Annotated in this window: 47 protein-coding genes; 19 read left to right on the forward strand and 28 right to left on the reverse strand. The window is 40.8% G+C overall.

What is annotated here, in order from left to right; all coding sequences use genetic code 11:
• Positions 1–265: 265 nt before the first annotated feature.
• Entirely contained in the window at positions 266–1,420 is a 1,155-nt protein-coding gene (locus tag AN390_RS18630; RefSeq protein WP_055255677.1) for a PQQ-dependent sugar dehydrogenase, read from the reverse strand.
• 346 nt (positions 1,421–1,766) lie between these two features.
• Here AN390_RS18630 and AN390_RS18635 point away from each other — a divergent pair, with 346 nt between their 5' ends.
• From AN390_RS18635 to AN390_RS18645, 3 genes are all read left to right on the forward strand, one after another.
• A complete protein-coding gene (locus tag AN390_RS18635; RefSeq protein WP_055255678.1) occupies positions 1,767–2,810 on the forward strand; it encodes a flavin reductase family protein in 1,044 nt (347 codons plus the stop codon).
• Positions 2,807–3,859, forward strand: coding sequence for an acyl-CoA desaturase (locus AN390_RS18640; protein ID WP_055255679.1), 1,053 nt, complete (start codon positions 2,807–2,809; stop codon positions 3,857–3,859). Before AN390_RS18635 ends, AN390_RS18640 begins: the two co-directional genes overlap by 4 nt.
• 150 nt (positions 3,860–4,009) lie before the next feature.
• Entirely contained in the window at positions 4,010–5,053 is a 1,044-nt protein-coding gene (locus AN390_RS18645; protein ID WP_083901793.1) for a branched-chain amino acid aminotransferase, read from the forward strand.
• 80 nt (positions 5,054–5,133) lie between these two features.
• On the opposite strand, the gene AN390_RS18650 is transcribed toward AN390_RS18645, so the two are convergent.
• The 3 genes from AN390_RS18650 to AN390_RS18660 form a co-directional block, all read right to left on the reverse strand.
• A complete protein-coding gene (locus AN390_RS18650) occupies positions 5,134–7,695 on the reverse strand; it encodes a TonB-dependent siderophore receptor (RefSeq protein WP_055255680.1) in 2,562 nt (853 codons plus the stop codon).
• Between the two features lie 444 nt (positions 7,696–8,139).
• Positions 8,140–8,451, reverse strand: a complete 312-nt coding sequence (locus tag AN390_RS18655) for an Mpo1-like protein (protein WP_024033431.1) — start codon at positions 8,449–8,451, stop codon at positions 8,140–8,142.
• A 217-nt stretch (positions 8,452–8,668) separates the two neighbouring features.
• On the reverse strand, positions 8,669–9,961 hold the full coding sequence (locus AN390_RS18660) for an anti-phage deoxyguanosine triphosphatase (RefSeq protein WP_055255681.1): 1,293 nt from the start codon (positions 9,959–9,961) through the stop codon (positions 8,669–8,671).
• Between the two features lie 265 nt (positions 9,962–10,226).
• On the opposite strand from AN390_RS18660, the gene AN390_RS18665 reads away from it, so the two are divergent.
• Both AN390_RS18665 and AN390_RS18670 read left to right on the forward strand, forming a co-directional pair.
• Positions 10,227–11,036 carry a glucosaminidase domain-containing protein gene (locus tag AN390_RS18665; protein ID WP_029772709.1) on the forward strand — a complete coding sequence of 270 codons (810 nt, stop codon included), beginning with the start codon at positions 10,227–10,229 and terminating at the stop codon, positions 11,034–11,036.
• Entirely contained in the window at positions 11,029–11,694 is a 666-nt protein-coding gene (locus AN390_RS18670) for a DUF2987 domain-containing protein (RefSeq protein WP_055255682.1), read from the forward strand. The genes AN390_RS18665 and AN390_RS18670 overlap by 8 nt, the downstream gene beginning before the upstream one ends.
• Positions 11,695–11,748: 54 nt before the next feature.
• On the opposite strand, the gene AN390_RS18675 is transcribed toward AN390_RS18670, so the two are convergent.
• The 3 genes from AN390_RS18675 to AN390_RS18685 all read right to left on the reverse strand — a co-directional run bounded on the left by AN390_RS18675 (position 11,749) and on the right by AN390_RS18685 (position 15,537).
• The gene (locus AN390_RS18675) at positions 11,749–12,753 is read right to left on the reverse strand and encodes a LacI family DNA-binding transcriptional regulator (protein ID WP_024033435.1); all 1,005 of its coding nucleotides are present in this window, start codon (positions 12,751–12,753) and stop codon (positions 11,749–11,751) included.
• Between the two features lie 63 nt (positions 12,754–12,816).
• A complete protein-coding gene (locus AN390_RS18680; RefSeq protein ID WP_055255683.1) occupies positions 12,817–14,145 on the reverse strand; it encodes a glycoside-pentoside-hexuronide (GPH):cation symporter in 1,329 nt (442 codons plus the stop codon).
• 60 nt (positions 14,146–14,205) lie between these two features.
• Positions 14,206–15,537, reverse strand: a complete 1,332-nt coding sequence (locus tag AN390_RS18685; RefSeq protein WP_055255684.1) for a GH1 family beta-glucosidase — start codon at positions 15,535–15,537, stop codon at positions 14,206–14,208.
• A 258-nt stretch (positions 15,538–15,795) separates the two neighbouring features.
• Here AN390_RS18685 and AN390_RS18690 point away from each other — a divergent pair, with 258 nt between their 5' ends.
• On the forward strand, positions 15,796–17,070 hold the full coding sequence (locus AN390_RS18690) for a sugar MFS transporter (RefSeq protein WP_024033438.1): 1,275 nt from the start codon (positions 15,796–15,798) through the stop codon (positions 17,068–17,070).
• Positions 17,070–19,622 carry an exo 1,3/1,4-beta-D-glucan glucohydrolase gene (locus tag AN390_RS18695; RefSeq protein WP_055255685.1) on the forward strand — a complete coding sequence of 851 codons (2,553 nt, stop codon included), beginning with the start codon at positions 17,070–17,072 and terminating at the stop codon, positions 19,620–19,622. Before AN390_RS18690 ends, AN390_RS18695 begins: the two co-directional genes overlap by 1 nt.
• A gap of 50 nt (positions 19,623–19,672) precedes the next feature.
• Here the strand turns inward: AN390_RS18695 and AN390_RS18700 are convergent, their stop codons facing one another.
• Complete coding sequence (locus AN390_RS18700) at positions 19,673–20,848, reverse strand: GGDEF domain-containing protein (protein WP_055255686.1); 1,176 nt, start codon at positions 20,846–20,848, stop codon at positions 19,673–19,675.
• Positions 20,849–20,978: 130 nt separating this feature from the next.
• Positions 20,979–21,872 carry a TIGR01777 family oxidoreductase gene (locus tag AN390_RS18705; protein ID WP_055255687.1) on the reverse strand — a complete coding sequence of 298 codons (894 nt, stop codon included), beginning with the start codon at positions 21,870–21,872 and terminating at the stop codon, positions 20,979–20,981.
• Between the two features lie 170 nt (positions 21,873–22,042).
• Between AN390_RS18705 and AN390_RS18710 the strand changes: the two genes are divergently transcribed.
• A complete protein-coding gene (locus AN390_RS18710) occupies positions 22,043–23,077 on the forward strand; it encodes an AI-2E family transporter (RefSeq protein ID WP_024033443.1) in 1,035 nt (344 codons plus the stop codon).
• Positions 23,078–23,186: 109 nt separating this feature from the next.
• Here the strand turns inward: AN390_RS18710 and AN390_RS18715 are convergent, their stop codons facing one another.
• The 5 genes from AN390_RS18715 to AN390_RS18735 form a co-directional block, all read right to left on the reverse strand.
• Entirely contained in the window at positions 23,187–23,591 is a 405-nt protein-coding gene (locus tag AN390_RS18715; protein WP_029772701.1) for a hypothetical protein, read from the reverse strand.
• Positions 23,578–24,915: an ATP-binding protein gene (locus tag AN390_RS18720; RefSeq protein WP_054982641.1), complete on the reverse strand. Its 1,338-nt coding sequence runs from the start codon at positions 24,913–24,915 to the stop codon at positions 23,578–23,580. Before AN390_RS18720 ends, AN390_RS18715 begins: the two co-directional genes overlap by 14 nt.
• The gene (locus AN390_RS18725) at positions 24,909–25,583 is read right to left on the reverse strand and encodes a response regulator transcription factor (protein ID WP_004586804.1); all 675 of its coding nucleotides are present in this window, start codon (positions 25,581–25,583) and stop codon (positions 24,909–24,911) included. The genes AN390_RS18720 and AN390_RS18725 overlap by 7 nt, the downstream gene beginning before the upstream one ends.
• Before the next feature lie 3 nt (positions 25,584–25,586).
• A complete protein-coding gene (locus AN390_RS18730; protein ID WP_055255688.1) occupies positions 25,587–25,850 on the reverse strand; it encodes a PepSY domain-containing protein in 264 nt (87 codons plus the stop codon).
• Positions 25,851–26,005: 155 nt separating this feature from the next.
• Positions 26,006–26,308 carry a YciI family protein gene (locus AN390_RS18735; RefSeq protein ID WP_004586802.1) on the reverse strand — a complete coding sequence of 101 codons (303 nt, stop codon included), beginning with the start codon at positions 26,306–26,308 and terminating at the stop codon, positions 26,006–26,008.
• 185 nt (positions 26,309–26,493) lie between these two features.
• Here AN390_RS18735 and AN390_RS18745 point away from each other — a divergent pair, with 185 nt between their 5' ends.
• Positions 26,494–27,918 carry a sodium-dependent transporter gene (locus tag AN390_RS18745; RefSeq protein ID WP_054982639.1) on the forward strand — a complete coding sequence of 475 codons (1,425 nt, stop codon included), beginning with the start codon at positions 26,494–26,496 and terminating at the stop codon, positions 27,916–27,918.
• A 69-nt stretch (positions 27,919–27,987) separates the two neighbouring features.
• On the opposite strand, the gene AN390_RS18750 is transcribed toward AN390_RS18745, so the two are convergent.
• Both AN390_RS18750 and AN390_RS18755 read right to left on the reverse strand, forming a co-directional pair.
• The gene (locus AN390_RS18750; RefSeq protein WP_055255691.1) at positions 27,988–28,629 is read right to left on the reverse strand and encodes a CPBP family intramembrane glutamic endopeptidase; all 642 of its coding nucleotides are present in this window, start codon (positions 28,627–28,629) and stop codon (positions 27,988–27,990) included.
• Between the two features lie 67 nt (positions 28,630–28,696).
• Positions 28,697–29,272 (reverse strand): inner membrane-spanning protein YciB, encoded by a 576-nt coding sequence (locus AN390_RS18755; RefSeq protein ID WP_004586799.1) that lies wholly within the window; start codon positions 29,270–29,272, stop codon positions 28,697–28,699.
• A 172-nt stretch (positions 29,273–29,444) separates the two neighbouring features.
• Here AN390_RS18755 and AN390_RS18760 point away from each other — a divergent pair, with 172 nt between their 5' ends.
• Together AN390_RS18760 and AN390_RS18765 are read left to right on the forward strand one after the other, a co-directional pair.
• Positions 29,445–29,714, forward strand: a complete 270-nt coding sequence (locus AN390_RS18760; RefSeq protein ID WP_004586798.1) for an HU family DNA-binding protein — start codon at positions 29,445–29,447, stop codon at positions 29,712–29,714.
• Positions 29,715–30,114: 400 nt separating this feature from the next.
• Positions 30,115–30,693, forward strand: coding sequence for a type 1 glutamine amidotransferase domain-containing protein (locus tag AN390_RS18765; protein WP_055255693.1), 579 nt, complete (start codon positions 30,115–30,117; stop codon positions 30,691–30,693).
• A 63-nt stretch (positions 30,694–30,756) separates the two neighbouring features.
• Here AN390_RS18765 and trpA read toward each other — a convergent pair whose 3' ends face one another.
• The 6 genes from trpA to AN390_RS18795 are packed head-to-tail and all read right to left on the reverse strand — an operon-like array spanning position 30,757 to position 37,345.
• A complete protein-coding gene (gene trpA / locus AN390_RS18770) occupies positions 30,757–31,578 on the reverse strand; it encodes a tryptophan synthase subunit alpha (protein WP_055255694.1) in 822 nt (273 codons plus the stop codon).
• Positions 31,575–32,759, reverse strand: coding sequence for a tryptophan synthase subunit beta (gene trpB / locus AN390_RS18775; RefSeq protein ID WP_055255731.1), 1,185 nt, complete (start codon positions 32,757–32,759; stop codon positions 31,575–31,577). The genes trpA and trpB overlap by 4 nt, the downstream gene beginning before the upstream one ends.
• 7 nt (positions 32,760–32,766) lie before the next feature.
• On the reverse strand, positions 32,767–34,131 hold the full coding sequence (gene trpCF, locus AN390_RS18780; RefSeq protein ID WP_055255696.1) for a bifunctional indole-3-glycerol-phosphate synthase TrpC/phosphoribosylanthranilate isomerase TrpF: 1,365 nt from the start codon (positions 34,129–34,131) through the stop codon (positions 32,767–32,769).
• Positions 34,124–35,161 carry an anthranilate phosphoribosyltransferase gene (gene trpD / locus AN390_RS18785; protein WP_055255698.1) on the reverse strand — a complete coding sequence of 346 codons (1,038 nt, stop codon included), beginning with the start codon at positions 35,159–35,161 and terminating at the stop codon, positions 34,124–34,126. The genes trpCF and trpD overlap by 8 nt, the downstream gene beginning before the upstream one ends.
• Before the next feature lie 11 nt (positions 35,162–35,172).
• Complete coding sequence (locus AN390_RS18790) at positions 35,173–35,775, reverse strand: aminodeoxychorismate/anthranilate synthase component II (RefSeq protein WP_004586792.1); 603 nt, start codon at positions 35,773–35,775, stop codon at positions 35,173–35,175.
• Position 35,776: 1 nt separating this feature from the next.
• Positions 35,777–37,345 carry an anthranilate synthase component 1 gene (locus tag AN390_RS18795; RefSeq protein ID WP_055255700.1) on the reverse strand — a complete coding sequence of 523 codons (1,569 nt, stop codon included), beginning with the start codon at positions 37,343–37,345 and terminating at the stop codon, positions 35,777–35,779.
• 449 nt (positions 37,346–37,794) lie between these two features.
• Here AN390_RS18795 and rnm point away from each other — a divergent pair, with 449 nt between their 5' ends.
• The 5 genes from rnm (at position 37,795) to AN390_RS18820 (ending at position 41,357) form a co-directional block, all read left to right on the forward strand.
• Positions 37,795–38,649, forward strand: a complete 855-nt coding sequence (gene rnm / locus AN390_RS18800) for an RNase RNM (protein WP_004586790.1) — start codon at positions 37,795–37,797, stop codon at positions 38,647–38,649.
• Positions 38,646–39,266 carry an L-threonylcarbamoyladenylate synthase gene (locus AN390_RS18805; protein ID WP_004586789.1) on the forward strand — a complete coding sequence of 207 codons (621 nt, stop codon included), beginning with the start codon at positions 38,646–38,648 and terminating at the stop codon, positions 39,264–39,266. Before rnm ends, AN390_RS18805 begins: the two co-directional genes overlap by 4 nt.
• Positions 39,267–39,271: 5 nt before the next feature.
• Positions 39,272–40,111: a ScpA family protein gene (locus AN390_RS18810; RefSeq protein WP_055255733.1), complete on the forward strand. Its 840-nt coding sequence runs from the start codon at positions 39,272–39,274 to the stop codon at positions 40,109–40,111.
• 120 nt (positions 40,112–40,231) lie between these two features.
• Positions 40,232–40,780, forward strand: coding sequence for a cytochrome b (locus AN390_RS18815; protein ID WP_055255702.1), 549 nt, complete (start codon positions 40,232–40,234; stop codon positions 40,778–40,780).
• Between the two features lies 1 nt (position 40,781).
• Positions 40,782–41,357: a YceI family protein gene (locus AN390_RS18820; RefSeq protein ID WP_055255704.1), complete on the forward strand. Its 576-nt coding sequence runs from the start codon at positions 40,782–40,784 to the stop codon at positions 41,355–41,357.
• Positions 41,358–41,386: 29 nt separating this feature from the next.
• Here AN390_RS18820 and AN390_RS18825 read toward each other — a convergent pair whose 3' ends face one another.
• Together AN390_RS18825 and AN390_RS19810 are read right to left on the reverse strand one after the other, a co-directional pair.
• Complete coding sequence (locus AN390_RS18825) at positions 41,387–42,247, reverse strand: transporter substrate-binding domain-containing protein (protein ID WP_055255707.1); 861 nt, start codon at positions 42,245–42,247, stop codon at positions 41,387–41,389.
• Between the two features lie 131 nt (positions 42,248–42,378).
• The gene (locus AN390_RS19810; protein ID WP_024033460.1) at positions 42,379–42,546 is read right to left on the reverse strand and encodes a hypothetical protein; all 168 of its coding nucleotides are present in this window, start codon (positions 42,544–42,546) and stop codon (positions 42,379–42,381) included.
• A 370-nt stretch (positions 42,547–42,916) separates the two neighbouring features.
• Between AN390_RS19810 and AN390_RS18830 the strand changes: the two genes are divergently transcribed.
• Entirely contained in the window at positions 42,917–43,462 is a 546-nt protein-coding gene (locus AN390_RS18830) for a dienelactone hydrolase family protein (protein ID WP_055255735.1), read from the forward strand.
• Here AN390_RS18830 and AN390_RS18835 read toward each other — a convergent pair.
• Positions 43,459–44,262, reverse strand: a complete 804-nt coding sequence (locus AN390_RS18835; RefSeq protein WP_055255709.1) for a hypothetical protein — start codon at positions 44,260–44,262, stop codon at positions 43,459–43,461. The two genes, AN390_RS18830 and AN390_RS18835, sit on opposite strands and share 4 nt — an antisense overlap.
• 167 nt (positions 44,263–44,429) lie before the next feature.
• Between AN390_RS18835 and icd the strand changes: the two genes are divergently transcribed.
• Positions 44,430–45,680 (forward strand): NADP-dependent isocitrate dehydrogenase, encoded by a 1,251-nt coding sequence (gene icd / locus AN390_RS18840; protein ID WP_055255711.1) that lies wholly within the window; start codon positions 44,430–44,432, stop codon positions 45,678–45,680.
• A 12-nt stretch (positions 45,681–45,692) separates the two neighbouring features.
• Here the strand turns inward: icd and AN390_RS18845 are convergent, their stop codons facing one another.
• The 3 genes from AN390_RS18845 to AN390_RS18860 all read right to left on the reverse strand — a co-directional run bounded on the left by AN390_RS18845 (position 45,693) and on the right by AN390_RS18860 (position 48,167).
• On the reverse strand, positions 45,693–46,124 hold the full coding sequence (locus AN390_RS18845) for a hypothetical protein (protein ID WP_004586781.1): 432 nt from the start codon (positions 46,122–46,124) through the stop codon (positions 45,693–45,695).
• A gap of 596 nt (positions 46,125–46,720) precedes the next feature.
• The gene (locus tag AN390_RS18855) at positions 46,721–47,023 is read right to left on the reverse strand and encodes a hypothetical protein (RefSeq protein WP_055255712.1); all 303 of its coding nucleotides are present in this window, start codon (positions 47,021–47,023) and stop codon (positions 46,721–46,723) included.
• 196 nt (positions 47,024–47,219) lie between these two features.
• Complete coding sequence (locus AN390_RS18860) at positions 47,220–48,167, reverse strand: LysR family transcriptional regulator (RefSeq protein WP_055255714.1); 948 nt, start codon at positions 48,165–48,167, stop codon at positions 47,220–47,222.
• Positions 48,168–48,284: 117 nt separating this feature from the next.
• On the opposite strand from AN390_RS18860, the gene aceK reads away from it, so the two are divergent.
• Entirely contained in the window at positions 48,285–50,060 is a 1,776-nt protein-coding gene (gene aceK, locus AN390_RS18865) for a bifunctional isocitrate dehydrogenase kinase/phosphatase (protein ID WP_055255716.1), read from the forward strand.
• Positions 50,061–50,188 lie beyond the last annotated feature (128 nt).

Below are 50,188 nucleotides of genomic sequence, written 5' to 3' on the forward strand. Positions count from 1 at the left end.
CCCCTAGGCAGAACCCGAAGGGCAGCGCATGTTTGGCATTTATGCTGCGTTATAGCCTATTTATGGGGAGTAACCACACTTCATAGGCTCTGCCTTGCCTAAAAACCAAACATACTGCTGCAAATTCAACCATCAAAGATCAACACGCCCTAGCATTACCATACGCTACAAAGAGCTAAATAGTTCTTTTAGCTGAAGGGCGTTTACCTTGTTATATAAAAACAAGGTAAACGCATTATTTGCTATGCTGCGGTTACTAACGGTTTTATTGCTCAGGCTCAAGGCGTTTAATTCCTTGTCCGTCAATGCCTAAGTAAATATAGCCATCACTGCCTTGTGCTAAGCTGCGGACGCGGCCTATTCCTTCTAAAATTTTATATTGCTTTGAAACACCTTTGTTAGATATTTCCAGTGCACTTAAAAACGAAAATTTCATAGACGATAGCAAAAGTTTGCCTTTTAATTGCGGGTACTTATCGCTGCTAACCAATAACATGTCAGAAGGGGCTATGGAGGGGGTCCAATGCAGTACGGGCGATTGCATGCCGTCTTTTTCTTGTATGTCGGTAAACGAAGTACCGCTGTAATTAATCCCATAACTAACCACAGGCCAGCCATAATTAGCGCCCGCTTTAATTATGTTTAGCTCATCGCCGCCACGTGGGCCGTGCTCATGAGACCATAACGTTTGTGTTGTTTTATCAAACCACATGCCTTGCGGGTTACGGTGTCCGTATGACCATATAGCGTGTTTAGCGCTTTTTTGATTTACAAACGGGTTATCTTTAGGAATACGGCCATCAGTGTGTAAGCGATAAATTTTACCGCCATCACGGGTTAAGTCTTGCGGGTTTTTATCGCGCGAGCCGCGATCGCCAATCGAAAAGTAAACATACCCTTGGTTATCAAACACAATACGGCTTCCGTAGTGCTGGCCTTTTGTGCTGTTATGCTCACCTTTGTATAGTAATTGTGTGTTTAAAAGCTCAGTGCGATCGTCACTAAGCTTGGCGCGCATTAGGGCTGTATTACTGCCTCTTTTAGCGCCTTGGGTACTTGAGTAAGTTATGTAAAGCCATTGGCTATCGTCTGGTCCGCTATGTAGGGCTAAATCTAGTAAACCGCCTTGCCCATTAGCATCAATTTGTGGCAAACCCGAGAGCTTAGTTAAGTTAGCTGAGTTTTTAGGCAGTAAATAAAGTGTGCCGCTTCGCTCGGCTATAAGTAAATCACCATTACTTAACGGCTCAATAGCCCAGGGGATAGTTACCCCTTTAGCCACACTGACGGCCTTTACATTGAGCGGTAACACATCAAGGGTTTTGTAATCAACAGCTGCCACCGGCGTTGAAACGAGTACAGCTATAAACGCCGTTGATAATGTTTTAGCAATCGTTTTTGTAGGTATAAACGCAGTCATATCCCTGTCCAATAAATAAGCAAGTAATACCTACATTAGCATGCTGCTGCAGATTTTGCTAAATGTAGCGCTTTAATAAAAACTATATATATTTCAATCATAAAGAGTTTACCCGCAGTGTTGTATGGCTGGTTTTAATATTTTAAACAGCTATTTATTACACCTTAATTGAGGCTTTAGTACAGCGCTTTAAATTAGTGAGCTGCGTAAAAACTGTGCTAAAAAACTGAATATTTACTCTAATACTATTGAAATTAATTTTTTTGGGCGTACACTTGTGCGCTGAAGTTTGAGCGTACACATGTAAGTTCAATTTCAATATTTAATATCCAAGAGATTAATAGTGATGATTACTAAAGTATTAGACCAATTTTCGAAGTGGTTTTTACACCATCAAAGCTTTGCAGGCTACATTGAGCCCATAATGCAAATGGTTAAGCCTGCGTGGCGTGCTGGTCTTTATAGAGCAAAAATAGAAGAGCTGACGCAGCACAATGGTGATTTTTTAAGTATTACCTTAAAGCCTACTCAGCACTGGCAGGCACACAATGCTGGCCAACATATTAGTTTAACGGTAGAAATAAACGGGCGTTTATTAACTCGTGTTTTTACGGTTGCCTCAAGCCCTGAGCAATTTAAAACTACGGGCTTGGTGCGTTTATTAATTAAAACTAATGAGCAAGGGCGTTTTACAAGCCTTTTAAGCAGTGCTTTACGAGTCGGTGAGTGGTGCAATATTTCAGCGCCTAGTGGCGACTTTGTTTATAAAAACACCCAAAACAATGCAACGTTTATAGCGGGCGGCTCGGGTATTACACCTATGCTTGCCATGATTAGTGAGCATTTAAAACATACAACACAAAAAGTATCGCTGATTTATTATGCCAAAGCCGCAGCGCACCAATGTGTAGACGAGCTAAGCGCATTAGCAAACCAGTTTTCGCATTTTTCGTTTTTACTGCTCACACGCGAGCAATCAGATGATATTACTCGCCATGTAAATGTATGGGAAAACCCAGATATATACTGCTGTGGGCCTGCAAACTTCATGAAAACGGTGTGTGACTTTGCTAAAAAACACCATTTAAATTACTACCAAGAGGCATTTGGTTTAACGCTGCCAAGCCAAAATGACGACAGCCTGTTTAATGTACAGATTAATAGCAGCGCTCATGTCGTAAATGCTAACAATGCATTGTTAGCACAGTTTGAAGAAAAACAATTACCGGTTAAACGCGGGTGTGGCATTGGTATTTGCCACCAGTGCCAGTGCATTAAAAAGTCAGGCGTGGTGCGTAATTTAAAAACTGGTGAGTTGAGTGATAACGGCGAGCAGTTAATTCAACTGTGTGTAAGTCAACCTGTTAGCGATTTGGAGTTACAACTATGAAGAACATAAACTTTGATCAGTTAGCCCACGATTTAGATAGCATAAAAATGGATACGCTAGGCAAAGTAGGGCAACAAGATGCAAACTACATTCGCTCGGTTGTTAAAAAGCAGCGGCTATGTGAGTGGAGTGGCCGTATTTTACTTATGCTGGGCTTTATTCAGCCACTTTTATGGGTTGCGGGTGTACTGTTATTAGCGCTGGCAAAAATTTTAGACAACATGGAAATTGGCCACAATGTTATGCACGGCCAATACGATTGGATGAACGACAAGCAGCTTAACTCGCAACACTACGAATGGGATATTGCTTGCGATGGGCAAAGTTGGCATCGCGTTCATAACTTTGAACACCACACCTACACTAATATTATTGGTAAAGACCGCGACTTTGGTTATGGCTTATTACGTTTAAGTAATGATTTTAAATGGCGCTTAAAAAATGTGTGGCAGTTTATTACATATATAAATTTAAGTGTGCTGTTTCAGTGGGGGGTGTCGTATCACGAACTGGCAGCGGAACGTGTGTTTATAGGTAAAAAGAAAGAAAACCGCGAAGGGGGTGTATCGCATTCTACCCTAAAACAGCGCTTTTTTAGTAAAGGTGCGCGCCAATTAATAAAAGATTATGTGATATTTCCTTTATTGGCAGGCCCTTTGTTTTTATGGGTATTAGCAGGCAACTTACTGGCAAATTTAATCCGTAATTTATGGACCTCAACCATAATATTTTGTGGGCACTTTACCGAGGACACCGAAACCTTTAAAGAAGAAGACTGCATAAACGAAACGCAAGGGCAGTGGTATTATCGCCAGGTATTGGGCTCATCTAATATTACAGGCCCGCATTGGTTTCATGTTTTAACTGGGCATTTAAGTTGCCAAATTGAGCATCACTTATTTCCTGATATGCCGTCCTCTCGCTATCAAGAAGTGGCCCCGCAAGTGCAAGCCATTATGCAAAAACACGGCATTGATTATCATACAGGTGGTTTTTTTAAGCAGTATAGCTCGGTATTAAAACGTATTATAAGGTACTCGTTTAAATAAATAATGTGCCTTTAAAAAGCCGATTAATGAAGGTGCATTAATCGGCTTTTTTGTATGTGCTTAGCAATATGGCCAATTTATAAACAGCAGTTGCAAAAATTTCTTTTTGATAATTAAAAAAGCCTCAGTTTTGCTATGGTTAAATGATGCATGAATGTCATACAATGGAGAAAAATAGACCACACAAGAGAGATTAAAATGGCCGCATTCGGTACCGTGTTTATGCCGCAGATGATTCAAGCTCGTTTTTCTGATAACCAATGGAGCGAAAGCTCAATCGTCCCTTCCGATAAACTTGAACTTCATGCGGGCGCGCACGTCCTTCATTATTCAAGCACGTGTTTTGAAGGCTTAAAAGCTTTTCGCCACGAAGATGGCTCTATTTATATTTTTAGAATAGATGCAAACATTGCGCGTATGCAGCAAAGCTCTGCGTTATTAAGCTTACCAAGCTTTGACGGTCAAATGCTAAAAGACATGATTATCGAGATTGTTAAAGAGTATGCTGATGAAACGCCATTGCCACCGGGCTCTATGTACATTCGCCCAACTCACATAGGAACAGAAGCTGCCATTGGTAAAGCGGCTGCACCGTCAATGAGCTCGTTGTTATATACACTTTTATCGCCAGTTGGCGATTACTTTACCGGCGGCGCTACTGCGCTGCGTGTATTACTTGAAGAAGATGGCATGCGCTGTGCCCCGCACATGGGCATGGTAAAAAGTGGCGGTAACTACGCCAGTGCACTTGCACCAATTAGCGCAGCACGCGAAAAATACCAAGCCGATCAAATCTTGTTTTGCCCTGGCGGCGACGTACAAGAAACAGGTGCTGCTAACTTTATTCTTATTGATGGTAACGAAATTATTACCAAAGCGCTCGATAGCACGTTTTTACATGGCGTAACCCGTAATAGCATTTTAACCATTGCAAAAGATTTAGGTATGACGGTAAGCGAGCGTAACTTTAGCGTTACCGAGCTTTTAGAGCGTGCTGCAAAGCCAGGCACAGAAGCTGCACTTTCAGGCACTGCTGCGGTATTAACACCGGTAGGCACGTTTATTCATAACGATAAAGAATACAAAGTAGGCAGTGGCGAGCCAGGCCCTACAACAGCGCGATTACGCCAAGCATTGAACGATATTCAATGGGGTAAAAGTGAAGACAAACACGGCTGGTTAACTAAAATCTAATTGATTTGAGCAGTTCGCAGTAAAAAGCCACCGACTAGGTGGCTTTTGTGTTTTTGAGTACATTCTGAAATGGTTAGCGCTTAAAACTTCATTTCTATTTTGCCGTACACGTAACGGCCATTAAATCCGTAGGGCGAAAAGCTCGAATAAGCAAACAAGCGAGAAAAAGTAGAGACTTCTTCTACATTTTCGCGGGTAGGATCTGGGTATACATCAAAAATGTTATTGGCACCTAAACTAAGCGTTAGGTTATCAGTAGCGGCATAAGCCACATCTAAATCAGTGATCCACTTAGGTTTTAATACCTCGTTTAGTCCAGGCGTTGATGAAGGGTCTTGGGTTTCACCGTAACGCGTAGTTCTAAGTGTGGTACGCAGCGCATCATGGGTCCATGTAGCACTTAAATTGTATTTATTGCGCGGGGTGCTTACTTCAAAGCGGCGCAGCTCTGTACCTGAGAACAAGTTGTCTTGATCAAACCCAGCACCTTGCAGTTCAGCGGGCGGGTCAATAATATCAGTGACTTCATTTTTGCCGTAGTTATAGCCTAAGTTAAAGGCAATATCGCCATAGCCATCGGTGATTAAGTTGTACGAGGCAACCACATCAACACCGCGCGTTTTACTATCTATAGCGTTTAAGAAAAAGCGGCCTTGGTTAGCGCCCGTGCCTGCTAGCAACTCTTCTATTGCTGCGCCCGATAAATTGTTAGATAAAACAATACGGTCATCAATTAGTATTTGATAGTAATCAACCGATAAGCTGAAATTAAAGTCGGTAGACCAAGTAAAGCCAACCCCGTAGTTAGTGGCTTCTTCGGCATCAAGGCCCGGTGAGCCAAGCGCTTTGGCTACATCGCTGCTTGGTGCAAAGGTGCCGGTTTCGGTCGGAACGCTATCAACAAATACGGTAGCAACCGAAGTAAAATATTGCTGTTGTAATGAAGGCGCTCTAAACCCTGTTGAGGCTGAAGCGCGTATGGCTAAATCTTCGGTTAACGAATAGCGCGTTGCAATTTTGCCGTTAAGTGTATCGCCAAAATCTGAGTAATCCTCATAACGGGCTGCCACAGCAATATTCCAATCATCTGTCAGGTAGGTTTCTAAGTCTATGTAAAAGCTTACATTGTGGCGGCTGTTGTCACCTTCTGATTCAGGTGTAAAGCCTGGAAATACCTGCGCACCTGCTGCACCAAATGGGCCATCTTCGCCTGTGACTACGCCACCTGGGCCAAATGAGCCTTGTGCGTATGAGGCTTCTTCGCCAGCTTCTATTTGATAGCCTTCTGTACGGTACTCAGCCCCAATGGCAACACTTACTGCGCTTTCTAAAAAGCTGACATCCACTTCGCGGCTTAAATCAACATTTAAAGTAAGTTGATCGTATGTAAGCGTACCGGCATCAAAGCGTGTTTGGCTAGTGGGGCCGTATGACGTATTTAAACTATTGGTTACACCAAATTCAAACGCATCTTCACCATACACAGCCGATACATCGTAGTTCCAATCGCTTATAAAACCTTTAACACCTAATGCGAGTGAGTAGTCGTTTATATCTGAGGTGATCACAGGTAAAAAGCCGTCGGGGTATATTTCTTCTATATTACGGCTATCGCTTGCGCGTCTATAAAAACCAGCGCCTTCACCTTCACGTTTGCTGTAAGAGCCAAACGAATATAAATCGATATCGTTTGTTAATTGATAACCTGCATTATAAAAAACCGATAGGTCTTCTACATCCCCATTACCAAAGTTATGGTTATAACGGTTAACTGTAAACTCGCGGGGGTCGAGCGAGCCATCTTCTAATCGGTCGTAGTTTTCGCGTTGATCGTAATCGGCACGGTTAGTTGAGTGGCGGTCGCGGTATTCAGTCGAAATGTTTAAAAAGCCATTATCACCAAGCTCTAAACCAATATTACCTTGCAAAGTGAGCGTTTGCCCATCGGTTAAAGAGCGATCGCCGCCTTCGGTAAATGCTAGGTTGCCATCGCTACCCTCAGATACCGATTCAAGCTGAGGCACACCATCCATCTCGGTGATATTTGCCCCATAAATAGCCGCAAGGGAGCCGCCACTGCTTGCGCTTTTAAGTACAATATTAATCACACCCGCTATAGCATCAGAGCCGTATTGCGCCGCAGCGCCATCGCGTAAAACTTCAATGCGTTCAATTGCATTAGCTGGTATTGCATTTAAATCTACAGAAGATGAGCCGCGCCCCGTTGAACCATTTAAATTAAGCAGTGCGCTACTATGACGACGCTTCCCATTAACCAGCACTAAGGTATGATCGGGTGCTAAACCACGAAGTTGTGCAGGGCGTACATGATCACTGCCATCGGTAAGCGATGCCTGTGGAAAGTTAAAACTTGGTAACAAATTGCTCAGTAGCGCGTTTGTTTCCGTAAGACCTGAACTGGTAAGCGCCTCAGCGCCAATAATATCAATAGGTACGGCGCTGTCTTCTACTGTGCGCCCTAAACGGCGTGAGCCAATTACGCTAATTTGCTCTATATCTTCTTGTACTTGAGGTGTTTGCTGTGCCGCGTGTGCAGTAAACGCACCAAATAGCGAAAGCGATGCACCCACAGCTGTACTCACTTTTAAGTTATTTAACCTAAACGGTAGGCTTTTATTCATGTTGTTAATCCTCATCTGATCACCCATTGATTTAAAGTTTTTGTTTTTATAGCTGCTACTTTTTAGTGGAGCGGCTTTGAGAACATAAACCGCATTAACAAAATGAGTCAATTGAATAACGTTCAATTAAAATTAAAGGGTATATAGTTACAAGGTTTAATTAATGAAACTAAATGAGGTAAAAGCTAGAAATAGGCTAGGATTTGTAAGTAACTGATGGAGCTTAAAATAATTGGAAATAATGAGGTTTACTTTTAGTTAACAGGTAAGAGCAGTGTGTACGCCTTTAATAATGGCTGTTGCTAAGCGTTTTTTAAATTAAGTGTATAACCCACCTTTTATATGTTAAATAAATTAACATATAAAGAGCAGATTATTTAAGCTGAAATTTGTATAGCGTTTAAAAAGGTTGCAAGTGATTTTTATAATAAAATAATATAAAAATTAAAATTTTATTTTACCGATAAGTATATCTTTAAACATGACCCAATCTCCCCATAAGCTATAAAGGGGGTGCTTAAAAGTGGCGGGGCGGTTTTTTTCAAAAAAGAAATGCCCAATCCAAGCAAATCCGTAGCCAATAACCGGTAATAACCACAGCAAGCTATATTGCTGCTTGATTAATGCAATAAAGATGACTGCAAGTACTAGCGTGCTGCCAATAAAGTGAAGCCTTCTGCAGGTTACATTGCGGTGCTCTTTTAAGTAATACGGGTAAAACGCTTTAAAGGAGTTAAAAGTGTGTGGTGTGTTCATAGTCAATGCTCTTATTTTTATAGTTTATTAAATATACAAGGACCTGCTAGATTTTGCAGGAAAAATTTTTGCAAACAAGAGGTTATTTAACTGCGGCGCAAGGTTTGTAACCGAGTGGACTCGATAACGGCTTTTGCAAACGCCTATTTATTTGCAATAACCCCTTACACAGGCTCTACCTTTACCTAAACGCTCTACAGGATGTGCTCTTCGCTTTTTATTGTACTGGTGAGAATAACCGCTGATAGGTTTTATAAGCGTACTCATCGCTCATGCCGCTTAGGTAGTCGCATATTATGCGCATCCCTTGGTTTTGTTTTTCAGCGTCTATGTAAAGAGCTTGCGTTGTTTCGGGTAATAAACGCAGAGGGTCACTGGCAAAAGCGGTAAATAATTCAATCAGTAAGTTTTGACCTTTAAACTCTATTTGCTGCATTTCTGGGTCGCGTATTAAGCGATTAAATACAAAATGTTTGAGTATTTGTAAAACGCGCTCGTACTGTGGGTCTAGCTTTGCAGTGTACTTTAAAATAGGGCACTCAAAATCACCATGCTGAACATCTAAATGAATATGAATAATAAACATATTTACCAGCTCGCCTATGGCGTCTTTACGCTCAAAATCGTTTTTTGAAAATAAGCGTTGGGTAAGCGAGTCTAATTTAGTGTTTAACCAATCGTAATTAAGCGCGTTTAAGTGGGGTAATGCGTGTGTTTGCCAATCATCTAGTGTGAGCACTTTAGTGGCTATGGCATCTTCTAGGTCGTGCACTGCATATGCTATGTCATCGGCGTGTTCCATTATAGCGCTATCTAACGATTTATAACGGGTTTTTGCACGGTACTGATCTACTGGCGTATGGCTTGTTAATAGCGCTTTGTCGTTGTCGCTTAAAGGGGCAATGATCCATTCAAATATTTGTGCATCGTCTTTGTATAAGCCTTTAGCGGGACGCCAATCATCAGCTTTTATAAATGAGCGTGTGTTATTTACCTTCGGGATGGTGTGCCATAAATCGTCTATAAATGCGGGATATTTAATAAAGCCAAGCAACGTGCGGCGCGTTAGGTTCATGCCGTGGCCGTTAGAGTAAGGCTCAAGTTTAGCGACTATACGCAATGTTTGTGCGTTGCCTTCAAATCCACCGTGCTCACGCATCATATAATTTAAGGCAATTTCGCCGCCATGGCCAAACGGGGGATGGCCTATATCGTGGGCTAAACATAAGGTTTCTAATAAACCGGAAGAGGGGAAGTGTTCAAAATCGCTGTGCTGTGCTTTTAAATGCCGCAATATGCCGGTACCAATTTGCGATACCTCCAAAGAATGCGTTAAGCGAGTGCGATAAAAGTCGTTTAAGCCTATCCCCATAATTTGGGTTTTTGCTTGTAAGCGCCTAAAAGCTGCGGCATGAATTATACGAGAGCGGTCTACCTGCCAGGGGGAGCGATTATCGTTAGGGCGATTTTTATACTGTTCTATTATTCGGCTTTGCCATTGCTTATCCATACTGCTTACTCACAAAACATTGTTATACACGGTATAAGCTCAGTATACCCATGCCCTAATAAATTGCGAATGAACAAGTACATAACCTGAGCTGGTGGATAATATATTTATCGCAAGCAGTCACTTTAGCATTTTTTAGCAAAGCGTGGCCCTTAAAGGGTTACACACAGAGTGTTATTCGCGTTTATATAGTGGCTTAGGTATAATGGGGTTTCGTATGTGTGTGTATTACCCATGCATAATTGTTGTTTGAAAGAGAGACTACATGCTAAAAACCATTTTAAAGCTGTTACTAAGCGTATTTTTTTTATGGGCGCTTGCATATCCGTTTATGCAAAGTAATGAGCAAGAGGTTGAAGAACAAACCACAGGTGAACAACCTAAAAAAGTAAAGAAAAAAGAAAAACCCCTGCACAATGTTACCTTACCTAAATTTTCTGAATTTGCTGATGTAAAAGAGAAAAAACAGGCATTTTTTGATTTTATTCGCCCACATGTTGAGGCTGAAAATAAAAAAATATTACAGCAACGCGCTAAGTTAGAAATTGCGCGTATGATGCTTGAATACAACGAACCGCTCGAGAAAAAACAACAGCGCGACATCGTTAATATTTTAAAAGCCTATGGCTTACCTGAAACAGTAAACACCCTAATTTTAAGCCAAGCGCTGCGCCGTGTTGATATTATTCCTAAAGAGCTTGCGCTAATGCAAGCGGCGAATGAGTCGGCGTGGGGTACATCGCGCTTTGCACGCATAGGGCTTAACTTTTTTGGCCAATGGTGCTATTCAAAAGGCTGCGGTATGGTGCCAAGACGCCGCAATAGTGGAGCGGCACACGAAGTTGCTGCATTTAAGTCGGTACGCGCAGCAGTAAGCTCGTATTTTAGAAATATAAACACGCATAATGCCTACAAAGATTTACGCCTTATACGCGAAGATTTACGACAACAGCAAAAGCCCATTGCGGCAACGGCACTAACCCATGGTTTAATGTCGTACTCAGAGCGCGGCGAGGCATACATAGAAGAGCTAAACACCATGATTAACCAAAACAGAGCTTACTTTGATGAATAAAAAACGACTCATAAATATTAACGCCATACTCATTTTATTAAGTTTCGCGGCAAGTACCGTCAATGCCAAAGAGTTTGTTATGTCGTACGATGGCTTTTACGACAGATTAAAAGTGGTTAACAAGGGCGACTTTCAATATGCACGGGTTAACTTTTACATTAGCGATATTGCCACAAACGAGGCATGTACTATTAAAAGCGGCACAATTTTAACTGAAAATAACGAATACCCGCTTAATTTTACCGATAAAGCACAGTTACTTTTACCGTTTGATAAGCAGCTCGATACGGATAAAGCCGTTATTGTTGTAGAGCCACAAAACCCCGATCACGATTGTCAGTTAAAATTGCAAATTGAGGCCAGCGAATTTGAAGGGCTTAGCTTAACGAAGGATTCGTTGTACACAATTAATAACGAGTTAGATGAACTTTTAACAGATTTATCGGGCTTTTTTGTTAGTAAGCTTATGTGGTTTTTATTGCCTGAGCAAAAAGGCGTTGCTGTAACATTTAAAGAGCCTGTGGCCTTTAATAACCCACATATACAGTGCGAAAAATCAATCTGCTACTTTGCAGTACAGGATAACTGGGAAGACGACGTAAATCTGCTTGGTGATATAGAAAACGTAGTTAAAGTAACCCCGTGGATAGCAAAATAAGTTACTGGGGTTTAATAAAAAACGGCGCTTAATATAGCGCCGTTTTTTTATGCGTTATTTTGGCAGTGTTTGGGTTGAATCACGTTTTATAAGGGTGGGTTCAAACACGCGGTTTATGTGTAAGTTTTTATACTGATACACATCTTGTAGCACCATTTTTGCAGCCATTTCTCCCATTTCTTCTACTGGGTTATCTATGGTGGTAAGTGTAGGGTAAAGATAATTGGCAAATATAACGTTATCAAAGCCAATAACCGACAAATCGTTTGGTAAATTAAAGCCATGCTCACGGGCGTATTTCATAGCACCTGATGCCATTTCATCGTTAGCACACACTAAAGCACTAAACGGAATACGCGTGTTGAGTAGTTTTTCAAGGCCTTTGCTGCCACCAATTTCGTTAAAATCACCTTCGTAAAACAGCGCCTCATTAAAGGGGATGTTTTTTTCGTGCAGCGCTTTTTTATGGCCTTTTAAACGGTTTCTGGCATCGGCTTTAACTTGCGGCCCCGCAATATAAGCTATATTTGTGTGGCCTTGTTCAACAATAGATTTACTGGCTAAGTAGCCGCCGAGTTCGTTATCTAGGCTAATGCAGTTACTTTCAAGTGAATGTACGTATCGGTTAATAAGGTAAATAGGGGTTTTACCTTTACTTAGCTCAATTAGGTAGTCATCACTGACTGACTCTACATGTAAAATTAGCGCATCGCATTTGCGGCTAATTAAAAATTCAATGCCGTCTTTTTCTTTATCGTCTTCACTGTGACCGGTGGTAATAATAACGTGCTTACCCGCAGCGCGTAGGGCTGACTCGATGCCTGCCATCATTTGAGCAAAGAAAGGACCATGAAGCTCTGAGACCAAAATACCCACGCTGTTGGTTCTGTTTGAGGCAAGCGATTGCGCAATAGAATTGGGCTTATAGCCCAGCTGCTGCATTGCATCGAGTACTTTTTTAGTGGTTTTTTCACTTACGCGGGTGTTTTTATTCATTACCCGTGACACTGTAGCTAACGATACGCCAGCAAGCTCCGACACTTCATAAATTGTGGCCATGTTATTGTTAACTCACTTATATCCTTTATTTTGGCGGGCAAATAATACCGTACCCACCAAATGTTAACTAGCACTAGTTTTTAGCGATGCCTGTATAGAGGCTAACTGTGCGTTATTGAGCGTGTATTTACGCATAATAAATGCAACAAACAAAGAACCAAACGCCGGTATAATAGTAAACGATAATAAAATACCCTGCTGCGTATCAAGGCTCTGCATTGTTTGCGCCTGATAATTATAAAAAGACAGCAGCCAGCCTGCAATTGCACCGCCTAACGCCACACCCATTTTTATAAAAAATATAACGCCCGAATACACAAGGCCAGTAATTCTTACCCCAGTTTTGTGGTGCCCGTAGTCTATGGTGTCGGCCATTTTTGCCCACAGTAGCGGGGTGGCCATATCTAAAAAAAACTTCCACAAAATAAAGGCGGCAAATGCCAAGGTAATGTTATCAGGGGAGATAAAATAGCTCACAATACATATGCCCGCAGCGATTAACTGCAAACTAATATAGGCTTTTATTTTACAAAATCGCTTAGCCAACGGCTGAGCACACGCACACCCAACCATACTGGCAACCACTCCTAGGGTCATGAAGGAGGTAATTAAATCTTCTTGCCCTAAATAGTATTTAACGTAATAAACACCTAAGGTTAAACGTAATACTTGTCCAGTGAGTAAAAATAGCGCGGCAGCGCACAGGACTCGCCATTGATCGTTTTTAATTAAGGTTTTTAAACTTTTAATCAACGACAGATTTTGCTCAGGCGGTTGCTCTACGCGCTCTTTGGTACCAAAAAAACACAGTAAAAATAACACTAAGCCAAGCAAGCTCATTGCCGTCATGGTGTATTGGTAACCTTTGGCATTATCGCCTTGGCCAAAGTATTCAACCATTGGCATTGTACAGCCCGCAACAATAACGCCGCCTAACATACCAAACACAAAACGATACGATTGCACGCTAACACGCTCTTTTACATCGTTAGTGAGCACGCCACCTAATGCGCAATAAGGAATATTTATGGCGGTATACGCCACCATAAGCAAGGTGTAGGTAGTAAAGGCGTAAATAATTTTATCAGTGCCTTCAAGCTCTGGCGTGGTAAAAGCTAAAATACTAATAAGCGCAAAGGGCAGGGCAAGCCACAATAAATAGGGCCTAAAATGGCCAAAGCGCGACTGGGTTTTATCGGCTAAGTTGCCCATAACTGGGTCGGTGATGGCATCAAACAACCTAACCACTAAAAACATGGTGCCTACCACCGCTGGAGAAAGCCCTACTACATCTGTGTAGTAAAGCATTAAAAACATCATAACTGTTTGAAAAATAATATTACTTGCCGTATCGCCAAGGCCATAGGCTATTTTTTCTTTTACACTTATCATGATGTTAGGTTCTCGCTTTTTGATTTTTATTTATGCGATTAATCGAATAGCTTTTATTGGCTATTTACGGCTTTGTATCAAGCTTTTATAAGCTTGCCCACTGGCTTTTATAGTACGTTGCTGAGTTTTATAATCAACGTAAACAATGCCAAAGCGTTTTAAATAGCCCTCAGCCCATTCAAAATTGTCCATTAAGCTCCACGCAAAGTAACCAATAATATTAACCCCTTGCGCTGTGGCATCGTGCACGGCATTTAAGTGGCTATGATAATAGTTTAGGCGATCTACATCGTTTACCTCGCCATTTTTAATGGTGTCGGGCATAGCTGCGCCGTTCTCGGTAATATAAATAGGCGGTAAGGTGTAGGTGTTATTAAGCGTTACAAGTAAATCGGTAAACGACTGCGGGTAAATTTCCCAGCCCATGTCGGTTAAAGGCCCTTGTGGTGCAAGTGGCTCGTATATATCGCTAGGGTGCGCTTTGTATACTTGGCGCGTATAAAAATTAATGCCTAAGTAATCAATAGATTGTGAAATTATGTCCATATCGCCAGGGTGGATTTCAGGCTGCTGATTGCTAGGAAGCTGTTTTATAATTTCTGGGTATTGGCCGTCCATTATTGGTTTCATATACCATTGATTTAAATAATCATCGGCGTAACGAGCTGCGTTTATATCCTCTGCTGACTGCGTTAATGGGTAGCAAGGTGTAAAATTAAGCACAATACCATTTTGAGTATTAGGCGAGGTTTGCTTTAACACATCCATTGCCAAACCATGGGCAAGCAATAAATGGTGCGCTGCTTTTTTACCGTACTCTTTGCCCACTAAACCTGGGGCATGTATGCCTACTTCGTAGCCTAAAAAGGCACTGCAAAATGGCTCATTTAGGGTCGCGTACGAAAATACCCGTTCGCCAAATGCTTGGCTAATAAGCTTTACATAGCGAGCAAATTCATAAGCTGTATCGCGATTTAACCAGCCGCCTTTATCTTCTAAATGTTGAGGTAAATCCCAGTGATATAGCGTTACAAACGCTTTAATGTTGCGCTTATTAAGCTCATTAAGAATATTAGTATAAAACTTTACGCCCTCAGGGTTTAGCTCGCCCGATAAGGTAATAACGCGCGGCCAAGAGATAGAAAGTCGATACGCATCTACGCCAAGCGAGTCTATTAATTCAATATCGTTTTGCCACTGATTGTAATGATCGCAGGCAACATGCCCATTTGAGCTGTCGGCTATTTTGTTGGGTGTATCGCAAAAGGTATCCCATATACAGGGCAGGCGATGCTCATACCCGCCTTCAATTTGAAATGATGCCGTAGCCACACCATAAACAAAGTTTTTTGTTAATAGAGGTGAATGAGATGGTAACGATAATTTTGTCATTAGTAACAAACCTTTTTAAACCTTAAATGCATAAATAGCCACTGTATTTACTGCGATGAAGCGTAAGGGCGCGTTTATAAAAAAATAAAACTTGTTGAAATATGTTACATGTTCGTATTTAATTACACGTGAAAGCGCTTACATTTTTAGATTAGTGTTAATTGATACGAAGGTCAACTCTTTAATGTTGCTGGGTTACACGGCAATTTTTAATAACGACTTTTGCATTAATTTATAATAATAAATTGCGGAGAGCCCATGGCCAGTTCAGCACCACTGACGACACACACACAGTCGCAAAACTACCAAGATAAAAACTATGGTTTTGCATTAACATCTTTAACTACTTTATTTTTTATGTGGGGATTTATTACCTGCTTAAACGATATTTTAATTCCGCATTTAAAAGCGGTGTTTAACCTAACTTATGTTCAGGCAATGCTGGTTCAATTTTGTTTTTTTGGGGCTTATTTTTTAATGTCACTGCCAAGTGGCTATATAGTTAAAAAATTAGGGTATAAAAAAGGCATTGTAGTGGGGTTACTTATAGCGGCATGTGGTTGTGTGCTTTTTTACCCAGCCGCAGCACTACATAATTACCCGGTATTTCTGTTTGCTTTATTTGTTCTGGCAAGCGGTATTACCTTGTTACAGGTTTCTGCAAACCCTTATGTAAGTTTATTGGGCGCCCCTAAAACAGCGTCTTCTCGCCTTACCTTAACGCAAGCATTTAATGCGCTAGGCACTACGGTTGCCCCTACATTTGGTGCATTTTTGATTCTTGACTCTGCATCTGAGGCGTTTTTAACACCGGCACAAAATGCAGAATCGGTACAACTTCCTTATTTACTATTAGCTGGCATGCTTATTTTACTAGCCGGTATTTTTGCATGGCTTAAATTGCCAGACATAATGAATGAGCAAAAAGAAGCCGCTGAAAAGTCAGAGACAATTGAAGGTAGTGCATGGCAATACCGCCACCTAACCCTCGGTGCTGTGGGTATATTTATGTATGTAGGTGCAGAGGTTGCGATTGGCAGTTTTTTAGTTAGCTTTTTAGCCCAAGAAAATATTGCTGGGTTAAAAGAGCATGTAGCCGCTCACTACATCACATATTATTTCGGTGGAGCTATGGTGGGGCGTTTTATTGGTGCCGCGGTAATGCAAAAATTACCCGCTGGTAAAGTGCTTGGCTTTAACGCAAGTATGGCTATTATTTTGGTGGTTATTGCCATGAGCACGTCGGGTCAATTAGCAATGTGGTCAATACTACTGGTTGGTTTATTCAATTCTATTATGTTCCCAACTATTTTTAGTTTAGCGTTAAATGGCCTTGGTAAGCATACCGCGCAGGGCTCTGGTATTTTGTGCTTGGCGATTGTGGGGGGGGCAATAGTGCCACTTTTACAAGGTGCACTTGCTGATAGCGTGGGTGTTCAACTTTCATATGTTTTACCTATTTTTTGTTACTTATTTATCGCGTTTTATGGTTTAAGCGGAAGCAAACCAGTACAAGCTCAGGAGACTCTATAATGAAAACCCCTTTTTCACTTAATAAAATAGCACGTGCCTCATTAATTGCATCAGTAGGCATTTTAGCGGCTTGTTCAAATGACGCGACAACCACTTCTGAAGCTAATAATGCGTTGTCTAAAACAGAGAAAATTTGGCCAAAACTTAATATTGCCGTAAAACAAGACCCAAAAATTGAAGCCAAAATAGCAGATTATTTAAAAATGATGACGCTTGAGCAAAAAGTAGCTCAAATGATTCAACCAGAAATTCGTGATATTACCGTTGAAGATATGCGCAAATATGGCTTTGGCTCATACCTAAACGGGGGCGGTGCCTTTCCTAATGGTGATAAACACGCAACACCAATGGACTGGGTAAAATTGGCTGAAGATTTTTATCAGGCGTCGGTAGATGATTCTATCGATGGCAGTAAAATACCCACAATGTGGGGCACTGATGCGGTACATGGTCACAATAATGTAATTGGCGCGACCTTATTTCCGCATAATATTGGTTTAGGTGCGGCAAACAACCCTGCATTGATTGAGCAAATAGCAGCTATCACTGCGGTTGAAGTAATGGCAACGGGTATTGATTGGGTATTTGCACCTACAGTGGCTGTTGTGCGCGATGACCGCTGGGGCAGAACCTATGAAGGTTATTCAGAAGACCCTCGCATTGTACGCGATTATTCAGCTGCAATTGTAAATGGTTTACAGGGCAAGGCCGATGGCGACTTTTTAAGTGATAAACGTGTTATTAGTACCGTTAAGCACTTTTTAGGTGATGGCGGCACAGTTGATGGCGATGATCAAGGTAATAATATCGACAGTGAGCAAGATTTGTTTGATATACATGCCCAAGGTTATGTAGGCGGCTTATCGGCGGGAAGTCAGTCGGTTATGGCATCGTTTAATAGCTGGCATGGGGTTAAAAACCACGGCAATAAATACTTGTTAACCGATGTGCTTAAAACCCGCATGGGCTTTGATGGTTTTGTGGTAGGGGATTGGAACGGCCACGGCCAAATTGAAGGCTGTACAAACGAAAGCTGTGCACAGGCTGTTAACGCGGGACTTGATATTTTTATGGTGCCAACGGGCGCTTGGAAGCCGCTGTACGAAAACACCATAGCGCAAGTCAAAGCTGGCGAAATCAGCATGTCGCGCATTGATGATGCAGTAAGTAGAATTTTACGCGTTAAATTGCGTGCCGGTTTATTTGATAAACCAAGTCCGGCTAAGCGTCAGTTTTCGGGTAAAACGGAGCTAATTGGTGCGCAGCAGCACCGCGAAGTTGCGCGTCAAGCAGTACGTGAATCACTTGTTTTACTTAAAAACAAAAACAATATTTTGCCTCTTGATGCAAACCAAACTGTACTTATTGCCGGCGATGGAGCCGATAACATAGGTAAGCAGTCGGGTGGTTGGAGTATTACATGGCAAGGGACTAATAACAAAAATGCTGATTTTCCTGGTGCCACGTCTATTTACGCGGGTCTTGAAAAGCAAATTACGCAGGCGGGTGGTCGTGCCATTTTAAGTGTGGATGGCTCATATGAGCAGCGCCCAGATGTAGCTGTTGTGGTATTTGGTGAAGAGCCTTATGCAGAAGGCCATGGCGATAGAGATAACCTTGAATTTGAGCGTGGTAATAAAAAATCGCTCGCGTTATTAAAGTCGTTAAAAGAGCAGGGTATTACGGTTGTATCGGTATTTATTTCGGGTCGCCCTATGTGGGTTAACAGTGAATTAAATGCCTCAGATGCATTTGTTGCAGCATGGCTGCCAGGTACAGAAGGCGGCGGTATTGCCGATGTTATTTTAAAAGCTAAAGATGGCAGCATTCAACATGACTTTAGCGGCAAGCTTTCGTTTTCCTGGCCTAAAACAGCAGTACAAGCAACGGTTAATAAAGGCGATGACGATTACAGCCCATTATTACCGTACGGCTTTGGTTTAACTTATGGCGATAAAAATGTATTGGCTGATAATTTAGACGAAGACTCTAAATTAGATAACTCAGCACTCACTAGTATGGATATTTTAGTTGGCGCCCCGGTTGCTCCGTGGCGTTTATTACTTAAATCTGGCGATGAGCTATTAGATGTATCAAGCAGTACTCACCAACTGGGTGCACTTAAATACCGTACTGAGGATAAAACAGTTCAAGAAGACGCGCGCCAATTTAATTTTAGTGGCGAGCAAAAGGCAAGTGCTGAAATAGTCACAAGCTTTGCAGAAGATACCATTACGTATTTAGAGGCTAATGGCGTTATTAGTTTTGATATTAAACTCAATGAGCCACTAACCGATGACGTAAACCTTGCTATGACTTGTTCAGGTGAGTGTGGTGGTGCGATTGCCTTGAGTAAAATGGTTGATCAATCAATCAAAAATAAATGGCAGTCGGTGTCGGTAGACTTACGTTGTTTTGCCAACCAAGGCGTAGACTTTGCAAGCCTTACAAGCCCGTTTAGTTTACATGCAAGCAGTAAAACCTCAGTGTCGGTAGCAAACATTCAGTTTGTGCCTAATAAGGCAGACTCTGCTGGGCTTAAATGTCAGTAATCATTTTGTTTTAGTGTGTATGTCAAAGCCCTTCAATTGAAGGGCTTTTTTTATGTGCAAACCGGTTTGTTCTTTATAAAAGGGTTTTGTGCAGATTCATATATAACTTTGTCGCGTCCTGTGGTTTTAGCAATATACAAGCGCTTATCTGCCGCACTGAGTAGCGATTTGAAAGAGCTTGTTTGAGTATCGCTGCATGCCACTCCTGCGCTTATTCTTAAATAAATGGTGTTGCCGTAATAGCTAAAGGGCTTGTTTTTAATGTTTTTTCTGAGGGTGTTTGCTGCGCACTGTGCCTCATTTAAAGTGCAGTGGTTAAGTAAAATTGCAAACTCTTCGCCGCCTACACGCGCGGTAACTGCCTTGTTAGAAAAAAGCGCGGCAATATGCTGCGAAACCCATTTAATTGCATCATCACCTGCGTCGTGTCCGAATTCATCGTTAACGCGCTTAAAAAAGTCTATATCGACCATAATAATGCTAAAGGGATGCTCGTCATTATTTTTACTAAATAACGTATTGGCCACTGCATTTAAACCGCGTTTATTTAATAGCTGGGTTAATGGGTCGCGATTAGCAAGGGAGTTGAGTGTATGCTCTGTATTGGCAAACACTAAAAAAGGCAGCAATAGGGCGGCGCTAGTGGCAAGTATTAAGTGTACAGCTAAAGTAAATTGCAAAACAGAGGCAAAATCAAAGTTGAGCGCGGTAAAAAACGGCAACAGTAATAAAACTCCCTGTATTAGCATAACGAGTGCATGCAGTAATAGGCAAAGCAATAGCATACGTTGCTGTAATTTTGCTATAAAGCGGGTGCTTAAAACAATATACGAGGCATACAAAAATAACCCTGCCACAGTTAAACTAACCAATATTTGCTCTGCTGCGGTGTTGTAAACTACGAGTAAAAAAACCGCAGCCACGATGAGTAAATAGCTAACTTGCTTGCATATGCTTTTATTTAAAGGGCTGAGTGCTTTTAATCCCATAATTAAAAAAAGTGGGCAAGCAATAATAAATAAACTGGCAAAGTAATGGGTAATAAACGGCCATGCAATGATCACGCGTAAGCTTGCGCATAGTATGGCGAATGTAAAGGTGGTACAAGCTAGGCCAAAATATAAAAAACTAGTTTGTTTTTTATATTGATAAATAGAGATAAAATACAGCCCAATTATAAGGTTTAAAATAAAAGAAAGGCTTATAACGGTTGGTAAGTGCAGCATAGAAAGGTTCTTTTATTATAAAACGACTATTTTAATGGAGACTAGATACTAAAGCTTATATTAATTACAGTAACCTAGCTTAAAGTAGTATTTTTATAACCTTTAGTAGGTGTATCTATGCTGAATACACCTACTTTATTAAACTTCTTAGAGCCGAATCTATATCCGTAAAATGAAAACGGTAATTATGCGCTAACGCTTTTTTGGGTATTACATATTGCCCAGTAGTGAGCAAATCAGACATTTCACCCATTAACACTTTTAACACAGGGCTTGGCATGGTTAGGGCCGCAGGGCGAGACAATGCTTTACCTAAACTTTTGCTAAACGCTTTATTGCTAACCGGGGCGGGTGCAGTAGCGTTAATTGGCCCGCAAAGCGACGTGTGTTTTATAATAAATAAAATCAGTTGAATCATGTCATCAATATGAATCCACGACATACCTTGCTCCCCATTTCCAATAGGGCCACCTGCAAAAAATTTAAACGCAGGAAGCATTTTACTTAAAGCGCCGCCGTTTTTGCTAAGTACAATTCCCGTGCGTAATAAGCACACCCGTGTTTTATCACTTTGCGCTTTTAGTGCCGCGTGCTCCCACTCTTTACATAGCTGATGGCTAAATTCATCATTTACATCGTCGGTGTCCTCATCTACGGGGGTATCGTCTTGGCGGCCATAATAGCCAATGGCACTACCAGATATAAATGTAGCAGGGGGCGTGCTGCAATTTAAAATAGCATCGCTGATTTGCGTGGTAAGGTTTATTCTGCTGTTTTTAATTGTTTGTTTTTGTGCCTGCGTCCAGCGTTTGCTGACGATAGGTTCGCCGGCTAAATTAATCACGGTATCAACATGGTTAAAATTAACCTCATCAACGCTGCTTACTACATCAATATTATGACCAAGCAATACATGGGCTTTGGTTTTATTTCGGCTCAGTACGGTTACTTTATGATGATGCAGCAAAAAAGGCGTTAAGTGTTTACCTATTAGGCCTGTAGCGCCTGTAAAAAAAATATGCATAAAAATCTTACCAATTTTAAGTGTACGATTTGTTTAAAATGTATACTATTTAAACTATCTTAATGCAAATTATTACGTTAACTAAAAAACAACGATCACTTTGTAAATATTTCATTTAATTAGTTTTTGCCTTACACTAAAGCGAATTTCATAAGAAAAGGATTGGCGCGTTGGCAAGTTTAACTGGCGTAAATAAAAGCTTAATAATATTTGCAGCCCTGGTGGTTGTATTAGCCGGTATTAAGGCCGCAAGTGTTATTATTATTCCCTTTATTTTGGCGGCGTTTATTGCCATTGTATGCAACCCGCTGATCACATTTTTTGGTCGCTATCGGATCCCTAAAGGGGTTTCTGTAGTTATCGTGGTGCTTATCATTGTGGGCTTAGGTGTAAGCTTAGGCGGCCTTGTAGGACAATCAGTTAACGACTTTTCTCAGCAACTTCCTGAATATAAAGCCCAGTTACAAGAAGAGTTTGTGTGGCTGGTCGATCTTGCATCGCAATACAATATCTTAATCGATAGAGATCAAATTCTCTCTATGTTTGACCCAGGTAAAATGGTCGATGTAGCCACGAATATGCTTACCGGCTTAGGTGGCGTAATGGCAAACATGTTTTTAATAATTTTAACTGTGGTGTTTATGCTTTTTGAAGGGCCAGCATTAAGCAAAAAAATTCATATGGCACTTGCCGACCCAGACAGAAAAATGGAGCAAATTGACCGCTTTTTGGTTTCTATTAATTCGTATTTAGCAATTAAAACATTAGTGAGTTTAGCCACCGGTATTATTGCAGCATTTTATTTATGGATTTTAGATGTTGACTACTTTGTGCTGTGGGGCGTGTTGGCCTTTATGTTTAATTACATTCCTAATATAGGTTCTATTATTGCTGCAGTACCAGCTGTATTGTTAGCACTCATTACACAAGGACCATTAACAGCCGGGCTTGTCGGTGCAGGGTATTTAATTATTAATACGGTAATGGGTAACATTGTAGAGCCTAAATTTATGGGTAAAGGGCTTGGGCTTTCTACCTTGGTGGTGTTTTTGTCGTTAATATTTTGGGGTTGGTTATTAGGCACTGTAGGCATGTTGCTATCGGTACCGCTTACTATGATTGTTAAAATAGCCCTAGAGGCAAGTGATGAAGGGCGCTGGGTTGCCACGCTACTAGGTACTGGTGAGTCGATAGACGATAAATAATATCAATTGGTTTTAATAGCTTAAATTGCGTATTTGATTAAATATTTGATACAAAAAAAGCGATTAATACACAGTATTAATCGCTTTTTTTATAGTGGTTAATCCCCGTTTAAAGTGGCTTTTTAAGCACTTGAGTAAACTGTTCAATAAGTGCAAGTTCACATAATTTGTAATCAATAGCGGCTTGGCTGGCATTTGGCAGTTTTAATATATAGCGCCATTGGCAGCTTGCTTCAATATACTTTTGGTGGTTGTCGACGCTGCGCTTAAACAACATCAGTATTTGCGTATTTCCGCTTTGCTCTTCTAATTTAGTGAGTTCATATTTACGTTTTTGAACCCAAGTACCCTGATTGTACTTAGCCTGATTTATTTGAGTGTCTAAACACTGCGTATAGCGTTTTGTTTGGCTTGGTGTTGCGTTTTGCTCAAGCGTACACTGTGCTTGCGCACTGACATTAGCACTTAGTGCTAATAGGCTCGCAAGTGTGATTAAAAGGCTATTTTTTATCATTGTAATTAAACTCTAAAATAAATTGTGCGCCGCCCAAGGTGTCCGACTTATTAATCGTTAAGTGTCCGTTATAAGATTTAACCAAGTCCGAGACTATCGCCATACCAACACCGTGGCCGCTTTCGTAAGTATCAAGGCGGGTACCACGGGTTAATAAAGACTCGCGTTTATCCTCGGGTACACCGGGTCCATCGTCACTAATGCCTATGCACAGTGTTTTACTTTGAATGACTTGTATTTCTACTTGTGAGCGACACGCTTTACAGGCGTTATCAATTAAATTACCCAGTAATTCCATTAAATCTGTTTGGTCACCTAAAAAGTAATCTTTATCGGTCACACTGCAATTAAATATAATGTCTTTATCGCGGTATACCTTGGCCATTGCACTTAAAATAGAATCAACCACAGGTTTAACTGGGGTTTGTTTTTTCCATGTATCTGAGGCGCCAGTAGCTGCACGCTTTAACTGATGCTCGATCATCACATTTATTCTATCAAGTTGCTCTTGGGCATCGGCATCATTAGCAAGCGGGCTTGATTTTAATACCGCAAGGGGCGTTTTTAATGCATGTGCTAGGTCACTTAAAGAGGCTCTGTAGCGCTCTTTTTGACGTTGCTGCGACTCTAGTAATAAGTTTAGGTCTGATTTAATTGTTTGTAGCTCTACAGGGTATAAGCCTTTAATTTCTTGAATATCGCCCGACTCAATGGCTTTTATTTCTTTATCAAGACGTTGCAACGGCCGGCCGCTCCAAATAAATCCAATCGCCATTAAACCGGCAATCGCAATACCCATTATAAACATCCAATCGACTAAGGTTTGTTTAAAGCCATCCATTAACCTTAGCAATGCATCGTTTCGTTTGAGTAATATAAAACGTGCCTGCTCAGATTGGTCAATATTATTTAAAATGACCGTTAGGCTTAATTGCCAGTAAACCGCATTGTTGTAAACCACACGTCTAAAGTCGGCCGCACCTGCTTTAGGCTCTATGTACTCGGGTTTAAAGTTTACGTTTACTGCCGACTCTGAGTGCCACACAGGTACATCATCGCGGTAAATCATGGCGTAGGTATCTGAATTTAAGTTATTAAGCTCAGGCGTTAAAATTGTGCTGGGCATAATAATGCCGCGCTCAGTAAAGTCGACTTCAGAAATAAGGGAGTATAAGTGGGCTTCTAGATTTTTTTCGGTGGTTTCGACTAATGAGGCGTAATACGCTTTACCAATCGAGTAAAACAAAATAGGCAGTGCCACCAATAAAACAAAGACAAGGATAAATCCTTGCCTTATTTTAAGCGATATTTGCGATGCTACCACTGACTTTTAAGCCTGTAACCACGCCCACGTAGTGTTTCTACTGGGTTTAATGTGCCTTCAGGGTCTAATTTTTTACGCAGACGAAGTACAAATACTTCGATAACGTTAGAATCAAGATCGAAATCTTGGTCGTAAATGTGTTCAGTAAGTTCTGATTTAGAAATTACTTTTTGCGGGTTAACCATTAAATACTCAAGTACTTTGTACTCATAAGCCGTAAGGCTAAGTTCTTTGTCGTTAACCCAAACTTGTTGCGAGCGAGTATGAATTTTAATTGGACCTGCTGTCATTTCTGGGTTTGCTTTACCCGCACTGCGGCGAATAAGTGCATTACAACGCGCAATTAATTCTTCAACATGAAACGGCTTGGTTAAGTAGTCGTCGGCACCTGCATCTAGGCCTTCAACTTTGTCTTGCCAGCGGTCGCGCGCCGTTAAGATTAAAATAGGGATCGTCACGCCTTGTGCACGTGCTTTATTGATTAGCTCAATACCGTCAATTTTTGGTAAGCCTAAATCAACCACCGCCATATCTAGCGGGTATTCTGTAATATGGAATAGGCCAGCTTCGCCATCGTGACATAAATCAACACTGTAACGTTCTTTCTCTAATGCATTACGTAGGTTGTCTGCTAAGTGTAAATCATCTTCTATAACTAAAATTCGCATTTGCTAATCCTTTTTCACTTCGCCGGTTTTTTTATTTATATGTAAATCAACGACGTGGCCGTCAGATTTGAGTATACGTACAGTATAAAATTTTGCTTCTTCTGTAATTTTTAAGGTTTTACCGTCAGTTTCTTCTTTTGCAAGTATTACGGCTTTCTTTTTGCTGATCTCAGTTTTTTTAACTGCTTTGGTAACAGTCGAACTTGCGTGTACGGCGCCACTGACGCTAATACAGGCAATTAAACCAAGGGTTAATAATACACGCATGACGGGAACTCCTAGATCAAACCCAGCTATTCTAATTAACTAAGCTACTAAAACTCAAGTAAAAACGTCCAATATGCGCTTTTACGTTCGCCAGCTTAATTAATTAGCAGTGAACCAACCCTGAATTAAATAACGTTTTAAATTCAGGGTGTTCGTTACGCTGGTAATACTTTTTTATATGGTTTTACAACGGTGTTTGCGTAAACGCCGGCTGCAACGTATGGATCAGAGGCTGCCCATTCACGTGCTTTTTCAAGTGAATCAAATTCGGCAATGACTAATGAACCTGTAAATCCAGCATCTTGCGGGTCTTCACTGTCGATTGCTGGCAGTGGGCCGGCAACAAGTAAACGGTTTTGAGAGTCAAGTTCGCTTAAACGTGCTAAGTGGGCGGGGCGGGCTTCTTTTCTAAGCGGTAAGCTGTTTTCAACGTCGGTTGAATAAATCATGTACAACATAGTAATTCTCAAAAAATGTTAAGTTTAATAACGCAAATACTAGCACAACGTTGATAGTTGGTGAACAAATTACCGTTAAAGCTAGGTTTACAGTTATTAATTATTTTTAGTGTGTAATTGCTTGAAAAGCGCGGCACAACACTGGTAGAGTCGCTTGAATAACTTAAAAATAACAAGGTTAATACATGAGCAATAATAGAGAGCATTTTAGCTCCCGTCTTGGCTTTATACTGGCTGCAGCAGGTTCGGCAGTGGGTATTGGCAACTTAGTAGGTTTTCCTGTGTCGGCAACTAAAAATGGTGGTGGTGCATTTTTACTTGTATACGCTTTGTTTGTTGCTTTTATTTGTTTACCGGTAATGATGGCTGAAATGGCCATGGGTCGTAACGCGCAAAAAGATCCACTTGGTTCGTACAAAGCGCTGGCAAATAACGACAAAAAATGGAAGTTTGCAGGCTTTTTGGCTGTATTAACGCCGTTTATGATTGCCGTATTTTACATGGTTATTACCGTGTGGATTTTTGGTTACTTAAGCCAAACCGCCATGGGTAATTTAGATGCATTGGCAGATCCTAGCCATTTTGGCAGCTTTATAAATAGCTACACTGTTTTTGGCTACATGGCTGTGGTCGTTATTATTGTTAACCTTATTTTATTGGGTGGGGTTAAACAAGGTATTGAAAAAGCCGCTAAGTTTTTAATGCCGGCTTTATTTGTTATGTTGCTTGCCCTTGTAGCGTATGTATTAACGCTTGATAACGCTATGGCTGGTGTTAAATATTATGTTATTCCTGATTTTTCTAAAATGAGTGCCAGCGTACTTAATGGTGCACTAAGCCAAGCGTTTTTCTCACTATCGCTAGGTATGGGCATTTTAATGACCTACGCCTCTTACATATCTAAAAAAGATGACATTGTTGGCAGTGCTAAAATGGTAGCTATTACCGACTCATTAGTGGCATTTGTTGCAGGTTTAATGGTGTTACCGGCAATATTTAGTTTTGATCCTAATACCGACCCAGCCGCGCTTTCTGACTCGTCTGTATCGATGATATTTGTATACTTACCTAAAATTTTATTAGCACTACAAAATGATATTGGTTACTTTGGCGCGTCTGCAGTGGCGTTTTCGTTCTTTTTATTAGTGTTTTTTGCAGCGATTACTTCGCTTGTATCAATTGTAGAAGTACCTACAGCGACCCTTAGCGACCGCAAAGGGATCAGCCGTAAAAAAGCCTTAGGTATTTTAACGCTAGCCACCGGTGTGCTAACTATATTATGTACTATGTCGTTTGGTATGGTTGATAGCCTAACGTCGTTTACTAGTTACGGCAGCGGTAATAAAAGCTTTTTTGATATTGTTTATGATGTATTTTACGACACTATATTGCCACTGAATGGTTTAATGGTGTGTTTATTTGTTATGTATCGCTGGAAAAAAGCGCGCCTAACAGATGAGCTAAGCCAAGGCTCACCAAATTACGCCGGTAGCTTTATGGAGAAATACGTTAACTTTTCGCTTTCTACGTTTATTCCGGTTATTTTATTAGCCATATTTATTAATACAGTAGCGACTAAGTTTTTTGCCTTTAAGTTATTTGGTTTTTAGGCTAAAAAAAGTTGCCAAAAGCCGCGTATTAACGCGGCTTTTTTGTGTTTAAAATAGCGGCTTTGCTTGTTAGCTGATAGCTCCTGAGTCTAATGAACTGCCAATCCCCAGTGTAAACATCCACAATCCCCATAAGCTATGCTCAATTACACACACTATGGTTGAGCGGCTTTGCGCGTAGGTAAACGAAAATAATAACCCGCCTAAAAATGCTAAGCCTACAGCCAGCCAATTGGCATACACAATATGGGCAAGGGCAAACACCGTTGCGCTTACCACTATACGCACTCTTTTTTTGGGCATAATGCGTTTATAGCGATGAAAAAAGTAGGTCCTGAATATTAGCTCTTGTGGTAATACCGACAGCAGCGGGTATAGAAGCAGTAAAAGTAACCAGTTATAAAATGAGTGCAGCGGCATACTAAACCAATTTTCTTGGTGAATAATGCCGTAAAACACGCCTGAAAAAAGCGCTCCTAAAAAAAAGAAACTAAATAAACGGCGCTTTACTGCAGAAAACTGCCCCAGGCTTGTGAGTCTAAATCGCTTAAAGTGAGGGTCGTTCAGTAATAACATGCAGCACACACTCATTAAAACAATCAGTGCGGGTATTAACCAGTTAGCTAGGTAACTACGAAGGGTAAAGCCTATTAAAGGCAATAAAACAAATATTAGGGTAAATTCAAACCAGCGGTATTGATTGGCGTTCAAGGTCGTCTCTGATTGATTTTTTTTACACGCTATCAAGCAAAGACGACATTTTTATGACGAAGGTGTTTTACTTTGCGGGTTCTTCTTCATCAGGGAAGTATTTATACAAAGCAAATATAGTGATCAAAATACTCACAAAAGTAATGGCCATTAAACCAAACACTTTAAAGTTAACCCAAAAATCGAGTGAGAAATTATACGCAATGTAAATATTCAGCACTGCAATACCTGCGGTAATGGCAACCCACATTAAGTTAAGCTTATTCCACACCGGCTCAGGTACTTCAATCGCCTGTTTAGAGTCGTTGGCGTTTTCAAGGATTGAGCTAAGGGCTTTTTTAACAAGATTTTTATTCAGTACGTAACGGCTAATTAATAAGGTAAGGCTTAAGCCGGCATAAATTAACGTGGCTTTCCATTTTATATACTGCTCATCGTGGAGTACTAAGGTTAATGTGCCAAACACCGCTGCAATAGCAAAAAATAGCCATTGGCGGGCAGGTACATGGCCGTGCTTAAAGTAGCTATACGCAACTTGAATAAGCGTAGTGACCATTAAAAGGCCTGTTGCCCAGTAAATATCAACTAATTTAAATACCGCAAAAAATAATATTAGCGGGATGTATTCAATCAATGCGTGCATATACTACCTAAATTATACAAAAAGAAGTCAGGGAAGTTTTTACCACATATCACTAGGCAACTACAAGGTTGACTTGTTGCCCTGTAAGCCTTAGCCTGCGTGGCTTTAATTATCCATCATCATATTCCCACGCTTAACCAACACTGATTAAGTGTGCATTTAGGAGCCTACAATGAACAAAGCACAACTTGTTGCCCAAATAGCAAAACGCAGTGAACTAACAAAAAAAGACACACAAGCAGCCCTTACTAGCTTACAAAAAGTAATTACTAAATCGTTATCTGAAGGCGACCAAGTGCAAATTAATGGATTTGGTACATTCGCTTTAAGCTACTACCCAGCGCGCACTGGCCGTAACCCACAAACAGGCGAAAGCATTGAAATAGAAGGCGCTAACAAACCCGTATTTAAACCTGCCAAAGCATTAAAAGATCTCCTTTAAATAGCAACTTGCATTGACCGGTACCAGTGATCAGTACCAGCGACTAGTACCTGCAACTAATGCCAGTAAACAGCCTGGTTACCTTTTTAGGTTTAATTTGCGCTATTAATCACAAAATTACAGTTCGGCGCACCCCGCTAATAGGGTGCGTCTACAAAATAAATACCCAGTTTTTAGTTAATGCCTAACTACTTCATCTTATAAGCAAAGCTTGTGTGCTGGTTTTTAATACGCACTTTAAATTAAGCTATGTAGATTGTTCAAACCCTCTAAATGATTTACATAGCTTTGACAGCTTTAATTTATATTATCCATTATTTTCAATAGGTTAAATTTGGCATCGGTTATGCTTTTAATAGGGTGATTGAAACATTTTATTAAACGCAATAAGGAGATCTATATGTCTACATTACAAACAAGCACTCGTTTACAAGGTAAAAAAATTGCTATTTTAGCCACCGATGGCTTTGAGCAAAGTGAGCTATTATCTCCACGTGATGCTTTACTTAATGCCGGCGCCGATATCGATATTGTGTCGGTAAAAGAGGGTGAAATCACCGGCTGGGATGAAGATAAATGGGGCGACAAAGTAAGCGTAGATAAACTTGTTACAAATGCCAGTGCCAGCGATTACGATGCGCTTATGCTGCCAGGTGGCTTATTTAACCCTGATACGTTACGCCAAGATAAGCACGCAAAAGCGTTTATAGACGGTTTTTTTGGCGCCGAGAAAAACAAACCCGTTGCAGCTATTTGCCATGCCCCTTGGTTACTTGCCGAAATTAATAAATTACGCGACCGTACCGTTACATCATTCCCGAGCATTAAAAGTGATTTAATCAATGCTGGTGCAAACTGGGTTGATGAAGAGGTGAGTGTAGACCAAGGCTTAGTAACAAGCCGCAGTCCTGCAGATTTAGAAGCATTTAATGCAAAATTTATTGAAGAAATTGTAGAAGGTAAGCATCAAGCTCATTAAGTTTAGAGCTTAATAAAAAAGGGCATTTTAAATGCCCTTTTTTAATGCGTAAATTTTAAGCTTTTACAACACGGTGGCCGCTTTCATATCAGCTACAAACGCTTTTAACTGCGTTGTCATCGCGTCTAAATCATTAAGGTTGGCCTCAATAATTTTAACAACGGCTGAGCCTGAAATAGCACCAGCTGCACCGGCATTTAGGGCGGCTTTTACATCATCGGGAGTAGAAATACCAAAGCCTAATAAAGCAGGGGCTGCATGGTATTCTTTTAGTTTAGTTACTATGTTACCCGCTGGCATTTGCGCTTTAGTATCAGTGCCGGTAACACCCGCACGCGATAATAAATACGTGTAGCCACGGCCATAAGAAGCACATTGGCGCAGAGTATCGTCATCGGCATTTGGTGTGGCAATAAATATTGGGTCTACACCGTTTGCCATGGCTGCTTTTCTAAACATTTTAGACTCATGAAGTGGTACATCAGCAACTAAAATAGAGTCTACGCCCGCCGCTTTAGCATCTTTATAAAATGTTTCTAAACCGCGTTTAAACACAAGGTTTGAATACAATAATAAGCCAATTGGAATATCTGCATTGTAATCGCGTATTTCTTTAATAATATCAAAGCAATCTTGCGTGTTAATGTTTACATCGAGAGCACGAATATTCGCCGCTTGAATAACTGGGCCATCGGCGATTGGGTCCGAAAACGGAATACCTAGCTCCAGTGCATCCGCGCCGCCATCAATTAAGCTTTTAATAATGGCAATACTTTGCTCTTTACCTGGGTCGCCAATGGTAACAAATGGCACAAATGCACCTTGTTTTTGCTCATTAAGTGCAGCAAAGGTTTTACCGTAACGATCTGTATTTAACTGGCTCATAGCTGACCTCCTTGTGATAAAACACTGTGTACGTGGGTTAAATCTTTATCGCCACGGCCACTTAAGTTAACCACTAAAATGCTTTCTTCTGTTTGCTCTTCGGCGTATTTAAGCGCATAAGCAAGGGCATGGCTTGATTCAAGAGCTGGAATAATACCTTCGTTTTTAGCCAGTGCTTGGAACGCGTCAAGGGCTTCTGTATCGGTAATACCCACATATTGAGCACGGCCTGTTTCGTGTAAAAACGCGTGCTGTGGGCCTACTGCTGGGTAATCAAGACCGGCAGATACTGAGTATGACTCTTCAATTTGGCCATCGTCATTTTGCATAATGTACGTATAGGTACCGTGCAATATACCTTTAGTACCTTTACAAATTGTAGCGCCGTGCTCGTGGGTATCTAGGCCTTTACCTGCAGGCTCTACACCAATAAGTTTTACACTTGGCTCGTCAATAAAGTCAGTAAACATACCAATGGCATTAGAGCCACCGCCAACACAGGCTAGTACGGCATCCGGTAAGCGTCCTTCTGCTTTTAATACTTGTTGTTTAGCTTCTTCACCAATGATTTTTTGATACTCTCGTACAATTGTTGGGAATGGGTGAGGACCCGCAGCGGTACCAAGTAAGTAGTGAGCGTCTTGGTAGTTTGCAGACCAGTCGCGTAGCGCTTCGTTTACCGCATCTTTTAATGTGCCAGAGCCGGCGGTTACCGGAATAACCTTTGCGCCCATTAATTTCATTCTAAATACGTTAGGCTGCTGGCGCTCAACGTCTTTAGCACCCATATAAATGCGGCATTTTAAGCCAAGTAATGCACAGGCTAGGGCTGTTGCCACGCCGTGTTGGCCCGCACCAGTTTCGGCAATAACTTCTTTTTTACCCATACGTTTAGTTAGCAACGCTTGACCAAGTACTTGGTTGGTTTTGTGTGCGCCGCCGTGCAGTAAATCTTCACGTTTTAGGTAAAGTTTAACTTTAGGGTTTTTAATTAAATTACGCGTTAATGTAAGTGGCGTAGGGCGGCCGGCATACTCGTTTAATAATTTTGTAAACTCAGCCTGAAATTCAGGGTCTTTTTGTGCTTTGTTAAATTCGTTCTCTAACTGCTTAAGCGCAGGGACAAGTAGCTCAGGTACAAACATACCGCCAAACTCGCCAAAATAAGCTGGATTTTGCATTATAACCTCAATAATTTCTGATGCTTGTAAAAGCATTTTGTAATTTGATAGGGCACTTTTTACCCGCAGATTCTTCAACGCCTGAATTTAAATCAAGGCCTAGGGCACCTTGAGAAAGCGCGTCTTTTATATTGTCTGGATTTAAGCCACCCGCTAGCATAAAGGGGGTTGTTGCGTCGCGCAGTACTGCCCAATCAAATGCTTTACCTGTACCACCGGCTTGTGTATCGCTGTGGGTATCATATAGATGGCGGTCTACGCCCTTAGCTGGGGTTGGCAATGTATCTTTAATTGCCTGTGCTTTCCAAATTTCACAACCTTTAGGTAACTGTGTACGTAATGCGGCAATGTAATCGTCACTTTCTTGACCGTGTAATTGTACTGCGGCAAGTTTTAGTTCGTGCGCGTATTGTACCACTTGCTGCGGGCTTGCATTAACAAAAACACCGACAAATTTAAGTGGCGCACTTTGGCTCAGCTCAATCGCACAATCTAAATCAACATAACGAGGCGATTTAGGGTAAAAAATGAGTCCACCGTACACTGCGCCGTTGTTGTAAGCGGCCTGTACGTCTTGTGCTCGGGTTAAACCGCACACTTTGTTATCACCTAAAATCACTTTTTTGCAGGCTTGTTCTAAATCGCGCTCAGCCATTAAAGAACTGCCAATTAAAAAGCCATCACATAATGGCGCTAGGCGTTTAACATCTTGATGAGTGTAAATACCTGACTCTGAGATAACCACTTTATCTTGTGGGATAAGCGTACGTAGCTTTTCGGTGGTGGCTAAATCAGTGCTTAAATCGCGAAGGTCACGGTTATTAATACCAAAAATTTGCGCATCAAGTGCAAGGGCACGATGTACTTCTTCTTCGTTACTGACTTCGGTTAATACCGACATGTTAAGCGAGTCGGCAACTGCATGTAGCGCTTTATATTGTTCATCATCAAGCACTGAAAGCATTAGTAATATAGCATCGCCGCCATAAATACGTGCCATGTAAACTTGGTACTCATCAATAAAAAAGTCTTTACAAATAAGTGGTTGCTCTACTTGGCTACGTACAAACTCTAAATAATCAAAACTACCTTGAAAGTATTTAGTATCTGTAAGTACGCTCATGCAGCTAGCATATTTTTTATAAACAGAGGTGATCTCGGTTAAATCAAATGGCTCTCTTATTAGCCCTTTTGAAGGAGATGCTTTTTTACATTCTAAAATAAACTGCGTACCCGGCTTTGCTAACGCTTTATAAAAGCTGCGGCTGGTTGGCACTGCTAGGTGTTTAAAACTCTCTAGTGGGCGCGCGGCTTTACGCTCTATTAGCTCTTGTTTTTTATCAGCAACAATTTTGTCTAATACATTAGCCATGACTTACCTCAATAATTGCATTTAATGTGTTCATGGCTTTGCCTGAACTTAGTAATGTTTGTACCTGTTGTGCGCCTTCTTTTAATGACTGTACTTTACCGCTTAGGTATAAAAGTGCAGCCACATTGACCACGATTGCAGCATTGTGCGCATCACTGCCTTTACCTTGTAAAATAGCAAGGCTTGCATTTGCGTTATATTGTGGGCCTTCACCGGCTAGTTGTTCAAGTGAATAGTTTGCAAGGTCAAAGTCGCTTGGGTTCAATGTGTACTGCGTTATTTCGCCATTGTTTAGCTCAACTACGTTAGTTGGGCCGTGCAGGGCTATTTCATCAGTGCCAGAACCATGCACTATCATCGCGCGCTTAGTGCCTAATGTTTTAAGTGTTTGCGCCATTGGCATACATAAAGACTCATCGTAAACACCCAGTAATTGCACGTGGGGTGCAGCAGGGTTAGCAAGCGGGCCTAAAATATTAAAAATGGTACGTGTTTTAAGCGCAGTACGTACGCCCATCGCGTGGCGTACACCACCGTGATAATGCGGTGCAAACAAAAAGGTAAAATGGGTTTTCTCAAGGCACTGTGCAGCCTGTGCTGGGCTCATATCAATATTAATGCCCAGTGCTTTTAATAAATCAGCAGAGCCCGAATTACTCGATACACTGCGATTACCATGTTTTACCATATTAATACCCGCGGCAGCTGCAACAATAGCCGCGGTAGTACTAATATTAATCGTGTTTGAGCCATCGCCCCCGGTGCCGCAGCTATCGGCAAGTTGCGTGCTAGCGGTTGTAAAGGCAACGGCGTTTTCTCGCATTGACGCTGCAGCGCCGGCAATTTCATCGCTTACTTCGCCTTTTATTTTAAGGCTGATTAGCAATGCAGTGAGCTCTATTTCGCTCATGTTACCTTGCATTATTTGGTTAAATAATGCGTTTGATTGGGCATAGTTTAACGACTTGCCTTGAATAAGTTGCTCAATAGCGTATTGAACATTTATGGTCTCTTGTGATTGGGTACTCATAATGTCCTCTATTAGTTGGTGCGCGTTAAGTACGCAACACTTTGTTGAAGTAGCATTGCACCATTTGGCGTAAGTATTGACTCAGGATGAAATTGATAACCTAACGCTTTATCGTCGTGGTGATATATGGCCATAGGAATATCGTCAAATTGTGCAATTACCTCAATATTTTCAGGTACCTTGGTTGCCATTAATGAATGGTAACGGGCTACGGGCATGGTGTTGCCCATTCCTTCAAACACCGGATGCGGGTTTAGATTAATGATTGATGACTTACCATGTACGGTTTCGCCAGCGTGGCCGATTACTCCGCCATAACTTTGTGTAAGTGCTTGTTGCCCCAGGCAAATGCCCAGCATAGGGAAGTGGCCTTTAGCCAGTTCGATTAATTCCATTAAGCAACCTGCATCACTGGGGGCACCAGGTCCTGGCGAAAGCACTAATAATACTTGCCCAGGCTCTTGGCGCATTTTATTAAAAATAACCTCTGCGCTTATGTTATTTCTGTATACCACAAGCTCACAGCCCAGCATGGTTAGTTCATCAACAAGGTTGTAGCTAAACGAATCAAAGTTATCTAAAAAGTATATTTTCATTGGGTTTGCTGTGCTCATTTTATACCGCCTCATAAGTCGATTTTATGGCGGTGATCACCGCTTGGGCTTTAGCGCGGGTTTCGTTAGCTTCGGCTTGCGGATCAGAATCGTAAACGACACCTGCACCTGCTTGCACATACGCGGTATTATTTTTAACAAACGCTGAGCGAATAACAATGCAGCTATCCATTGCACCATCGCCTGTTAAATAGCCTACTGCGCCACCGTAGCTGCCACGGCGTTTGCCTTCGGTTTGACGTACAAGTTCGGCAGCGCGTACTTTAGGAGCGCCTACTAGCGTGCCCATGTTCATACACGCTTGGTAAGCGTGTAGTGCATCAAGCTCAGGCTTTAATGTGCCCACCACGCGAGAAACCAAGTGCATTACTTGCGAGTAGCGGTCTACTTTTAAAAGCTCTTTTGCATGGCGCGTGCCGGCTACACTGATGCGTGCCACATCGTTACGAGCTAAATCAACGAGCATTAAATGCTCAGCACGCTCTTTTTGATCGTTTCTTAGTTCAAGCTCAATACGGCTGTCTAAATCCGGGTTGATTGTGCCATTGGCAAATTTTCCACGTGGGCGAGTACCGGCAATAGGGTAAACTTCAACTTGTTTGCTTTGTACTTCGTATTTAAGTGCAGACTCAGGTGAGGCGCCAAATAAAGCAAATTCTTCATCGCGCATATAAAACATATAAGGGCTTGGGTTTTGCTTTTTAAGCTGGCTATATGCGTGCAACGAATCAGGGCAGGGCAGTGAAAACGTACGCGAAGGCACAACCTGAAAAATATCACCATCAACGATGTTCTTTTTAAGTTTAACCACTTGCTCGCAGTAAGTTTCATCGCTTATATCAACACTTACATCGCAGGTGCCAGTTTGCATAGGCGCACTAAACTCTTCTGCTTTGTCGCATAGGGCATTTAATCGTTCTAGCTCTTTACCTACCTCAAAACAATTAGCGTGTACGTCTGGGCCATTAAACACATTACCAATAAGCTCGGTAGTTTGTTTTTGATGGTCGATAACCACTAAGGTTTCGGCTAAGTAAAATACGTAGTCTGGGCAGGTGTTTTCGCCATCGGGTACGTCGCTTAGCTGCTCAAAATTAGCCACCATGTCGTAGGCAAATACACCGCCTAAAAATACCGAAAACGGGTTTTCGGTGGTGCTTTTGATACTGTTTATACAGGTGCGTAGTGCGCTAAATGCATTATCGGCAACCAGTTTACTTGCCTCGTCAATGTCATTAGAGCCGCCTTTATAAACAAGAGTTAGGCTTGTGTCGGTTAAGGTTGCATCGCAGCTTTGTACATTGGCTCTTAAATACGGCAGTAACTGTTTACCGTTATTAGATTGAGCACTTACCGTGACGGTTTTACCTTGGCAAACAATGCGCAGCGCGCAGTCAACTAAAATTAAGCTTTTAACACTGTCTTTAGAATCAATCTCGGCTGATTCAAGCAGTAGCGAATTAGGCTTATCAAGTGCTGCATAAAGTGCAAGTGGGCTACTAATGTAGTCGCGCACTTGCGTTATGCTAGTAACTTCGCCTGGTGTGGTAGTTATATGACTAAAAATCAAACCTCATTCCCTCAAAAAATAAAACCCCGCAATGCTTTTGCAATGCGGGGTTTGAATAACGATATCTAAATTACAAACAGATCATTACCGTCCCGCTATATCAGGCGCCACCACCAACGATGTGTAAGAGTAAGACCGTTATTCATGTTTTTTTGCCTCAAAATAAAAAATTAAATACGTAAAATTTAGTTATAAAAAAACCCGCATAGTTGCGGGTTTTGAATATTTGCTAGACACGACAATTCATCACCCAAAAATTATGAGTGCCACCACCAAATAGTGTGTTGAATTGAATTGATCATTTTTATTAATTCTTAATGTGTCTTAAAGTGGCTACAGTAAAACGTATTTAGCGCTTTTGTGTCAAGTGTTTATTTAAAACAATTTAGTCAAAAAAGTTGTTATACTTATATAAACATCTATTACCCTTAAATTTAAGCAGTTTTCTTTTGATAAAATACGATTTACACAGCCATACAACGCATTCAGACGGACATTTAACAGTTGAGCAATTATTAAACCGCGCCGTAGAAAAAAACATTGATGTGTTTGCGATAACCGATCACGACACTGTGGCTGCTATTACGCCGGCAAAAGCGTTTATCGAAACAGAAAACTTACCGCTTAAGCTTATATCTGGCGTAGAAATTTCTACCAAGTGGGAAAGCTTTGAAATACATATTGTTGGGCTAAATATTGATATAAATAACAATGCCCTTACATCATTGTTATCGGCGCAGCAGCAAAAGCGTGATGAACGCGCCATTGAAATTGGCAAAAGGCTGGCAAAAAACGGTTTTGATGGCATTTACGAGCAAGCTAAGGCGCTGGCAGAAAACGCCCAAATTACCCGTGCACATTTTGCGCGTGCATTGATTGAAAGAGGCGTTGCTAAAAATTTTCCTGGGGTATTTAAAAAATACTTAGGGCGCAGCAAAACAGGTTATGTTCCTAGCAATTGGTGTGATATGCAAACAGCCATTAGCGCCATTCATGCTGCGGGCGGGGTTGCAGTACTTGCACACCCAGGGCGTTATCAAATGTCTAATAAATGGTTACGTAAGTTGCTTGTGCAATACAAAAGCGACGGGGGCGATGCCATGGAAGTTGCGCAGCCGCAACAAGCGCCCACTGAACGCCAATTTTTAGGGCAATTGAGCCAAGAGTACGGTTTACTGTGCTCGCAAGGTTCTGACTTTCATTTTCCAACTAGTTATTTAGAGCTAGGTAAAAACTTATACTTACCCAAAGACTGCCAAGGGGTTTGGCAAGTGTGGGAAGGGCAAGAAGGAGCATTATCATGAGTCAATTAATTCATATTCACCCAGCAAACCCACAGCCACGACTTATTAGCCAAGCGGTTGATATTATTAAACAGGGCGGGGTTGTTGTATACCCAACAGATTCGGGCTACGCGATAGGGTGTAACCTCGGTAATAAGCAAGCAAAAGAGCGCATTGAGCGTATTCGTGGAATAGAAAAACACCATAACTTTACGCTGGTATGTCGTGATTTATCTGAGCTGGCAACTTATGCCCGTGTAGATAACCAAATGTTTAGACTTATTAAAAATAATACGCCAGGGCCATACACCTTTATTTTTAAAGGCACAAAAGAGGTGCCAAAGCGGTTATTAAACGATAAGAAAAAAACCATTGGTATGCGCGTTATAGAGCATCCAATTGCATGTGCATTACTTGCAGAGCTTGGGGAGCCGTTAATGTCGTGTTCGTTAATTTTACCTGGAGAAGAGTTCACAGAATCAGACCCAGATGAAATTTTAACGCGTTTAGATAAACACGTAGATTTAATTATTGACGGCGGACACCTTGCAGAGCAAGCAACCACGGTTATTGATCTTTCAGAAGATGATATTCACATTTTGCGTGTAGGGTGTGGCGATACCAGCCCGTTTGAGTAACCTTGGTGAGTGATACAACACAGGGCGAAAAAAATACTCAAAGTGAGCCAGTGCAGCAAAAGCTGCCACTGGCTTTTTTGCATGGCAAAGCCGTTGTAGATAAACCTGAAGATTTGTACATTCCGCCCGATGCACTTGAAATTATTTTGGAAACCTTTGAAGGCCCGCTTGATTTACTGCTGTATTTAATAAAAAAGCACAAGTTAGATGTGCTCGAACTCTCTATTTTTAGCATTACTGAGCAATATGTCAGTTATGTAGAAATGATGAGTGAGTTTCAGTTAGAGCTTGCCGGTGAGTACTTAGTAATGGCAGCGTTATTGGCGCAAATAAAATCGCGTCTGTTATTGCCTGTGCACGAGGAGCTCGAAGAAGAGGAAGACCCCCGTGCAGAACTGATCAAGCGTTTACAAGAGTACGAGCAGTTTAAAAAAGCAGCCGAAAATATAGATGCCATCCCCCGTGTAGGCCGTGATATTTTTGTCGCACATGCAACTATGCCGGTTATTGAAAATACCGCTCAAAACCTGCCAGAGCTTGAGTTAAAAGATTTAATGTTAGCTCTGAGCGACGTGATGGCGCGCGCCAAAACATTTGAGCATCACCAAGTGACAGCAGAAATCCTCTCTACCCGTGAGCGGATGAGCCAAATTTTAGCCCAGCTGAGTAACGCAAAAAAAGCGCTGCCGTTTAGCGATTTATTCACCCTTAGCGAAGGGCGAAGCGGTGTAGTGGTTAGCTTTATTGCTATGCTTGAGCTTATAAAAGAAGGCTTAATTAGCTGCTTGCAAGTCTCACCTGATAGCCTCATTTACATAAACCTTACCGACACGCCTAATAGCTAACTAGCAAAAACCTGTAGCTCAAGTTGTATGTGCGTATATGCACAGATGCTGTTTGTATACGCTATTTTAGTTTTTCTTCACCCTCTATATTCTTAAATTATTGAATTTAGAGGAACCCACATGTTTAAAAATACGCCCACATCTTATGGCCTTATTGCCATTATTTTACACTGGTTGATGGCTTTGACCGTGTTTGGTTTATTTGGCTTGGGCTTATACATGGTTGAGCTAACCTATTACGACAGCTGGTATAAAGGTTCACTGGATTTACATAAAAGTATAGGTATAACGCTCGCCGCAGTGCTTATTTTTAGAATTTTGTGGCGCGTATTCAGCCCCAAACCTCGCCCCCTTAGTCAAAATAAAACAGTAAACCACATTGCACATACCGCGCATATTGTTATGTACCTAATTTTAGCAGTCATTGTAGTGGCGGGTTATTTGATTTCTACCGCTGATGGCAGAGCAATCGCCGTTTTTTCGATATTTAATGTACCTGCTTTGGATTATAACTTTGATGGACAAGCCGATATTGCCGGAAAAATTCATTACTACGGTGCGTGTACATTAATTGGCTTGGCTGTTTTGCATGCACTGGGGGCATTAAAGCACCACTTTATTGATAAAGATAAAACCTTAACAAGAATGATCAAACCAAAGGAATACTAACATGAAAAAACGACTAGTAAGTGCAGCTCTATCGGGTGTAATGATGTTATCGGCCACTGCAAATGCAGCAGATTATGTAATTGATACGCAAGGGGCGCATGCATTTGTTACCTTTAAAATTAAGCATTTAGGCTACAGCTGGCTGCACGGGCGATTTAACCGTTTTGATGGCAGCTTCAGTTACGACACTAAAGAGCAAACAGGGTCTAATATTTTAGTAAATATAGATACAGCAAGTTTAGACTCTAACCATGCTGAGCGTGATAAACACTTACGCGGTAAAGACTTTTTAAATGTGGATAAATACCCAACAGCGACATTTAAAAGCACCAATGTGAAATTTACCGATGATGATACAGCCACAGTAACGGGCGACTTTACTTTACATGGCGTAACTAAACGCATTACGTTTGAAATGGATAAAGTAGGTGAAGGGCAAGACCCTTGGGGTGGCTACCGTGCTGGTTTTGAGGGCGAAACCAGTTTAAAACTCACCGATTACGGTATTGATTATAATTTAGGCCCGGCGTCTACCCATGTTGATATTGGGCTGTCTATTGAAGGTGTGCGTAAATAATAAAGCGTAGATTAAATTAAAACGCCACTTTAGTTAGTGGCGTTTTTGTTTTTTGTAGCGTGAATTCTTGATTCTAATAAGGGTTTTAAATGTGGGGGCAACCAGCGTAACATTACTTGGTGGTATTGCTCGGTTTGCTTAATTTTTTTTAATTGCTCATCTAATAGTTGAATATTTTTAGCACCTTGTTCATTTTTAGTGCAGCCAATATAGCCATAACTTAACGGTGGCGCTTCAACAATCGCTCGCTGAGTTAGGTTTTCTTCAAAGTACATAGATTTAGCTAAGTAATGGTGCTCACTTGGGTAACCTAATAAAATATCTAAGCGCTTTAAATTAAGCATATAGGTAAGGCTGGCTAAACTATTTCGCGTTGGGCGAATAACAATATCAACATCGGGGGTGTTATTTATTACACTGTCGAGTTGCTCGCCGTATGAGCGGTTCATAGATACACCTAATGTGAGCTTTTTTTCTGCTAGTAAATCCTGCAACGACACCGGCTCTGAGTTAGGCACTTCAAGCGAATGCGCCAAACCTTTATGCATAGCAATGGAAGGTGAAAGGCCCGTGGTTGAGCTTTGCTCGCTAAAGTGAATAAACTTTTCTCTAAATGCATTTTTATAAAGTGATAGGGCACAATGTGTGGCTGATTTATTGGCTAGTTCTTGCGTTACTTTGCCAGAGGGGATAACAAGGCGATTAAACGTGATGTGCTCAAGTTGTTGCTCGAGTAAGGTAATAACGCTTTCATCACGCCCCTGGTGTTGGTATTTTCCATTTAAAATGTAATAGGGCGCAAAGTCGTGCGTTAGCCAGTTAATCGTGTGGGCGTAACTGATTGAAGAAATGCTTAAATATAAGGTGATACACAAAAATGCACGGAGCATTACTACAACTACCTAAAACAATGAAAGTATCGCTATTGTAGTCAATTAAGTGCAACAAAGTAAAATGCCAGCTACAAAGCTGGCACATTTTATTAACATTAACTGCTTAAGCAGTTAATTGCTCGCAATGATTAGTTGGCTTTTAACCATTTTACAAATTCGCGCGCTTCGCTTGCTTTTTGAAACATTGCGTTTTTCAAACCTTGTGTATCACTAAAAATAACACGTTGTTTGTTTACAGAAATTGATTGCACCGGATGGGCAATTTGGATCATAGATCCATTGTATTTATAAGACATAATAAAACTCACTTTATTCTTGTTATTTACTCTGCGCTATTTTTTATAGCCAAATGCAGTTAATAAATTAACGATGTTGTGTTTAGCTTCATTACAGTGTTGACGATCTTTATGACACTTTTGCGATGATATTAAAAAAATCATCAAGGTATTAATAGGGGTTCTCGCCGTACAATAACTTAGCTTTAAAATATACGTTTTGCGGGGCTTACTGGATCAGGGTAAAAAGGTTAACCGCGGTGGTTTTTTAAGACCAGAGAAGAAAGGTAACCTAAATAAAAAATGTGTGCAAGCTATTTATTTAAAAATTATTTATACTTAATTTTATCAACTGCTTAAACGCATGGATTTTAACCCTAAAAAGGTAAGTATGAATTACATAATAGTCAGCGATATTTATGGTTTAACAGCACCTTTAATGAGGTTGTTAGATATTATGCAAGCCAATACAGAGGTTATAGACCCCTACAAAGGAGAACTGCAACCCATTGATAGTGAAAAGTATTATTATAATAAATTTATAAATGACTGTGGCCATGACAATTACGTAGCTAAGCTCTTAAATGTATTTAATAACCTTACAGAGCCAACAGCCTGTATAGGGTTTAGTGCAGGCGCAAGTGCCGCGTGGCGCGCACAGTTATTAACAGGCAATCCACACCTAAAAAAGCTGATTGGCTTTTACCCTTCACAAATTAGAAATCATTTAGATATTGCGGCAAAAGTACCTTGTACGTTTATTTTTCCACATACCGAAATTCATTTTAATGTAGATGAAGTGATAAGTGCTTTAGCCAGTAAAAGCCAAGTTACGTGTAACAAAACACCGTTTTTGCATGGTTTTATGAATGCTTACTCAACTAATTACAATGTAAAAGCATATGATGAGTATTTCGCACTTATTAAAAGCACTTAAAGTGTATTTAACTGCGTTTTAGTAATAACAGGAAAGTCGGTACGCGTATTATATTGCGCGTACAAGGTAGTAAAAATACTACTGCGTGAGAGCTTATCTAACTCTTTTATGAGCGTTTTAGCACTTGTGCGCGCAGCTCTGCAGCATAGTTGGTATTGTTTTATTATAGCGGCAACGCTTTTACCTTGTTTTTGAAGGGCTAAATCGGCTTCTACAAAAAATGCTGCCCCTGTCCAATAAACCCGCTGTTGTGCACGTTGCTTCCACATATCATTTGAAAGTTTATTAAGTGGCTGTTGCTTTGTTTTAGTTTGTAAGCGTGCTCGCTCAAACCCTGCGTTTAGGCGCTGAACAAATTGCGCTTGGCTAATAACACCGCTGTTGCGCATTATTACGTTTTGCATGTAACTGGCAAACCCCTCGCTTAACCAAAAGCCAGAGTAAGGCAGTAGTGGTAAATATAAATGAGAGAGCTCATGGTAAAGCGTCCAATCTTTTGTAAATGCATTTAAACTTGCGTAGCGGTCAATATGCAGCTCTAATCCATCGGGATTATTTCGTTTTACGCTAGCCCATGGCACGGGTTCAAAAGCAAAATATTGTGGCTTTAAATAAATAGGGAGGGTGCTTTGTTGTAATGGGCCTAAGGTATTTTGTGTTTTTTTAAGGCTTTGATTTACCCAAGTAGCTACCGTTTTTTCACCCTTAGTCGTCAGTGCGTCTAAATTATGAATAACCACATCAACAGCTGAGGCTTTTAAAGAGCACATTAATAGCAATAACAGCCAAAATAACTTCATTTATACCTCCTAAATACGCGCTTAATACTTGACCCACTATTTACATAATTAAGCACACGTAATTCGTTATTTTTTTAACTAATATCAATTATAAAAAGCAAATTGCATACATGCTCAATCAAGCATGATTTAATCAGGTAACACTATTTTGACTATAGGTATTAACCATGGCTTATCAGCATATTAAAATCCCTGAGCACGGACAAAATATTACTATTGATGCTAAAGGCCAATGGCATGTGCCTGTAAACCCTATTATTGCTTATATTAATGGTGACGGGGTTGGGCAAGAGGTCACACCGGCCATGCAGCATGTGGTGAATAATGCCATTACACACTGTTATGCAAAGGAGCGAAAAATTCACTGGATGCAAGTATATAACGGCGAGCAAGCAGCAAAGTTATATGATGGCGATTGGTTCCCAGAGGAGACGATTAACGCAGTACGTGCGTGCAAAATAGCAATTAAAGGGCCGCTAACTACACCTCTTGGCGGCGGTTTTCGCTCATTAAATGTGGCGCTAAGGCACGAAATGGATTTATTTGTAAATATGCGCACTGTTAAAGGGCTAAGTGCGTTGCCATCGCCGTTAAAAAATCCATTTTTAACTAACATAACAGTGCTGCGTGATAGCAGCGAAGATGTATATTCAGGAATAGAGTGGCAAGCTGGCAGCGTAGAGAGCGAGAAAATGCTCGACTTTTTATGTGAAGAAATGGGAGTAACGCGCCTAAGGTTTTCTCAAGAGTGTGGCATAGGTATAAAAAATATATCTAAAGAAGGCTCCGAGCGCCTAGTACGCTATGCAATTAATTATGCCCTTACAAATAACAGCGAATCGTTAACGCTTGTGCATAAAGGAAATGTACTTAAATTTACCGATGGTGCCTTTAAACGTTGGGGGTTTGCCTTAGCCCAAAATGAGTTTAACGCTACCCCACACGAAAACGGACGCTGGCTTGAAATAGCACGCGCTAATAAATCGCCTTTAATTATTAAAGAAGTGATAGCCGATAACATGCTGCAACAATGTTTAATGAACCCAGAGCAATTTGATGTGGTGGCAACCACAAACCAAAATGGCGATTTTTTAGCTGATATGCTCAGCGCACAAGTTGGCGGAGTGGGCATTATGCCGGCTGCTAATTTAAATAACGATGTGGCATTTTTTGAACCAACTCATGGTACGTTTGAGAGAATAGCAGGGCAAAACAAAGCAAATCCAAGTAGCAGTATTTTAAGTGCCGTTTTAATGCTTAAGTTTATGGGCTGGGATGAGGCAGCAAAGCTGATTGAACAAGCGCTCGAACAAGCACTCAAAAGCAGTAATGTAACCTTTGATTTAGCGCAAAATATTAATAACTCGACAACCCTAAGCTGCAGTGATTTTGCACAAAAGGTTATCGAGTATTTTTAAGCAACTCCATTATTAGGCCGCTGTGGCTGTTTTTGCCTTGTGTACACATGGGCGATTAGTAAGCTGTGCAGCGCGGTGGTAAATATCGTGTGCATTAGGTTCATCGCACTGAGTACCACTAAGCGTATCCATTAATGCAACTACAATAATAGCCGGTACTTGGCAGCAGTATTCATCAAGTACTGCCTCGGTTGTTTGTGCATCTACATGGCAAAGCGGGTGGTTTTTACGCTGGTACGCATGCAGTAGCGTATCTACTTCTAAAATGTCATCCGGTTGGTGCTTTGTTTTACGGCATTTACAACCAAACTCATCAACCAAGGTAGCAAGTGCTTGGTATGTCTCAGCGGCATTGGTTTTAGTGCATAACTGCTGGGTAATAAACTGATGTAAATTAGCGTCAATAAATAACCCGTCTTGTTGTGTGAAGCTTGATGTTGTCATAATCATTACTCTTAGTTTGTTGGCTTAACTTCACTTTAGCGCTAAGTGTATTATTAATGAAATTGTTGTTTTCAATAACTGACATTGATTTTATCAATAGTAAATGACAACTAACCAAAAACCACTTAGCATGCTTATTTAAAGTGGTGCAAAAACCTATAAAAATGCACAAAACTGGGACACACTAAATAATAATTAAAAGCATAATTTAATTAGGTGTTTGATTTTAAAGTTTTTTATTTTTTTGGTGGGTTGGCATCAAGGTTGCTAAATATAAAGGGTAGGGTTCACTCCTATTTCTACGATTTCAAAAGCGCCATGGTATTTTCCCAAAGTTGAATACCATGGCGCTTTTTCATTTTTAAAAGAGCAATGCGCATATAATAGTTGTGATAAAAACCACAAAATAAAGTTTATGATGCCAGTTTTTCTTATAATTTTTACGATACTGTTTGATCATAATATCAACATCTTCTTTAGAAAAAACATGTTCACACCGATAGCACACGTGCATTCCTTTTTTAATAAAAGCGCCACATTTTATACATCTATAAATATAGCTAAGGCGGCTTTCGCATAGGTAAGGATATTCTTTTTTATTTTTCATAATTGTTATTTTTGAGCGCTTTTTTTTGTTTTACTATCGTTTCTATACCGTGCGCGACGGTTATACACCCTAAGCCTATTGCACCAAAAATAAAAAAATAGAATTTTTTAGGGCTCGATTCGATAGAAGCAATTACCCGTTCCCCTCCTTTATTATGTATAACGCCATCATTATAAGTAAAGTAGCTCCATAGAATGAAAAACAAGCCTAGTAAAATAGTTACGTATGCTTTGGCTTCTTTCTTCGAGTTTTGCTCTGTTATTTCTAATTGCTTTATAACCTTAGGATCCACTCTCTTTGGGTTGTTTAGCTCTTCTATTAGATGTTTGTATCTTTGCGGGTATTTGTTTGCATCAATAGTTTCAAGTGCTTCATGTAATTCTTTAAGTGAATAATTAGAGTAATCAATGTTGATAGTGATTTTCCTTAAATCTTTTTTAATACATTTTGAGCTGTAATCAGAATTTTAAATTAAAGAAAATTACTAATTACCTATCAGCAATTGTTTTAGCAAACTCAAGCAGCTCACGGCGTAACCACTGGTGTGCGGGAGCATGGTGAAGCAGCGGGCTCCATATCATTTTTACCTCAATAGGAACTATTTGAAACGGTACTGGGCTAATGACTAAATCGGTATGCGTGGTTAATAATTTAGCCTGCCTGCGCGGTAAGGTGGCAATAAGTTGCTCTGATTGGCATAGCAAACTTGCAATCATGTAGTGGCGTGTAAACACCCGTATTTTACGTGTTTGTTCTAGCTGCCAAAGTGCTTCATCTACCCAGCCTAGTTTTTGCTTGCCTGACTTATTGGTAACGGCAGCTTCTGGCCCCCAGCCAGCGCGGTTTACCCAAACATGTTCTTTTTGCAGATAATCTTCAAGGCTTGAGTGCTGTAAAAAGGTATTTTTAGGGTGGGTTAAACAGCAGTAATTATCGCGCCAAACACTGGCTTGATGAAACGAGCGAGGCAAGCCATTAAAACGGTTTATGGCTAAATCAATAGTGCCTTTTTCCATATCTTGCAGGTTTACATCGCTTGGACTCAGTACATCAAAATTAACCCCCGGGTTTTTAGTTAACTGCTCAGTAATAAAGGGGGCAATTAAGGTCGACTCCATGTAGTCGTTTGCCATTATTCTAAAAGTCACCTCTGCCGTTGCTGGGTTAAATTGCTCACTGGGCTGAGTAATCGCCTCTGCCATTTTTAAAAGAGACTCTATTTCAGGCTTTAAGCTAAGTGCTTTGCTGGTGGGGGTCATAGAGCCTGCGGCACGCACAAGTAGTGGGTCGTCAAATAAATCACGTAATCGTTTAAGTGCGTTACTCATGGCAGGTTGTGTTAGTGCGAGTTTATTAGCTGCTTTTGAAACACTTTTTTCATCAATGAGCACATTTAAGTACACTAATAAGTTGAGATCGACGTTACGTATATTCATATGATCAATTTTATTTATATGCTTTATTAATTACCTAAATTAAAGCCTGCTTGCTAAGGTGTAAACAATTAATAAAAAATAACCGCTATAAGTGGTAAAAATAAAAGTGTTGTAACCATGTCAAAATCGTTAACTAATCAAACCAATAATGCGCTACAGCAAGTTATTGCTACTAAGTTGGCCCGCGCTGTTTTTGCAGGCTTTGAAGCAATGTTTGCGCAGTTTTTAAATATTACGCTAGGTGCGCAAAGCCGGTTTGAACAACAAAAATATCACGATGTGCAAACTGCCATGCGCGAACGCTTACAAGTGTACGAACGGGAAGTAAAAAATGTCAGTGAAGCTGTGAGAGTAATTGCTTACGCTGAACTGAGTTGCCCGCAAACATGGCAGCTAGCTAAAAATATATACGGCGATATGGTGCAAAATCATGAAAACAAACCCATAGCACATACCTTTTTTAATTCTACCTTTGGTGCAATTTGGGACGATAAAAAAATTCGTACCGTACATTTGTTTGTATTAAAAGCAAAATACAGAAGCGAGCCGCGTTCGTATGAAAATTTAGTAAGGAGAATATCGTTTAAAGATGGGTTTAACCATGCTGTAAAAACGCTCATTACCCGCCAAGCTTTTAGAGTGCCTTTTAGCCATTTAAACGCCGATTTACAGGCATTGCAAACAACGTTAATGGCCGGTGCAAAGCAACAATGCAAACAAGTGTATGAGCTTATAAATTTAAACGACGGGTTTATAGAATACGCAAATTCATTATTTTTTAGAAACAAAGCCTGTTACTTAATAGGGCGCTGTATTGCTAAAAATGGCGATAATATGCCTTTTGCTATCGCCATATTAAATACTAATAAAGGGTTAAAGCTTGATGCCGTAATGATGGGCGCCGATCAGTTAAGTTTACTGTTTGGTTTTGCTCGTACCTATTTTATGGTTGATACCGACCAACCCGCGCGTTACGTAGATTACTTAAGCGTGCTGATGCCTCATAAAAAACGCTTTGAGTTATTTAACGCCATTGGCTTTATTAAGCACGCTAAAACAGAGTTTTATCGTTACAAAGTTGATACCACTAAAAATAGCCCTACTAATTTTAAATACGTGACAGCCCCAGGTACTCCCGGCATGGTTATGCTGGTATTTACCATTGAAGGGCTAGACTACGTTTATAAAGTAATAAAAGATAAATTTAGTGCACCAAAAACAGCCACCAAAGCGCAAGTAAAAGCCAAGTACAACTTTGTAAAGCAAGCCGACCGCGTAGGACGCTTAGTAGATACACACGAATTTAGGTATTTAGCGTTCGACCTCAGCCGCTTTAGCGACGAGTTACTTAAGCAAATGAAATCACAAATTGGCAGCAGCATGGTTATATCGGGTAAGGCGCTTATTTTAAAGCATGTGTATGTTGAGCGAAAAATGACGCCGCTTAATTTATACATTAATCACTGCTCTAACAAAGCATTACAACAGGTTATGACCGATTACGGTAAAGCGATTAAAGACTTAGCCGGCGCAAATATATTCCCAGGCGATATGCTAATGAAAAACTTTGGCGTAACCCGTTGGGGGCGCGTTGTTTTTTACGACTTTGATGAAATTTGCCCATTGACTGATTGCCATTTTAGAGATGTACCTAGCGCACAAAACGACCTGGAGGAGCTAAGCGCCAACAGTTATTTTGATATAGCAGAAAACGATATTTTCCCCAGTCAGTTTAAGGTGTTTTTTAGCGCAAACGAAACGGCATTTAACTATTTTAACTGCGAACATAACGATCTGTTTTTAGCTGATTTTTGGCAAGCTTGCCAACAACAAATTAAATCAGGCTTTTTACCTGACGTATACCCGTATAAACAAAGCTGGCGGTTTAAATAAAAATAACTAACCCCATGTCTAGCTAGGGCCTGTTTATCTTTTGAGGTTAAATTTGCAGCCGTCTGTTTGGTAATTAGGCAAGGCAGAGCCTATGTAGTGTGGTTGTTCCCCATAAATAGGCGATAACG

This window comes from Pseudoalteromonas sp. P1-11 (genome assembly GCF_001399995.1).
Classification (GTDB): Bacteria; Pseudomonadota; Gammaproteobacteria; order Enterobacterales; family Alteromonadaceae; genus Pseudoalteromonas; species Pseudoalteromonas atlantica.

Excerpts from the sequence above, each read along its gene's own strand:
- AN390_RS18825 (WP_055255707.1), bottom strand. The coding sequence starts at position 42,247 with ATGCTCCGTGCATTTTTGTGTATCACCTTATATTTAAGCATTTCTTCA.
- AN390_RS18665 (WP_029772709.1), top strand. The coding sequence starts at position 10,227 with ATGCTAAAAACCATTTTAAAGCTGTTACTAAGCGTATTTTTTTTATGG.
- AN390_RS18685 (WP_055255684.1), bottom strand. The coding sequence starts at position 15,537 with ATGACAAAATTATCGTTACCATCTCATTCACCTCTATTAACAAAAAAC.
- AN390_RS18700 (WP_055255686.1), bottom strand. The coding sequence starts at position 20,848 with ATGCTGCACTTACCAACCGTTATAAGCCTTTCTTTTATTTTAAACCTT.
- trpB (WP_055255731.1), bottom strand. The coding sequence starts at position 32,759 with ATGCAAAATCCAGCTTATTTTGGCGAGTTTGGCGGTATGTTTGTACCT.
- AN390_RS18725 (WP_004586804.1), bottom strand. The coding sequence starts at position 25,583 with ATGCGAATTTTAGTTATAGAAGATGATTTACACTTAGCAGACAACCTA.
- AN390_RS18730 (WP_055255688.1), bottom strand. The coding sequence starts at position 25,850 with ATGCGTGTATTATTAACCCTTGGTTTAATTGCCTGTATTAGCGTCAGT.
- AN390_RS18815 (WP_055255702.1), top strand. The coding sequence starts at position 40,232 with ATGTTTAAAAATACGCCCACATCTTATGGCCTTATTGCCATTATTTTA.
- AN390_RS18830 (WP_055255735.1), top strand. The coding sequence starts at position 42,917 with ATGAATTACATAATAGTCAGCGATATTTATGGTTTAACAGCACCTTTA.
- trpCF (WP_055255696.1), bottom strand. The coding sequence starts at position 34,131 with ATGGCTAATGTATTAGACAAAATTGTTGCTGATAAAAAACAAGAGCTA.
- AN390_RS18680 (WP_055255683.1), bottom strand. The coding sequence starts at position 14,145 with ATGATAAGTGTAAAAGAAAAAATAGCCTATGGCCTTGGCGATACGGCA.
- AN390_RS18755 (WP_004586799.1), bottom strand. The coding sequence starts at position 29,272 with ATGCACGCATTGATTGAATACATCCCGCTAATATTATTTTTTGCGGTA.
- AN390_RS18735 (WP_004586802.1), bottom strand. The coding sequence starts at position 26,308 with ATGTTGTACATGATTTATTCAACCGACGTTGAAAACAGCTTACCGCTT.
- AN390_RS18630 (WP_055255677.1), bottom strand. The coding sequence starts at position 1,420 with ATGACTGCGTTTATACCTACAAAAACGATTGCTAAAACATTATCAACG.
- trpD (WP_055255698.1), bottom strand. The coding sequence starts at position 35,161 with ATGAGTACCCAATCACAAGAGACCATAAATGTTCAATACGCTATTGAG.
- AN390_RS18845 (WP_004586781.1), bottom strand. The coding sequence starts at position 46,124 with ATGACAACATCAAGCTTCACACAACAAGACGGGTTATTTATTGACGCT.
- AN390_RS18635 (WP_055255678.1), top strand. The coding sequence starts at position 1,767 with ATGATTACTAAAGTATTAGACCAATTTTCGAAGTGGTTTTTACACCAT.
- AN390_RS18690 (WP_024033438.1), top strand. The coding sequence starts at position 15,796 with ATGGCCAGTTCAGCACCACTGACGACACACACACAGTCGCAAAACTAC.
- aceK (WP_055255716.1), top strand. The coding sequence starts at position 48,285 with ATGTCAAAATCGTTAACTAATCAAACCAATAATGCGCTACAGCAAGTT.
- AN390_RS18860 (WP_055255714.1), bottom strand. The coding sequence starts at position 48,167 with ATGAATATACGTAACGTCGATCTCAACTTATTAGTGTACTTAAATGTG.
- AN390_RS18820 (WP_055255704.1), top strand. The coding sequence starts at position 40,782 with ATGAAAAAACGACTAGTAAGTGCAGCTCTATCGGGTGTAATGATGTTA.
- AN390_RS18805 (WP_004586789.1), top strand. The coding sequence starts at position 38,646 with ATGAGTCAATTAATTCATATTCACCCAGCAAACCCACAGCCACGACTT.
- AN390_RS18705 (WP_055255687.1), bottom strand. The coding sequence starts at position 21,872 with ATGCATATTTTTTTTACAGGCGCTACAGGCCTAATAGGTAAACACTTA.
- AN390_RS18765 (WP_055255693.1), top strand. The coding sequence starts at position 30,115 with ATGTCTACATTACAAACAAGCACTCGTTTACAAGGTAAAAAAATTGCT.
- trpA (WP_055255694.1), bottom strand. The coding sequence starts at position 31,578 with ATGAGCCAGTTAAATACAGATCGTTACGGTAAAACCTTTGCTGCACTT.
- AN390_RS18760 (WP_004586798.1), top strand. The coding sequence starts at position 29,445 with ATGAACAAAGCACAACTTGTTGCCCAAATAGCAAAACGCAGTGAACTA.
- AN390_RS18650 (WP_055255680.1), bottom strand. The coding sequence starts at position 7,695 with ATGAATAAAAGCCTACCGTTTAGGTTAAATAACTTAAAAGTGAGTACA.
- AN390_RS18715 (WP_029772701.1), bottom strand. The coding sequence starts at position 23,591 with ATGATAAAAAATAGCCTTTTAATCACACTTGCGAGCCTATTAGCACTA.
- icd (WP_055255711.1), top strand. The coding sequence starts at position 44,430 with ATGGCTTATCAGCATATTAAAATCCCTGAGCACGGACAAAATATTACT.
- AN390_RS18655 (WP_024033431.1), bottom strand. The coding sequence starts at position 8,451 with ATGAACACACCACACACTTTTAACTCCTTTAAAGCGTTTTACCCGTAT.
- AN390_RS18835 (WP_055255709.1), bottom strand. The coding sequence starts at position 44,262 with ATGAAGTTATTTTGGCTGTTATTGCTATTAATGTGCTCTTTAAAAGCC.
- AN390_RS18640 (WP_055255679.1), top strand. The coding sequence starts at position 2,807 with ATGAAGAACATAAACTTTGATCAGTTAGCCCACGATTTAGATAGCATA.
- AN390_RS18745 (WP_054982639.1), top strand. The coding sequence starts at position 26,494 with ATGAGCAATAATAGAGAGCATTTTAGCTCCCGTCTTGGCTTTATACTG.
- AN390_RS18660 (WP_055255681.1), bottom strand. The coding sequence starts at position 9,961 with ATGGATAAGCAATGGCAAAGCCGAATAATAGAACAGTATAAAAATCGC.
- AN390_RS18670 (WP_055255682.1), top strand. The coding sequence starts at position 11,029 with ATGAATAAAAAACGACTCATAAATATTAACGCCATACTCATTTTATTA.
- AN390_RS18695 (WP_055255685.1), top strand. The coding sequence starts at position 17,070 with ATGAAAACCCCTTTTTCACTTAATAAAATAGCACGTGCCTCATTAATT.
- AN390_RS19810 (WP_024033460.1), bottom strand. The coding sequence starts at position 42,546 with ATGTCTTATAAATACAATGGATCTATGATCCAAATTGCCCATCCGGTG.
- AN390_RS18790 (WP_004586792.1), bottom strand. The coding sequence starts at position 35,775 with ATGAGCACAGCAAACCCAATGAAAATATACTTTTTAGATAACTTTGAT.
- AN390_RS18675 (WP_024033435.1), bottom strand. The coding sequence starts at position 12,753 with ATGGCCACAATTTATGAAGTGTCGGAGCTTGCTGGCGTATCGTTAGCT.
- AN390_RS18645 (WP_083901793.1), top strand. The coding sequence starts at position 4,010 with ATGAATGTCATACAATGGAGAAAAATAGACCACACAAGAGAGATTAAA.